Annotated in this window: 38 protein-coding genes (2 of these 38 cut by a window edge); 10 read left to right on the top strand and 28 right to left on the bottom strand. The window is 67.0% G+C overall.

Translation table 11 applies throughout. From position 1 onward, the window contains the following. Window positions 1-331, top strand: the end of a protein-coding gene (locus tag AC04MD_RS04615; RefSeq protein WP_475496129.1) for a LacI family DNA-binding transcriptional regulator. 731 nt of this gene lie to the left of the window's left edge; the window shows 331 of its 1,062 coding nt (coding positions 732-1,062); the start codon falls outside the window, past its left edge; its stop codon occupies window positions 329-331. 103 nt (window positions 332-434) lie between these two features. On the opposite strand, the gene AC04MD_RS04610 is transcribed toward AC04MD_RS04615, so the two are convergent. The 9 genes from AC04MD_RS04610 to AC04MD_RS04570 all read right to left on the bottom strand — a co-directional run bounded on the left by AC04MD_RS04610 (window position 435) and on the right by AC04MD_RS04570 (window position 14,923). Then, window positions 435-3,002: a glycoside hydrolase family 3 protein gene (locus AC04MD_RS04610; RefSeq protein WP_475496128.1), complete on the bottom strand. Its 2,568-nt coding sequence runs from the start codon at window positions 3,000-3,002 to the stop codon at window positions 435-437. Beyond that, a complete protein-coding gene (locus tag AC04MD_RS04605) occupies window positions 2,999-4,429 on the bottom strand; it encodes a sugar porter family MFS transporter (protein ID WP_475496127.1) in 1,431 nt (476 codons plus the stop codon). Before AC04MD_RS04605 ends, AC04MD_RS04610 begins: the two co-directional genes overlap by 4 nt. A gap of 83 nt (window positions 4,430-4,512) precedes the next feature. Then, the gene (gene xylA, locus AC04MD_RS04600; RefSeq protein WP_475496126.1) at window positions 4,513-5,847 is read right to left on the bottom strand and encodes a xylose isomerase; all 1,335 of its coding nucleotides are present in this window, start codon (window positions 5,845-5,847) and stop codon (window positions 4,513-4,515) included. Window positions 5,848-5,891: 44 nt separating this feature from the next. Beyond that, entirely contained in the window at window positions 5,892-7,385 is a 1,494-nt protein-coding gene (xylB, locus tag AC04MD_RS04595) for a xylulokinase (protein WP_475496125.1), read from the bottom strand. A gap of 216 nt (window positions 7,386-7,601) precedes the next feature. Then, the gene (locus AC04MD_RS04590) at window positions 7,602-8,300 is read right to left on the bottom strand and encodes a DUF6445 family protein (RefSeq protein ID WP_162339227.1); all 699 of its coding nucleotides are present in this window, start codon (window positions 8,298-8,300) and stop codon (window positions 7,602-7,604) included. A gap of 17 nt (window positions 8,301-8,317) precedes the next feature. Then, the gene (locus AC04MD_RS04585; protein WP_475496124.1) at window positions 8,318-9,844 is read right to left on the bottom strand and encodes a tryptophan halogenase family protein; all 1,527 of its coding nucleotides are present in this window, start codon (window positions 9,842-9,844) and stop codon (window positions 8,318-8,320) included. Between the two features lie 14 nt (window positions 9,845-9,858). Beyond that, the gene (locus AC04MD_RS04580) at window positions 9,859-10,911 is read right to left on the bottom strand and encodes a cupin-like domain-containing protein (protein ID WP_475496123.1); all 1,053 of its coding nucleotides are present in this window, start codon (window positions 10,909-10,911) and stop codon (window positions 9,859-9,861) included. After that, window positions 10,883-11,641, bottom strand: a complete 759-nt coding sequence (locus AC04MD_RS04575; RefSeq protein WP_475496122.1) for a SapC family protein — start codon at window positions 11,639-11,641, stop codon at window positions 10,883-10,885. Before AC04MD_RS04575 ends, AC04MD_RS04580 begins: the two co-directional genes overlap by 29 nt. A 144-nt stretch (window positions 11,642-11,785) precedes the next feature. After that, complete coding sequence (locus AC04MD_RS04570) at window positions 11,786-14,923, bottom strand: TonB-dependent receptor (RefSeq protein WP_475496121.1); 3,138 nt, start codon at window positions 14,921-14,923, stop codon at window positions 11,786-11,788. A gap of 430 nt (window positions 14,924-15,353) precedes the next feature. Between AC04MD_RS04570 and AC04MD_RS04565 the strand changes: the two genes are divergently transcribed. From AC04MD_RS04565 to pdeM, 5 genes are all read left to right on the top strand, one after another. Beyond that, on the top strand, window positions 15,354-16,403 hold the full coding sequence (locus AC04MD_RS04565; RefSeq protein WP_475496120.1) for a LacI family DNA-binding transcriptional regulator: 1,050 nt from the start codon (window positions 15,354-15,356) through the stop codon (window positions 16,401-16,403). Between the two features lie 1,249 nt (window positions 16,404-17,652). Continuing rightward, complete coding sequence (locus AC04MD_RS04560; RefSeq protein ID WP_475496119.1) at window positions 17,653-18,654, top strand: ligase-associated DNA damage response exonuclease; 1,002 nt, start codon at window positions 17,653-17,655, stop codon at window positions 18,652-18,654. Further along, the gene (locus AC04MD_RS04555) at window positions 18,651-20,243 is read left to right on the top strand and encodes an ATP-dependent DNA ligase (protein WP_475496118.1); all 1,593 of its coding nucleotides are present in this window, start codon (window positions 18,651-18,653) and stop codon (window positions 20,241-20,243) included. Before AC04MD_RS04560 ends, AC04MD_RS04555 begins: the two co-directional genes overlap by 4 nt. Continuing rightward, complete coding sequence (locus AC04MD_RS04550; RefSeq protein WP_475496117.1) at window positions 20,240-22,690, top strand: ligase-associated DNA damage response DEXH box helicase; 2,451 nt, start codon at window positions 20,240-20,242, stop codon at window positions 22,688-22,690. Before AC04MD_RS04555 ends, AC04MD_RS04550 begins: the two co-directional genes overlap by 4 nt. Continuing rightward, window positions 22,680-23,360, top strand: a complete 681-nt coding sequence (pdeM, locus tag AC04MD_RS04545; RefSeq protein WP_475496116.1) for a ligase-associated DNA damage response endonuclease PdeM — start codon at window positions 22,680-22,682, stop codon at window positions 23,358-23,360. Before AC04MD_RS04550 ends, pdeM begins: the two co-directional genes overlap by 11 nt. A gap of 8 nt (window positions 23,361-23,368) precedes the next feature. Here the strand turns inward: pdeM and AC04MD_RS04540 are convergent, their stop codons facing one another. The 8 genes from AC04MD_RS04540 to AC04MD_RS04505 form a co-directional block, all read right to left on the bottom strand. Next, a complete protein-coding gene (locus AC04MD_RS04540) occupies window positions 23,369-24,892 on the bottom strand; it encodes a tryptophan halogenase family protein (protein WP_475496115.1) in 1,524 nt (507 codons plus the stop codon). Window positions 24,893-24,936: 44 nt separating this feature from the next. After that, a complete protein-coding gene (locus tag AC04MD_RS04535; RefSeq protein WP_475496114.1) occupies window positions 24,937-25,917 on the bottom strand; it encodes a carbohydrate kinase family protein in 981 nt (326 codons plus the stop codon). 149 nt (window positions 25,918-26,066) lie between these two features. Further along, window positions 26,067-27,224, bottom strand: coding sequence for a LacI family DNA-binding transcriptional regulator (locus AC04MD_RS04530; RefSeq protein ID WP_475496113.1), 1,158 nt, complete (start codon window positions 27,222-27,224; stop codon window positions 26,067-26,069). Window positions 27,225-27,299: 75 nt separating this feature from the next. Next, on the bottom strand, window positions 27,300-29,744 hold the full coding sequence (locus AC04MD_RS04525) for a GH92 family glycosyl hydrolase (protein WP_475496112.1): 2,445 nt from the start codon (window positions 29,742-29,744) through the stop codon (window positions 27,300-27,302). A gap of 154 nt (window positions 29,745-29,898) precedes the next feature. After that, a complete protein-coding gene (locus AC04MD_RS04520) occupies window positions 29,899-32,991 on the bottom strand; it encodes a TonB-dependent receptor (protein ID WP_475496111.1) in 3,093 nt (1,030 codons plus the stop codon). Between the two features lie 306 nt (window positions 32,992-33,297). Further along, on the bottom strand, window positions 33,298-36,654 hold the full coding sequence (locus AC04MD_RS04515; RefSeq protein WP_475496172.1) for a GH92 family glycosyl hydrolase: 3,357 nt from the start codon (window positions 36,652-36,654) through the stop codon (window positions 33,298-33,300). Further along, window positions 36,647-37,927: an AGE family epimerase/isomerase gene (locus AC04MD_RS04510; RefSeq protein WP_475496110.1), complete on the bottom strand. Its 1,281-nt coding sequence runs from the start codon at window positions 37,925-37,927 to the stop codon at window positions 36,647-36,649. Before AC04MD_RS04510 ends, AC04MD_RS04515 begins: the two co-directional genes overlap by 8 nt. Continuing rightward, window positions 37,924-40,539: a beta-mannosidase gene (locus AC04MD_RS04505; protein ID WP_475496171.1), complete on the bottom strand. Its 2,616-nt coding sequence runs from the start codon at window positions 40,537-40,539 to the stop codon at window positions 37,924-37,926. Before AC04MD_RS04505 ends, AC04MD_RS04510 begins: the two co-directional genes overlap by 4 nt. Window positions 40,540-40,920: 381 nt before the next feature. On the opposite strand from AC04MD_RS04505, the gene AC04MD_RS04500 reads away from it, so the two are divergent. Then, the gene (locus AC04MD_RS04500; protein WP_475496170.1) at window positions 40,921-43,245 is read left to right on the top strand and encodes a GH92 family glycosyl hydrolase; all 2,325 of its coding nucleotides are present in this window, start codon (window positions 40,921-40,923) and stop codon (window positions 43,243-43,245) included. Window positions 43,246-43,260: 15 nt separating this feature from the next. On the opposite strand, the gene AC04MD_RS04495 is transcribed toward AC04MD_RS04500, so the two are convergent. Genes AC04MD_RS04495 through AC04MD_RS04475 form a run of 5 tightly spaced genes read right to left on the bottom strand, consistent with a single transcriptional unit; the run spans window position 43,261 to window position 49,138 of the window. Continuing rightward, entirely contained in the window at window positions 43,261-44,013 is a 753-nt protein-coding gene (locus AC04MD_RS04495) for a copper homeostasis protein CutC (protein ID WP_475496109.1), read from the bottom strand. Further along, window positions 44,010-45,023 (bottom strand): glycosylasparaginase, encoded by a 1,014-nt coding sequence (locus tag AC04MD_RS04490; RefSeq protein ID WP_475496108.1) that lies wholly within the window; start codon window positions 45,021-45,023, stop codon window positions 44,010-44,012. Before AC04MD_RS04490 ends, AC04MD_RS04495 begins: the two co-directional genes overlap by 4 nt. Next, a complete protein-coding gene (locus AC04MD_RS04485; RefSeq protein WP_475496107.1) occupies window positions 45,020-46,033 on the bottom strand; it encodes a glucokinase in 1,014 nt (337 codons plus the stop codon). Before AC04MD_RS04485 ends, AC04MD_RS04490 begins: the two co-directional genes overlap by 4 nt. A 5-nt stretch (window positions 46,034-46,038) precedes the next feature. Further along, window positions 46,039-46,842 (bottom strand): formate dehydrogenase accessory sulfurtransferase FdhD, encoded by an 804-nt coding sequence (gene fdhD, locus AC04MD_RS04480; protein WP_475496106.1) that lies wholly within the window; start codon window positions 46,840-46,842, stop codon window positions 46,039-46,041. Then, a complete protein-coding gene (locus tag AC04MD_RS04475) occupies window positions 46,832-49,138 on the bottom strand; it encodes an FdhF/YdeP family oxidoreductase (protein WP_475496105.1) in 2,307 nt (768 codons plus the stop codon). The genes fdhD and AC04MD_RS04475 overlap by 11 nt, the downstream gene beginning before the upstream one ends. 174 nt (window positions 49,139-49,312) lie before the next feature. Here AC04MD_RS04475 and AC04MD_RS04470 point away from each other — a divergent pair, with 174 nt between their 5' ends. Then, a complete protein-coding gene (locus AC04MD_RS04470; RefSeq protein ID WP_475496169.1) occupies window positions 49,313-50,548 on the top strand; it encodes an MFS transporter in 1,236 nt (411 codons plus the stop codon). A 45-nt stretch (window positions 50,549-50,593) separates the two neighbouring features. Further along, the gene (gene hemN / locus AC04MD_RS04465) at window positions 50,594-52,000 is read left to right on the top strand and encodes an oxygen-independent coproporphyrinogen III oxidase (protein WP_475496104.1); all 1,407 of its coding nucleotides are present in this window, start codon (window positions 50,594-50,596) and stop codon (window positions 51,998-52,000) included. Window positions 52,001-52,007: 7 nt separating this feature from the next. Here the strand turns inward: hemN and AC04MD_RS04460 are convergent, their stop codons facing one another. Next, complete coding sequence (locus AC04MD_RS04460; RefSeq protein ID WP_475496103.1) at window positions 52,008-52,490, bottom strand: hypothetical protein; 483 nt, start codon at window positions 52,488-52,490, stop codon at window positions 52,008-52,010. A gap of 126 nt (window positions 52,491-52,616) precedes the next feature. On the opposite strand from AC04MD_RS04460, the gene AC04MD_RS04455 reads away from it, so the two are divergent. Continuing rightward, window positions 52,617-52,991 carry a DUF4345 domain-containing protein gene (locus tag AC04MD_RS04455; RefSeq protein ID WP_475496102.1) on the top strand — a complete coding sequence of 125 codons (375 nt, stop codon included), beginning with the start codon at window positions 52,617-52,619 and terminating at the stop codon, window positions 52,989-52,991. A 7-nt stretch (window positions 52,992-52,998) separates the two neighbouring features. On the opposite strand, the gene AC04MD_RS04450 is transcribed toward AC04MD_RS04455, so the two are convergent. From AC04MD_RS04450 to AC04MD_RS04430, 5 genes are all read right to left on the bottom strand, one after another. After that, a complete protein-coding gene (locus tag AC04MD_RS04450; protein ID WP_475496101.1) occupies window positions 52,999-54,534 on the bottom strand; it encodes a transporter in 1,536 nt (511 codons plus the stop codon). Window positions 54,535-54,575: 41 nt separating this feature from the next. Continuing rightward, window positions 54,576-55,079 carry a hypothetical protein gene (locus AC04MD_RS04445; protein WP_475496100.1) on the bottom strand — a complete coding sequence of 168 codons (504 nt, stop codon included), beginning with the start codon at window positions 55,077-55,079 and terminating at the stop codon, window positions 54,576-54,578. Between the two features lies 1 nt (window position 55,080). Beyond that, window positions 55,081-55,785 (bottom strand): C39 family peptidase, encoded by a 705-nt coding sequence (locus AC04MD_RS04440; RefSeq protein ID WP_475496099.1) that lies wholly within the window; start codon window positions 55,783-55,785, stop codon window positions 55,081-55,083. Then, window positions 55,782-56,198, bottom strand: a complete 417-nt coding sequence (locus AC04MD_RS04435; protein WP_475496098.1) for a hypothetical protein — start codon at window positions 56,196-56,198, stop codon at window positions 55,782-55,784. The genes AC04MD_RS04440 and AC04MD_RS04435 overlap by 4 nt, the downstream gene beginning before the upstream one ends. Before the next feature lie 117 nt (window positions 56,199-56,315). Then, window positions 56,316-57,671, bottom strand: partial view of a hypothetical protein gene (locus tag AC04MD_RS04430; protein WP_475496097.1) — the 3' portion only. 171 nt of this gene lie beyond the right edge of the window; 1,356 of the gene's 1,527 nt are visible here — the last part of the coding sequence; its start codon lies beyond the right edge, outside the window; it ends in the stop codon at window positions 56,316-56,318.

Here is a 57,671-nt window from a genome sequence, read left to right as displayed (position 1 = left end):
ACTGCTCGCGCACCGCAAGCCGCCGACCGCGATCTTCGCCAGCAACGACGACATGGGGGCGGCGGCGATTTCCGTCGCGCATCGGCGTGGCCTGGACGTGCCGCGCGACCTGTCGGTGGTCGGTTTCGACGACACCTCGGCCGCGACCACGGTCTGGCCGGAACTCACCACCATCCACCAGCCGATCGCGTCGATGGCGAATACGGCCATCGATATCCTGCTGCGCAGCATCCGGCGCAAGTCCGACAGTACCCGCGTGTTGATGGATCACGTGGTGCCGCACCGGCTGGTCACCCGCGACTCGGTGGCGGCACCGCCGAAGCGCCGATAGCGCACCACGGCCCATCACCGCGAGCCCTCCCTGCGAACATGAGGGGCGGACGGCGAGGCGATGCCGCGGTCAGACCGCGACATCGCCAACGGAGCCGCAGTGGTCACGCGTCCGGGCATGCGACGGTGGCCTCGGCTTCGTTCAATGCCCCCAGCGCCACGCGCGAGACCGAGATCGTCATCGGCCCCGCCGTACCGACGGACCACGGACGGTCGAGCTTGGCGACATCGGCACCGGCCTTGGCCAGGCACTTCAGCGGCACGCCCACGCGCGTCCACTGGCCGGCCGGCAGCTTGGCCAGCGTCGGCGCCAGCGCCACGCGCGCGGTGCAGCCGGTGCCGCAGCCGACCGACAGCCAGGCCTCGGCGGTCGGGGCGGCGTCCACGCGCAGCGTCGTCAGCAGCATCACATCGCCATTGCTCTCGCGCTGCAGGTCCAGTGCCGTGTGCGACTGCAGCGCCGCGACCGCTTCGCCCTTGCCCGACCAGGCAAGACGACGTCCGTCTTCCTGCGCCTGGTGGTCCACGCCGGTGACCTTCAGCAGATCGCCGTCCAGCGCGTCCGGCACCTTGGTGACCGTCACGCCCTGGCCATCGGCGGTTTCCAGCCGCAGCGCCATGCCGGAACCGGCATCGCCGCGTGCGAAGAACACGCCGCTCGCGCCCTCGTCGCCGGTCACGCCGGACTCCTCCGGCAGCGCCGCCAGGTCGCCCTTGTCGGCATAGGTCAGGCCGAAGCCGAAGGCGAACAGCGGGTCGTAGTCCTCCTGCCCCACATTGTTGGCGTACTGCACCGCCGTGCGCGGCCAGCTGAAGCTGAGCTTGCCCTTGAAGTCATGCTGCACGCTGCCATCGGCCTTGCGCAGCAGCACGTCGGCGATGCCCGCGCCTTCCGAGCCCGGCAGCCAGGCGGCCACGAACGCATCGGACGCATTGATCTCGCGGTTCATCCACAGCGGGCGGCCGCTCAGGAACATGGCCACCACCGGGATGCCCTCGGCCTTCAGGCGCTTGAGCAGCGCCAGGTCGGCCTCGTCGCCCGGCTTGTACGCCAGCGTCTGCAGGTCGCCCTGGAACTCGGCATACGGGTTCTCGCCGAACACGACCACCGCCACGTCCGGCTTCTGCGTGTATTTGCCGTCGACGGACAGGATCGCCTCGCCGCCGGCCGCCTTGGCCTGCTGCGCGATGCCCTCGTAGATCGTGTCGGCGTTGGGGAAGTCCTTGCGCGTGGTGCCGGTGCCCTGCCAGTTGAGCGTCCAGCCGCCGGCCTGCTTGCCGACATCGTTCGCGCCATCGCCGGCCACCAGGATGCGCTGCTTGGGCGAGATCGGCAGCACGCCGCCCTGGTTCTTCAGCAGCACCAGCGATTCGCGCACGGCCTGGCGCGCGATGGCGCGATGCTCGGGCGCACCGAGCAAGGCGAACTGCCCACCCACCGCACGCGAGGACGGCTTGCCCGCTTCGAACAGCCCCAGGCGGAACTTCACCCGCAGGATGCGGCGCACCGCATCGTCCAGCCGTGCCTGGCTGATCGTGCCGGCCTTCACCGCCGCCAGCGTGGTCTCGTAGAAGCCCTTCCAGCTGTCCGAGGCCATCGCCATGTCCAGGCCGGCATTGATCGTGGCCGGGCAGTCGGTGTTCGTGCAGCCCTTGACCTGGCCATGACCGTTCCAGTCGCCGACCACGAAGCCGCCGAAGGCCATGCGGCCCTTCAGCGCGTCGGTCAGGTACGGCTTGTGGCCGTGCATCTTCTCGCCGTTGACGCTGTTGAACGAGGCCATCGCCGTCTGCGCGCCGGCCGCGATGGCCGGCGGATAGCCGGCGGCGTGGATGCGCACCAGCTCGGCCTCGCTGATCTTCGTATCGCCCTGGTCCTTGCCGTGGGTGGTACCGCCGTCGCCGAGGAAGTGCTTGACCGAGGCGATCACGTGGCGGCCATCGAGGAAGTCCGGCGAGCCGACCTTGCCCTGCAGGCCTTCGACCACGGCCGCGGAGTAGCTGGCGACGACGTCGGGCGACTCGGAATAGCCCTCGTAGGTGCGCCCCCAGCGGTCGTCCTGCGGCACCGCCACGGTCGGCGCGAACGTCCACTCCATGCCGGTGGCGCGCGTCTCCAGCGCGGTGATCTCGCCGATCCGGCGCAGCAGCTCGGGATTGCGCGCCGCGCCCAGGCCGATGTTGTGCGGGAACAGCGTGGCGCCGACGATGTTGCTCTGCCCGTGCACGGCGTCGATGCCGAAGATGATCGGGATGGCCTTGCCGCCCTGCGAGGTGTCCATCGACGCCTCGTAGAACGCGTCGGCCAGCGCCAGCCATTCGGCCGGCGAGGCATCGTAGCGGCCGCCGGGATCCGAGTTGCCGCCGGCCAGGATCGAGCCGAGCCGGTACTTGCGCACGTCGTCCGGCGTGATGCTGGCGATGTCGCCCTGCACCAGCTGGCCGACCTTCTCTTCCACCGTCATGGTGGCCATCAGCTCGGTGATGCGCTGCTCCAGTGCGGCATCCTCGGCCAGCGGCCAGGCGACCTGCGGCCATGGGTTGGCGTCGGCCGCCGCCGAGGGTGCAGCCGCCTGGTCCTCGCCCTTGCACGCGCCGAGCGCGATCACCAGCGCTGCGATCAGCACGCCGCTGCGCACGCGCAGGGAACTCCGGTTCGTCATCGTCTTCATCCTTCCATCTGCTCCAGTTCGCGGCCCTTGGTCTCGTGCACGTACTTCATGACGAAGACGACCGAGATCGCAGCGGCCAGCGTGTACAGGCCATAGGCGCCGGCCAGACCGATGCCGGTCAGCAGCATCGGGAAGGTCCAGGTGATCAGGAAGTTCGCACCCCACTGCGCCAGGCCGGCTACCGCCAGGCCCGACCCGCGGATCTGGTTGGGGAACATCTCGCCGAGCATGACCCACATCACCGGGCCCCAGGACAGGTTGAAGAACACCACGTAGAGGTTGGCCGCCACCAGCGCGAGCACGCCCATGTCGTCGGACAGCTGCAGTTTGCCGGCCGCATCCAGGGTGCCGGTGGAGAAGGCGAAGGCCACTAGGCCCAGCGTCACCGCCATGCCCGCCGACCCGACCCAAAGCAGCGGCTTGCGTCCCACCTTGTCCACCAGCAGCATCGAGACGATGCAGGCGCCGATGCTCAGTGCACCGGAGATGACATTGATGAGCAGCGCATCGCTCTCGGAGAAGCCGACCGCCTGCCACAGCACCGCGCCGTAGTAGAAGACGACGTTGATGCCGACCAGTTGCTGGAACGTCGCCAGGCCAATGCCGATCCAGACAATCGGGCGCACCTTGCCGGTGGCCTTGTTGAGCAGATCCGACAGCCGCGGTGCATGATGGTCCGCCGCGAGCGAGGCTTCGATCTCGGCCTGCTTGCGCGGCCCATCGACGCCACCGTAAAGCCGTGTCAGTACGGCCAGCGCCTGCGCCTGCCGGCCCTTGGCCACGAGATAGCGCGGACTCTCTGGAATGAACAGCAGGGCCACCAGGAACAGTCCGGCCGGCAGGATCTCCACCCAGAACATCCAGCGCCACGCTTCATGGCCCAGCCACAGCGGAGCCAGCGAGGAACTGGCGAACCTGGCCAGGAAGTAATTGCTGAGGAACGCCGCGAACAGACCCGAGATGATCGCAATCTGCTGCACCGTGGCCAGCCGGCCACGGTAACGCGCGGGCGAAACCTCACTGATGTACGCGGGCGACATCACGCTGGCACCACCGACGGCGAAGCCACCGATGACCCGGTACACGACGAACTCGATCGATGACGTTGCGATGCCCGATCCCCACGCCGACACGAGGAAGAACACCGCAGACCACAACAGCATCGTCCGCCGTCCGTAACGATCGGCGAGCGTACCCGCGAACCAGGCGCCGATCGCACAGCCAAGCAACATGGACGCCACGTTGAAACCGGTCACCGCCGCATCGGATCCGAACGCCGCCTTGAGTCCGTCGACCGTGCCGTTGATGACCCCGCTGTCGAAGCCGAACAGGAACCCCCCGATCGTCGCCACCAGGCTGATCAGGATGATGAAGCGGGTGTTCTCGCCACCGGCGACGTGGCCGCCTTCAAGCGTGGTGCTGTTCATTCGTTGCGCCCCTCCAGGCTTCGAATCCACCTGCTGCCAATGCCTCCGCCCGAATCAGGCGGGCGGAAGCCGTCATCACGCGCTCAGCGCAGCAGGTACTGGTTGAGCAGGTTCTCGTAGCGCTCCTGCTTGCCGCTGACCTGCGTCGGCTCGCCCAGCTGGGTGGCCAGCGTAGCCAGACCGGCCAGATCCAGCGCGCCGGTCTCGAAATCCTTGCCCTTGCCGGTATCGAAGCTGGCGTACCGCTCCTTGCGCCACTGTTCCCACGGCGACTCGGTCAGCAGTGCATGCGCCACTTCCAGCCCGCGCGCGAACGCGTCCATGCCGCCGATGTGGGCGATGAACAGGTCCTCCAGGTCGGTGGACTCGCGGCGTACCTTGGCGTCGAAGTTCAGGCCGCCCTCCAGCCCGCCCTGACGCAGCACGACCAGCATCGCGCCGACGGTGTCGTACAGGTCGGTGGGGAACTGGTCGGTGTCCCAGCCGTTCTGCGCATTGCCGCGGTTGGCATCGATGCTGCCCAGCAGGCCATGGTCGGAGGCGACCTGCAGGTCGTGCTCGAAGGTGTGCCCCGACAGCGTGGCGTGGTTGGCCTCGATGTTGAGCTTGAAATCCTTCTCCAGCCCGTGCTCTTTCAGGAAGCCGGCCACGGTGGCGCTGTCGAAGTCGTACTGGTGCTTCATCGGCTCCATCGGCTTGGGTTCGATCAGGAAGTTGCCCTTCAGTCCGATGCTGCGGCCGTAGTCGCGCGCCATCGTCAGGAAGCGGGCGAAGTGCGCGATTTCGCGCTTCATGTCGGTATTGACCAGCGAGGCATAGCCTTCGCGACCGCCCCAGAACACGTAGTGCTCGCCGCCCAGTTCGACCGTGGCCTCCAGCGCGGCCTTCACCTGCACCGCGGCACGCGCCACGACGGCGAAGTCGGGGTTGGTCGAGGCGCCGTTCATGTAGCGCGGGTGCGAGAACAGGTTGGCCGTGCCCCACAGCAGCTTGATGCCGGTCGCGTCCTGGCGTGCTTTCGCCAGGCCCACCATGTGCTTGAGGTTCTTCTCGTACTGGCCGATGTCCTCGGCATCCGGGGCCAGGTCGATGTCGTGGAAGCACCAGTACGGCACGCCCAGCTTGGTGAAGAACTCGAACGCGGCATCGACCTTGGCTTCGGCCGTGGCCATCGGCGAGCCGGCCTCCCACGGGAAGTGGCGCGTGCCCGGACCGAACGGATCGTGGCCGGCATTGCAGAACGTATGCCAGTAGCAGACCGCGAAGCGCAGGTGCTCCTGCATGGTCTTGCCGCCGATCTTCTTCTGCGCGTCGTAGACCTTGAACGCCAGTGGGTTGTCCGAGCCGCGCCCTTCGAAGGGGATGCGGCCGATGCCGGGGAAGTATTCTTGGGCGCCGATGAAGGGCTGCGTGCTCATGGTGCGGTGTTCCTGTGGTTGTGCGAGGTGTCGCGTGGGGGACGTCAGCCGCGTTGCAGCGGGCTGACGGCATCGAGGTACTGGAGGAAGCGGCAGTAGGCCGCCGCGTAGGCCGGTGCGCTGGACGCATCGGGCATGACGGACAACGCGGGATCGACGGCGACGTGCGTACGCGCGACCTTGGCGATGGACGCGTCGCCGCCGCGCGCCTTGTCCCACGCCCACAGCGCCTGCAGCGCCGCACCGAAAGCCGCGCCTTCGGACTGCGCCGGTACATCGACCGGCAGGCCGAACACATCGGCGACCAGCTGGCGCCACGCCGCGCTGTTGCTGCCGCCACCGGTCAGCACGATGCGTTCGAAGGACATGCCGGCCCGCACGAAGGCATCGAAGCCGTACTTCAGGCTGTAGGTCGCCCCTTCCATGGCGGCGCGGTAGAGATGCGCCGTCGAGAAGGTCGTCGGATCCAGCCCGGCCAGCACGCCCTTGCCCAGCGGCAGGTCGGGCGTGCGCTCGCCGTTGAGGAAGGGCAGCATCACCAGCCCGTCGGCACCGGGCGGGGTGGCGTGCAGGTGCGCATCGCCTTCGCGCGTACTGAAGCCGAAGGCCTTGGCGACCTGCTCGGTGGCCACGGTGCAGTTCATCGTGCAGATCAACGGCAGCCAGCCACCGGTGGAGGAACAGAACGCGGCCCAGGCACCGGCCGGATCGACGACGGGTGTGTCGGAGTAGGCGAACAGCGTGCCCGAGGTGCCCAGGCTCATCGCCAGCCGGCCTTCTTCCACGCACCCCGTGCCGATGGCGGCCATCATGTTGTCGCCGCCGCCGACGGCGACTTTTACCGTGGCCGGCAGGCCGAGCTGCGTCGCCATGGCCTGATCGATGTCGAACAGCGCGTCCGGGGCGGCGATCGGCGGCAGGCAGTCGGCCAGGTCGCGGTCGGCATCGGTCGCGCGCAGCAGGTCCTGGGACCACGTGCGCGTGCGCACGTCGAGCCAGCCGGTGCCGGAGGCATCGCCCCACTCGCAGAAGCGTTGGCCGGTCAGCACGAAGTTCAGGTAATCGTGCGGCAGCAGGATGGTCGACAGCCGGGCGTAGGCCTCGGGGCGGTGTGTCTTCGTCCACGGCAGCTTGGAGGCGGTGTAGCCGGCCAGGATCGGGTTGCCGGCCAGGGCGATGGTGCGTTCGGCACCGCCCAGGCGGTCCATGATCTGCCCGCACTCGGCCGTCGTACTGGTGTCGCACCACAGCTTGGCCGGGGCCAGCACCTGGCCGTGCGCATCCACCGGCACGAAGCCGTGCTGCTGGCCGGACACGGCGAGCGCCACGATGCGCGCACGCAACGCAGGATCGAGGCGGGAGAAGCACGCCTGCATCGCCGCCACCCAGTCGGCCGGTTGCTGCTCGCGGCGGCCGTCCTCGCCGCTGGTCAGCTCCAGCGGCATGCTGGCCGTCGCCACGAGCGCGCGCGTGGCCGGGTCGTAGACCACCACCTTCAGGCTCTGCGTGCCTGCGTCGATACCGGCGACCAACTCCATCGAACCTGCCTCCGACCCACAAAAAGTTAGCGCTACCATTTTGGCCGTTTAAAAAAGGGAACCGACCTGCCGCTCCCTTTTTCTCCCGCACGGCGGGGTGACCGCGCCGTGTTGCCGCACTGTAACCACGAGCGGCGGAAAAAGCCTGCTGCGCCGCAAAAACCGCCTGCCGGCGCCGCGCCACCGGCCGTGGCCCACAGCCATCCGCCGCGTGTGTCAGTGCACGACGTCGATGAAACTGTTAATCGACAGCCGTCCCTGCAGCGGATCTGCCGGAAGCGCCCGGTCGTTGCCGATCCTTCCCGAGTGCAGCGAATTGCGCCGGTAGACCACCAGCCGGTTGAACACCCCTTCGACGTCGGCGACGCGCTCGAACAGCGGGCTATCGCCGTCGATGTAGCCACCACGCTGCGCGGCGTCCTCGCGGCTCTCCTGCGACAGGCACGCGAAATAGGCCGTGTGCCGGCTCTCGTCGATGTACTCGAAGCCGCTGCGCCGGTGCCGGTAGAAATCCGTACCACCCCACGGCGTCCGGAACAGGTAATGCACGGTGGCCAACCCCTCTCCGCTCACCGAATCGATGTGCGGCACGCGCTGCAGGAAATGCAGGCTCTCGGGCGCCTGCGTCACCAGCGAGAAATGGCACATGGGGAACACGAAGCGGCCCGGCGACATGCCGAACGCCTCGCGCAGCAGGGGGTTCAATGCGGTCTCGAGAAACCGCTGGTACGACGGCGGCGCCGGCGCACGCAGCCCGGGGAACATGGTCGGCATCTTCTCGAACGACCGGCTGGCGGCCTTGCGCAGCAGGCGGTCGGGATCGGCCACCAGATGGTCGACGACCAGCAGCGGCGCACGCTCGCGCCCGATGACGCGATGCTGGACCCGCAGCTCCGGGTGCGGCGTCAGGATCATGCGCCTGTCGTCGGTCGCTACGCCGGCACCGGGCGCGAAGGCCACACGCTCGGTGCGGCCTTGCAGTACTGCTCGATGAACGCCTGCTGCGATGGCATCTGCGCGACCGCGCGCTCGATGGGCTGGCGGATCGAAGCCAGCAACGTGCGCAGGTCATCATCGGACAGCCCGCGTGCGAGCGGATGCGGCGGACCGGGCTGGATGCCCTGCCCCAGCAGCACGTGGGTCCACGAGTCCACGCGGAACAGTTCGTCCGGGTCCTGCCACGCGTGCGCCCGTTCGCGCCAGGCGCGCAGGCGGATCTCCAGCGAATCCGGCAGCGCCATCTCGCGACAGGCCTTCCACATCGGCTCGTCGCGCTGGGTTGCGTGGTAATGCAGGATGATGAAATCGCGCACGTGCTCCATCTCTGCGCGGCTGACCTCGTTGAACAGGTCCGCCAGCGACGAGGCGATACCGTCGAACGGGAACAGTTGCACCAGCCTCACGACGGCGCTGATCGTCAGGTGGATGCTGGTCGACTCCAACGGCTCGATGAAACCGCTGGCCAGGCCCAGCGCGACCACGTTGCGGTTCCATGCCTTCAACCGTCGCCCGGTACGGAACGGCACCAGCCACGGCTCGCGCAACGCGGGCGCGCCGACATCGCGCAGCAGCTTGGCGCGCGCCTCGTCGTCGGACATGTGGCGGCTGGAGAACACCAGCCCGCAGCCAACGCGGTGCTGCAGCGGGATATGCCAGCGCCAGCCGGCCTCGTGCGCGATGGCGCGGGTGTACGGCACCGGCGGTCCCACCGATTCTGTCTGCACGGCAACGGCGCGGTCGCTCGGGAGCCACTCGTTCCAGTCTTCATAGCCGGTATGCAGGGTCTGTTCGATCAGCAACCCGCGGAACCCGGTGCAATCGATGAACAGGTCGCCTTCGATGACCTGGCCGTCCTCCAATTCAAGCGCCTGCACGTTGCCGTCCGCATGCTGCCTGACCTCGCGGATCTTGCCTTCCACACGCCGCAGGCCATGGCCCTCGGCGATGCGGCGCAGGAACTTCGCATACAACCCGGCATCGAAGTGGTACGCGTAATTGACCTGCGGCTGGGTCTGCAGCGAGAACTGGTCGTCGCGCGAGGCCAGCGTTTCCAGACAGAAGTCGCCCAACTCCGACGGCAGGCCGCGGCGCAGGCTGTCCAGCCAGAAATGGTGGAATGCGGCCGCCCACGTGCCCTGCCCGGTGATGCCGAACGGATGGATGTAGCGCTCACCGGGACGGCGCCAGTTTTCGAACGAGATCGACAGTTTGAAGGTGCCCGCGACGGCGCGCAGGAACTCCTGCTCGTCGATCTTCAGGAAACGGTGGAACGTACGGATCGGCGGCACGGTGGATTCGCCCACGCCGACGGTGCCGATCTGCTCGGACTCGACCAGGGTGATCTCGAGCCGGTCGCGGAACTGGTGCGACAGCGCACACCCGGCCAACCAACCGGCGGTACCGCCGCCGGCGATCACGACCCTGCGGATGCGTCCTTCCGATGTGATTGGAGAGTCCAATGCGGTTGCCCCCGTCAGCGGTTGAGTCGGTTCAGCAGCATGGCGCGGATGCGTCGCGCCTGGGTTTCGTCGATCGGCGCGAGCAGGTCGCGCGCCTGTTCCGGCAGATGCGCCCCGGCCTGCCCGGCGTCGCCGAACACGTAGTACTCGAACAGCTTCGCCCACGCCTGCTTCTCGCGCGCAGGCAGGTCTCGCAGCGTCCACATCGCATGGTGCAGCGCCGGCAACGGCGAGGAGAGAAACGCGGGCGAGCTGCGCCACCAGTAGTTCAGCAGCACATTGAACGGCGCCAGGCTGCGCACATGGTGCCACCACATGCTGGGAATGAAGATCGCATCGCCCGGCTCCAGAAGCGCGGTGCGCGCGGTCGCAAGCGCATCGCGGAAGCGCGGGTGGCGATCAAAGTCGGGCGCGTCGAAATCGACCACGCTGACCACCTGCCCGCCAGGCGTGGGATCGAACGGGCCGGGGTAGAGATTGTTGATCTGCTCCGGCGGAAAGAGTGTGAAGCGGCGCCTGCCCACCAGGCAGCAGGCGAGATTGTCGGGCGCGTCGAAGTGGCAGGACGCGACCACCCGGTTGCCGATCCAGATACTGGCCGGCGCATCGATCCCGTACGCAGCCAGGGGCAGGCCGTTGGCCTGTGCGAAGCCCGGCAGCGCACGCTCGACCAGCAGCGAGGCCACGTAGTAAGTCGGCGGCCGGGGATCTTCGAGATGGTCCGCGATCCCGTCCAGCACCTCGGCAAGCGGCGCGCGCCGCACCTCGAAATTGAGGCGGGCGAAATCTTCGCTGTAGAACGGACGGCTCCCGATCTCGGCACCGCCGAAGGAGTACTGCACCGGCATGCCGGCGTCGAAACCGCGGAGATAGGTCATCGCGTCGTGCACGGAGTGCGCGCCCGCCTGCACGAGACCCGCCTCGCGCGCGATTCCCTTCAACACCACCGGCTCGCCTTCCGCCAGCAGCACGTCCAGCGGCAGCGCATCCGCGTGGATACCTTCCAGGGTGCGTATCGGCGTGCCTTCCGCCACGGGGTCAGTCCTTGCCGGGCGTGGCGACGGCATCCTGCAGGCGCAGACGACGCTGCTTCTCGGCCATCAGGCGGCGCACGTTGTGCAGCGATGCCAGCATCAGGTACACGCCCTCCAGATACCCGGCGCGATGCAGCGCCGACAGCGTCGCATCATCCAGCGCAGCCAGGCGTTCGCGGTCGATGCCGTGCAGGCCGTTGACCGCGACGCGGTGCCGCTCGTCCACCTGCACATCCAGTTGCACGGTTTGTATCAATCCGGCCGCGTCGAGCGCCGCGAACATCGCCGCACCGTAGGCGATGCCGTCATGGACGCCGCGCAGGACGCCCGCGATATGGTCGAGATAGGGCGTCGTGCCGCCCTGGGGCAGGAAGACCGGCTCCCCGCTCCCATTGGCCGCACGCGGGTGCTCGAGGTCGACGTGCATCACTGGTTCCTGCCGGAGCTCGCCGTCGATGCGCTGCTCCTGGAATCCGATCAGGAACGGACCCTTCGCCACCGCGCCAGGCAGATAGGTGGCACTCCAGCCGCCGTCCTGCAAAAAAAGATTCTCGCGCTGTTCGAACCCCAGCAGCGCCACGGACTGCCACTCGCCGGTGGCGGTGTCCTTGCGCAGGAAGATCGGATATTCGCGCTGCAGTTCGGCGAACTCGCTGGGAAACGCCGGCACCATGCCCACGTCGTCGCCGAATTCGGGGCCGAAGCCGGTCGCCACGCGCAGGTCGCGGTGGGCGACGTTGTTGAGGAGCTCGTACCGGGCCATCGTCGTCTGCATTCCCATCCCAAGGTGCGCCGTCATGTTACCGCCCGCGCCGCTGCACGGAACCCTCTTGTGACCGGAAAAAAGGACCGCTGCTCGCGCAGCGGTCCCCTCGGCGGCGTACGGAGAGGTAGTCCGCCGCCAAACTCAGAACTTGTAGCGGACGCCCAGCATGTAGCGCGGGCTCTGGTCGGCCAGCTTGACGATCATCTGATCGGTACGTGCATGCCACCGCACGTCCTCGCCCGTCAGGTTGATCGCCTCCAGGCCGAACGACCAGTGGTCGTTGAGCGTGTAGTTCACGCTCAGATCCCACTGCTCGTACTCCTCCACGTAGTACGGATTGCGGCTGGCGCCCTGGTTGGCGAGGATCAGGTATTCGTCGCGCCAGTTCCACGCCAACCGGACCGACCAGCCATACTTCTCGTACATCAGCATGGCATTGGCGGTATCGCTCAGGCCGGTCAGTGCGAACTGGTCGATGCCCGGATCGCCACCATTGTTGTAGCCGACATCGCCACGCACGACGGTGTAGTTGGCCAGGACACCGAAGCCGCTGTCGCCGAAGAAGTACTGCCCGCCGATCTCCCAGCCGTGCAGCTTGGACTGGTTCTGGTTGATCGGACGGTTGACGTTGAACAGGTACAGCGGATCGTCGGCCTCGCCATACAGGTCGTAGGCGGCCTCCGTCGCCAGAACCTGCGCATCGGTGCCGTTGTATGCCGCCAGTCCGGCCGGGTTGTTGCGCAGCAGCGCCAGCGCCGTGAACAGCGAGGTGTCGTTGGCCGAGCACGCTGCCGCATTGGCCGCGCCGACCTGGGTGACGCAGGCGGCACTGGTGAGGAATGCCAGCGCGGTCTGCGCATCCGGACCGGACGTGGGGTCCCTCAGCCCGTACAGGCTCTCCTGTCCGACCGTGTTGCCGATGAAGTTGTCGACCGACTTGTTCCAGTAGGTCAACGACACGTAGCTCGCGTCGGCGAAGTACCACTCGAGCGCCAGGTCGAGATTGTCGGACTCAAGCGGCTTCAGGCTGGGATTCTGCGCATTGCCGCTCGCGCGTACCGATGGGTCGATCAGGACCGAACCGAACGGCTGCTGCGCACCAGGGCCTGCATACAGGTTGCCGTACGGCGCCCGAGCGATGCTCTTGCCGAACGAAGCGCGGCCCTTCAGTTCATCAGTGATGTCGATATTGAAGTCAAGGTTGGGCAGGATATAGCTGTAGCTGGCCCGTTCGCTGAAAGGTTGCTGCTCGTCGGACAGCACCACCCGGAAATCGTTGTTGGCCTGCCATTCGATGGCCTCCGGAATGGCGATTACCGAGGTCGACACGACGTCGGTCGTCTCGTAACGGACGCCGAGGCGGGTGTTCGTGCGCATGCCGCCCAGTTCGCCGTCCAGCTCGATCTGGAAGTAGGCCGACTGCGTCTTCTCTTCAACGCGGTTGTCGGCGGCGCGCTGCGGACTCACGCCAATGCCTGCGCCATAGTTGTCGGCGGCCCACTGCGCCAGCTCGGCGGCATTGCCCCGCCATGCGCCATTGCTGCTCGCGACGCTGTAGTCGTTGAACAGCCCCGCGATATCGTACGGCCTGATCAGGTCCATAAGCCCGTCGGCGACATCGCCGTTGACGTTGCCCACGCCCCAGTCGCCCAAGGTCGAGTAGTTTTCCGCGGCCTGCAGGCGGTGCGTCGAGGACTTGGAACTGTCGACACCGAACTGGAAGCGGCCGCTATCGAAGCTCCATTCGCCATCGATGCGTGCCTGCTTGATCTCGCTGACCTGGGTCTGCGCATTGATGCGCAGCACCTGCGAGCCGATCTCGCCTTCGACGAATCCGGGATTGACCACGCCGTTGGTGCCGGCGATCGCATCCGCCGTGCTCGGGTACCACGTCTGCGTACCGACCGGCAGACCGTTGTTGAACCGCAGCTCCTGCACCCACGAACCGCCGCAGTGCGGACCGGTGGTGCAGTTGTTGGTGCCTGCGATGCTCATGAAGATCGAGCCGCCGCCCGTCAGCGGATCGTTCGGCCGGCTTTCGTTCTTCGAGTTGTGCGCATCGAAGCTCAGGCGGAAGCGGTCGTTGACGTCCCACACCGCATTCAGGCCCAGCGAACCCAGCTTGTACTTCTGCATGCTGCGCTGCTGTTCGAGGCCGAAATCCTTGGTGCCGGCGATCTCGCGGATGTAGATCGGCGTTGCGACGGCGCCGCTGGTGTCGAACTCGACGTTGGTGTAGTTGCTGTTCTGCAGCCACATCGCCTGTTCGCCACGGTTCTCCGTGATCTCGTTGGTCGAATAGGTGTAGTCCAGCGTCAGGGTCAGGCTGTCGGTCGGCGCGAACTGCACCACCGCCTGGCCGTTGACGCGGTCGCGCTCGAACTCGGAGAACGCGTAGCGCAGGTCGTTGGGACGCGCGTACAGGTCGCCGACGCCTGGCGCGTTCACCACGGCCGGATTGCCGGGCATGGTGCCGGTCCAAGGCTGGACGTTCCAGTAGTTTTCCGTGGCCTGCACCGAGCCACCCTTGCGTTTCTGCTGGCTGGCGCTGAGGCTGACGCCGAACGTCTTGTCGGGATTGGTGTAGCTGAAGATGCCGGAGAGTTCCGGCGTGAGGTCGTTCTCGAACGGCTGGCTGCGGTCGGAAACCACCTTGGCGCCCGCGTTCGCGACGAAACCGTCGTAGTTGAATGGGCGAGCGGTCAGGATGTTGATGGTCGCACCGATACCGCCACTGGGCACCTGCGCCTGGCCGGTCTTGTAGACCTCGATGCCGTTGATCGCCTCGGCGGCGAGCTGGGCGAAATTGAAGGCGCGGGTGCCGCCATCGATGCCGCCGATCGCGACCTGGCCGGAGGCGCCGAACGCATCCGCGCCCGGCATCTGCCGTCCGTTGAGCGTGACCATGTTGAACTGCGGACCGAAGCCGCGCGCGGTGACCTGCGCGCCCTCGCCGTCGCGCCGCTCGATCGAGATGCCGGTGATGCGCTGCAGGGATTCGGCGAGGTTGGTATCGGGGAACTTGCCGATGTCCTCGGCGCTGATCGCATCGACGACACCCGCCGAATCGCGCTTGATGTCCATCGCCTGGCTGAGGCTGTTGCGGATACCCGTCACCACGACCGTGTCCAGATCGGTCGCCTGCGAGGAGGCCTGCTCCTGCTGCGTCGCAGGTGCCGACGCCGGTGCGTCCTGGCCGAAGGCGGGATTGATGACCAGCACGCCCCCGACGAAGGTGAACATGGCCCGGGATCTGAATTTCGCCAACTTCCTGCTCATTGACGTGTCCTCGGGTGTGGGATGGTACGGAAACTGCACACGGTCATGGATTTCCCCTTCGCTGCATTCGTTAGTGATGTACCGCCCCTCCCGGGGGCGCCCACGGGCAGTGCCCGTCTTCCAGGCCGGATCGGTAAGTCGCCCCCGAAGGCTCTCGTTACCCATTCCGGATTCAAGCGTGGCAAGACGACGATCGCGCGATGGAAAACGGCTGCCACCCCTGACTGGCCGACATCGAGTGGTAGCGCTACCATTGCGTTGGGGCGCAGACTAAACATGCGTGTTCTCGCTTGTCACCATGCAGCGCAACAAAGCGCCCTTGAATCGCCACGGCGGCGCTGTAAACAGGTGCAGGCGGGGACTGAACCCGTTCCACGCTGCTTCAATGCGCAAGTAATCGCGATTTCGCCCGCCATTCGGAAGCATCGGCATGAAGAACGACAAGGCAATACGCAGGAAGGGAGGGGCCGTCACCATCGATGGAGTAGCGCACCACGCCGGCGTCTCGCCGATGACCGTATCCCGCGTCGTCAATGGCCATGCCGGCGTGCGCGAGGCCAACCGCGATCGCGTCATGCGCAGCGTGCGCGAACTCGGCTACCGGCCCAACATGGCCGCCAGCGCGTTGGCGGCGGCGCAACACACCTGCATCGCGCTCATCTACACCAACCCAAGCTCCAGCTACCTGCGCGAGCTGCTTGTGGGCGCGCTACGCGGATCGGCCCGCGCGGCGGCGCAGCTGGTGATCGCGACCTGGGATGGCCTGGATGCCGCCGAATGCCTGGCCGCTGCCAGGCAGCTGTCGAACAGCGTGGCGGGCGTGGTTCTCCCTCCTCCGCTGTGCGAGTCCAAGGCCATCGTGTCCGCGTTCTCCCAGGCCGGCGTGCCTGTCGTGTCGATCGCCTCAGGCCACTTCAGCGACACCATCTCCTGCGTGCGTATCGACGACTATTGCGCCAGTCGGGAGGTGGTCTCGCACCTGATCGAACACGGCCACACGCGGATCGGCTACATCAAGGGCGATCCCAACCAGACGGCGAGCGCGCACCGTTGGCAGGGCTATCGGGATGCACTGGCCGATGCCGGCATCGCGTACGACGACAAGCTGGTCCAGCCCGGGCACTTCACTTACCGTTCCGGCCTGGATGCGGCGGAACGCCTTCTCGCGTTGCGTCGTCCTCCCAGCGCCATCTTCGCCAGTAACGACGACATGGCATCCGCCGTGGTGTCGGTGGCCCATCGCCGAGGCCTGGACGTACCCCGCGACCTCTCCGTCGTCGGCTTCGACGATACCTCCGCAGCGACGATGGTGTGGCCTGAGCTGACCACCATCCACCAGCCCGTCGCCACCATGGCGGACACGGCAATCGATATCCTTCTCCGCGAGATCAGGCGCGGCTCAGCCATCCGTACCGTCGTCAATCACGTATTGCCCCACCAATTGGTACGGCGCTCCTCTGTCGCGAGTGGCCCGGGGTGAGACCCCGGATCGACGCTGGCACCGGCGAACAGAGTTGCTACGTCGGGCTCACTTGGAGTGCTGCTGCCCTGTGAACATGCGTCCAGGCAATGCAAGGTCAAGGCGAACTGTATTGTTGCCTCCAGGCTTGCACGTTCCATCAGGTAGGCGATCACCAGCAACTCGCTCGTCGTGGAATTTCTGACGATGTTCAGCGCAAATGCGACCAGTGACTACTTTCCCGGCCTTCTCGCGATGACGTCTGCCCCATGTCGCTCGCTGACCTTTACCAAAGGGCGCTTGGCGGGAATGACCGACGGTTGTTCTTTGGGAGGCAACCCGCCCGATGGGGACGCGCACTGCATCTCGTCCACGGTGCGGCGGGCTCAATCCTCAGCATCTCGCTTGGTTCGGAAGGTCTCGACCGCGATGGGCCAGCCCACCTTATGGATGACAGCCTTCCAGGTGCCAGAAGGCGTCTTTGCAAGGGAAGGTATCTTGTTCGTCGTCGGGACAGTATCGAAAACGTACCTCTCTGGCTTTCGCAAACCTTGCTACTCTCGCCAAAGTGATTGAAGCAATTGGTGGTCCACCAGCAACCGGATATAGCCCCTATGCGATTGATTGTTTAGGAATTATCGCACTGAAGATCGAATTTCGATTCACTTCCTGACTCACTTCCCCACCGGCTCGTTTTGGATATTTTGGGACATTCTCTTATGGCGAGCCTTACCCGTCCGCTCCCGACCAGAAGCGGACGTCACTCTTGCCACTACTGGCCGTACCAAGTTGTAGGATTTGGCCAGAGGTGGTCAGGAGTTTCAGCGCTTCGTCCATTCCTGTAGAGGAAATCTAGCATCGTGCAGCATTGCGCTAGATCATCTGCGACTGGCCACGTTGAAGAGCGGTCGAACAAGTGCACTACGCCCAAATAGAAACAATTACTTACTGAAACTCGACATTTCCACGGTGGACACCAAAGAAGGCAGCAGAATCACACTGTCAGGTGGATGAGACTTCACCTCAGGACGCGAGCAATTCAACGGCGTGGTGTCTTGGGCTGCCGGGTTGTGTGCGACGCGAGGCTGATACTGCACCCGAGGTTTCCCGGCTCCGCGAGCTGTATAACGGCGGCAGTCATGGCGACAAGAAGCATCCATTTCATCGCGCGCTCCTATGCTTACGGAGTCGAGGATAGCCCCAAACCCGTCATCGTTTGCAGTCGTCCCGCTTCACCCGCCCTGTACGCAACTGCCCGCAGTCTGCCGCCATGACGGCGACCCCAGGCGACCTCATCGTGCTGCGCCCCGAGGGTATGTACTGCCCGGCGGGAGACTTTTATATCGATCCCTGGCGTCCGGTCGATACGGCGGTGATCACGCACGGACATGGCGATCACGCGCGTACCGGCACGGCGCGTTACCACACCGCCAGTGCGTGCATGCCCGTGTTGCGCTGGCGCTTGGGCGAACAGGAGTTCCACTCGCACGCCTACGGTGAATCCTTCCAACTGGGCAGGGCGCGGGTATCGCTGCATTCCGCAGGGCACGTGCTGGGCTCCGCACAGGTACGGATCGAAGTGGATGGCGAGGTATGGGTGGCGTCCGGCGACTACAAGCGCCAGGCCGATCCCACCTGCCCGCCTTTCGAGGTCGTGCCCTGCGATGTCTTCATCACCGAAGCCACCTTCGCCCTGCCCGTCTATCGCTGGCCCGACACCCATGACGAGGTCGGTCGCATCGTCGAATGGCGACGCGCCTGCGCGGCACGCGGACGCGCCGCCGTGTTGTATGCGTACGCATTGGGAAAAGCGCAGCGGATACTCGCCGAGCTGGCGCGCTTCGATGAACCGCCAGTCTTCCTGCATGGCGCGGTCGACGCCGGCGTGCAGGTGTATCGCCAGGCCGGCATCGAGTTGATCGCGACCGAGCCGGTGGGTGAGCAACCCAAGGGCAAGGACTACGCGGGCCGGCTGGTGATCGCGCCGCCATCGGCGGCCGGGTCTACATGGACGCGTCGCTTCCGTGATGCCGAGCATGGCTTCGCGTCCGGCTGGATGCGCCTGCGCGGCAACCGCCGGCGGCGCAACTACGATCGCGGCTTCGTGGTGTCCGACCACGCCGACTGGCCCGCGTTGCTGGACACCATCGAGCAGACAGGCGCGAAGCGCATCATCGCCACCCACGGCAGCACGGATGCGCTGATCCGCTTCCTGCGCGAGCGCGGATGCGACGCGCAGGCGTTCTCCACCGACTTTGGTGCCGAGGAATGAAGGCTTTCGCCGCCCTCTATCAGGCGTTGGAGCACAGCAGCGGCACGCTCGACAAGCGCGCCGCCATCGCCGATTACGTCCGCCAGGCGCCTCGCGCCGACGCGGCATGGGGACTATGGCTGCTGGCGGGCAACAAGCTGCGCCGGATCGCGGGCAGCGGCGAACTGCGCGCCTGGTGCGGCGAGGTCACCGGATTGCCTGACTGGCTGGTCGATGACAGCTACTCGCACGTCGGCGATCTCGCGGAAACGCTGGCACTGTTGCTTCCGCCTGCCACATCGCTTCAAGCCGACGTGCCGTTGTCCGCATGGATCGAGCAGCGTCTGCTGCCAGTCACCGGTGCGGATGCGGAGACACGGCGTCGTACCGTGATCGATGCCTGGATGCAGTTGCCCGATGGCGAGCGCCTGGTCTTCAACAAGCTGCTGACCGGCGCGCTGCGCGTCGGGGTGTCGTCGCGACTGGTGCAGCAGGCGCTCGCCGATCTTTCCGAGGTCCCCATCGCCCTGCTCGCCCAACGCATGCTCGGCGACTGGCCACCGACGCCGGCGTTCCTGGCGTCGCTGCTGTCCACCGACGTGCAGGACAGCGACCGCGAACAGCCCTATCCCTTCTTTCTCGCTTCGCCACTGGACGGCGAGCCGGCGCAGTTGGGCGACATCGAGGAGTGGCAGCTGGAATGGAAGTGGGATGGCATACGTCTGCAGATCCTCCGCCGTCGTGGCGAGGTCGCATTGTGGTCGCGCGGCGAGGAGCGGCTGGACGGCCGGTTTCCTGAAATCGAAGCCGCTGCCGCGGCGCTGCCGCAGGATGCGGTGATCGATGGGGAACTGATGGCGTGGGGCGACGGCGAAGCGCCGCTCCCCTTCTCGGCACTGCAGACCCGGATCCAGCGCAGGCGCCCCGGTAGCAAGCACCTGGCCGCCGCCCCGGCGCGCGTGCTGGCCTACGACCTGCTGGAGCTGAACGGTGAGGACCTGCGCGAATCGACGCTTGAGGTGCGTCGGCAACGCCTTGGTGACCTGCTCGATGCGACCGGCGATCCCCGCCTGGTGCTGTCGCCCGGCGTGCATGCCGCCAGCTGGGACGAAGCGGCCGCGTTGCGCACCACGGCGCGCGAGCGCGGCGTGGAAGGCCTGATGCTGAAACGCCGTTCATCGCCCTACCGCAGCGGCCGGCGACGCGGCGACTGGTGGAAGTGGAAGATCGATCCGCTCACCATCGATGCGGTGCTGCTGTATGCGCAGGCCGGCCACGGCCGGCGCAGCACGCTGTACACCGACTACACGTTCGGCGTATGGAACGATGCCGGCGAACTCGTGCCCGTCGCGAAGGCCTATTCCGGCCTCGACGACAAGGAGATTCTCGCACTCGACCAATGGATCCGCACGCACACGCGCGAGCGTTTCGGCCCGGTGCGTTCCGTGGTCGCCGAACAGGTGTTCGAACTGGGCTTCGAAGGCGTCAACCTCAGCAGCCGGCACAAGTCCGGCATCGCGGTCCGCTTCCCGCGCATCCTGCGCTGGCGCCACGACAAGCCGGCCAGGGATGCCGACCGCCTGTCCACCCTGCAGGCGCTGGCGCGATGACGCCGCTATCCCGGCTGCAGCAGTGGTTTTCGGCCCGGGGATGGAAGCCCCTGCCCTTCCAGCGCCAGGCGTGGCGGCACTACCTCGCAGGCGGATCGGGATTGATCCATACGCCGACCGGCAGTGGCAAGACGCTGGCGGCCTTCGGCGGACCGCTGCTGGAGGCGCTGGCGGAATCGCCGGCTGCGGCGCGGGCGAAGCCGCGCGCTTCACGGCCTCTGCGTGTGCTGTGGATCACGCCGCTGCGCGCCCTCGCGGCCGACACGACGCGCGCCCTGGCCGAGACGGCGCAGGCACTGGGACTATCGTGGACGGTCGCGCAGCGGACGGGCGATGCGAGCGCACGCGACAAGCGCCTCGCGCGCGGCGGCAAGCTCGACGTGCTGGTCACCACGCCCGAGTCGTTGTCGCTGCTGTTGAGTTATCCGGAGACGGCGCCGATGTTCGCCGACCTGCGCTGCGTGGTGGTCGACGAGTGGCACGAACTGATGTGCAGCAAGCGCGGCGTGCAGACGCAGCTGGCCCTCGCACGTCTGCGCCGATGGTCGCCATCGCTGCGCACTTGGGGGCTGTCGGCGACGCTGGGCAACCTGCAGGACGCGTGCCGTGCGTTGCTGCCACCGGGCCTTGAGCCGCATGTGCTGTCGGCGGCACAGCCGCGCCCGATGACGCTGGAAACCCTGCTTCCTGCGGACATGGTGCGATTCCCGTGGAGTGGTCATCTCGGCCTGAGCCAACTGGCCGGCGTGCTGGCGCGTCTGTTGGCGGTCCGCACCAGCCTGCTGTTCACCAACACGCGGGCGCAGGCGGAACTGTGGCACCAGGCCCTGGCCGCGGTGTGGCCGGAGGATCCATCCACGCTTGCGCTGCACCATGGTTCGCTCGATCCCGCCTTGCGGCAGCACGCGGAAGCAGGCCTGCGCGACGCGAGCCTGCGCTGCGTCGTCGCCACCTCCAGCCTCGACCTGGGCGTCGACTTTCCCTCGGTCGACCAGGTGATCCAGATCGGCAGTCCGAAAGGTGTCGCGCGCCTGCTGCAGCGCGCCGGGCGGGCGCGGCACCGTCCCGGCGAGACCGGTCACGTGCTCTGCGTTCCGACGCACGCGCTCGAACTGTCCGAGTACGCGGCGACGCGTACGGCCATCGCGGAGGGCGTCGTGGAAAGCCGCCAGGCGCCGCGCCTGCCGCTGGACGTACTCGCGCAGCACTGCGTCACCCTCGCACTGGCAGGCGGCTTCATGGCGGACGAGCTGCTGGCCGAGGTCCGCAGCACCGATGCGTTCGCCACGCTCGATGCGCCGACCTGGCAGCGCGTGCTCGATTTCATCGTGCGCGGTGGCGATGCGCTGGAGCACTATCCCGAGTACCGTCGCGTCGTGCGCGATGCCGACGGCGCGTATCGCGTGCACGACCGCACTGTGGCCCTGCGCCAGCGGTTGTCCATCGGGACCATCGCCAGCGACGGCAACATCGCGGTGAAGTTCCTCCGTGGCGGCGGCCTCGGTGCGGTGGAAGAAGCCTTCCTCAGCCGCTTGCGGCCGGGCGACCGCTTCCGGTTCGCCGGGCGCCTGCTGGAACTGGTGCGCCTGCAGGACATGACCGCCTACGTCCGCCTGGTCAAACACGGGGAAGGCGTCGTGCCGCGCTGGATGGGAGGACGCATGCCGCTGTCGTCGCGCCTGGCCGCACAGGTGCAGGCCACGCTCGCGCAGGATCGCACTTCCCCCGAGATGCGGGCATTGAAGCCGCTGCTCGCGGTGCAGGAGCGCCTCAGTCGCATGCCCTCGCCCGACGTGCTGCTGATGGAACTGGTGCGGCGGCGCGATGGCCAGCATCTGTTCGTCTTCCCGTTCGCTGGCCGCCGTGCGCACGAGGGACTCGCCGCGCTGCTGGCGTGGCGCCTGGCTCGGCACACGCCCAACACCTTCTCGCTGTCGGCCAACGACATGGGCTTCATGCTGTCCCCGCAGCGCCCGTTGACCGTGGACGCCGCGCTGATGCACGGGCTACTGGCGCCCGATGGTGTTGCCGAAGATCTCGCCCATGGTGCGAACCTCGCGGAACTGGCGCGCCGGCAGTTCCGCGGCATCGCACGCGTGGCCGGCCTGCTGCCGCCCTCCTTACCGGGCCGCGCGCCCCGCAGCCTGCGCCAGTTGCAGGCATCGAGCGGCCTGCTGTTCGACGTACTGTCGCAGCACGATCCCGATCATCTCCTGTTGTCGCTGGCCCGTCGGGAAGCGCTGGAAGAGGACCTGCGGCTGGCCGACATGGAGGCGTTGCTGCGCCGGCTGCAGGCACACGAGATGGTGCTCGAACGGCCGGAGAGCCTCACGCCCCTCGCCTTCCCGCTGTGGGCCGACGGCATGCGCTCGCAGCTGAGCACGGAGGACTGGCAGGTGCGTGTGCGCCGTGCCGCCGAGCAACTGGAGCGCCGGCATGGCCGATAGTCTGATGGTCGACCTGGCGGGGGAGCCGATGCGGCTCATGGCCGATCGCGCGATGTTCTGGCCGTCGGAAGCGGTGCTTTTCATCGCGGACCTGCATCTAGGCAAGGGCGAGGCGCTGCGGCGTGGCGGCATCGCCGTTCCGAGTGGCGGCACGGAGCACGACCTGCAGCGCCTGCAGGCGCTGCTGGACGACAGCGGTGCGCGCGAGCTCTGCGTCCTTGGCGATTTCCTGCATGGCGCGGTCGAAGGCGGCGCCTGGCAGCAGGCGTGGATGGCCTGGCGCACGCACAACGAAGGCCTGCCCATCTCGGTGATCGCCGGCAATCATGACCGGCAACTTCGTCGCCGCGCAGCCGACTGGCGCCTCGACCTGCGGCAGGAAGGCCACGCGCGGGGACCTTTCCATCTGAGCCACCTGCCGCATCCGGCCAGTACGCACGTGATCGCCGGACACCTCCATCCCCGCGTGCGGTTTCCCGGCCTGCTGGGGCGCTGGCCGGCGTTCCTGCTGCGTCCCGGCGTGACCGTGCTGCCGGCGTTCTCGCTGTTCACCGGTGGAACCGACGCCACGCCCGAAACCGATCAACGCTGCATCGCCTGCCTGGCCGGGTTGCTCGCCGAATTGCCTGCACGCCGCCCCGGCAACGCGCCGTCACGGCGGCGCGGCTGATCCCGCTCTTACGGCGGCAGTGCCTTGCAGTACCGGTCGATGAAGTCCTGGTGCGGTGGCATCGCCTCGACACTGTTCACGATGGCACGGTGCACGCGCGCCACATGGTCGGCCAGGGCCTGCTCCGGCATGTCGTCCACGATCGGATGGTAGCCGGTGGGCACGATGCCCTGGCCGATCATGACCTGCACCCAGCTCGGCAGCGCGAAGAACTCGTCGCCGGTGCGGAAATACCGGCCACCCGCGCGGAACATGTCGATCTTGCGTTGCAGCGTCTCGGGAATCGGCATCGTGCGGCAGTAGTCCCAGAACGCGCTGTCGCTGCGTCGCGTGGCGCAGTAGTGCAGGATCAGGAAATCGCGTGTGCTTTCGTATTCGAAGGTGGACTCGTCATTGAACTGCCGCGCAAGCAACGGGTCGAAGCCGCGATCCGGGAACAGGCTCAACAGGCGCTGGATGCCTGATTGCACGAGGTAGATGCTGGTCGATTCCAGCGGCTCCATGAATCCGCTGGCCAGGCCGAGTGCGACGACGTTCTTGTTCCACAGCTTCCTGCGCATGCCGGTGGTGAAGCGTAGCGGACGCGGATCGGCGAGCGCTTCGCCATCGAGATTCGCCAGCAAGGTCGCCGCAGCCTCGTCGTCGCTGATGTAGGTGCTGGAATAGACGTAGCCGTTGCCGACACGGCTCTGCAAGGGAATGCGCCACTGCCAGCCGGCCGCGAGCGCGGTGGACCGGGTATACGGGGTCGGCGGCCCCACGGTGGCGCATGGCACGGCCATGGCCCGATTGCAGGGCAACCAGTGCGTCCAGTCGATGTAGCCGGTCTGCAAGGTCTGCTCGATCAACAGGCCACGAAAGCCGGAGCAATCGATGAACAGGTCGCCGGTCACCCGCTCTCCGCTGTCGAGCACAACGGCGTTGACGAAACCGTCCTCGCCTCGCTGCTCCACGCGGGTGATCTTGCCCTCGATGCGCTGTACGCCCCTGCGCTCCGACAGGTCGCGCAGGAAGCCTGCGTAGAGCGCCGCATCGAAGTGGTAGGCGTAGGCGATATCGGCCAGCGGCGACTCCGGCGGTGCGTTGACCGGGCTGGGCATGAACTTGCCCAGCGGTGCCGCGAAGGTCGGCAGCGAGTATTCGCCGATCGGTCGCGCGCGACCGGACAGGAACAGCTTGAGCCAGAACTGGTGGAACGGCAGCGGCCCGATGCCCTGGCCGATCTTGCCGAAGCCGTGGACGTAACTCTCGCCGATGGCGCCCCAGTCGTTGAACTGGATGCCGAGCTTGAAGGTCCCCTGCGTACGGGCGACGAATTCGAATTCGTCGATGCCCAGCACGCTGCTGTTGAACTGCTTCATGTACGGCACGCTGGCTTCGCCGACCCCGACGATGCCGATCTCCTCGGATTCGACCAGGCGGATCGACGCCTGCTTGCCGAGGTAGGTCGCCAGTGCCGCGGCCGCCATCCAGCCGGCGCTGCCACCGCCGACCACGACGACAGACTCGATCCGGTGATGGTGGGTCGTCATGGCGGATTCCGTACTCGTTATCGGACGTCGCGTGGGCTGGCGAACTAGGACAGCAGCGCGTTCACTTCGTCGACGCTCGGCATCGCCGCGAAGGCGCCCTTACGCGTGACCGCCAGCGCGCCCACGGCAGCGGCGAAGCGGAGCGAGGCGGCGACCTGCTGCGGACTGGCCGTGAAACGGGCGAAGCCGTCCCGGTCCGTGTCGTGCCGGGCGAGATGGAACAGCAGCCCGCCCACGAACGCGTCGCCCGCCGCAGTCGTGTCCAGCGGCGTGACCTGGAAGGTATCGACCGTGCCGGTCGCGGAGCGCGTATGCCAGGCGATCGGCCTGGCGCCGTCGGTCACGACCAGGATCTGGGCCCGTCGTTGCCAGAGGCGCTGCATGACCGCCGCTTCCCCGCCCAGTGGCCCGGCCAGGTACTCCAGCTCCTCGCGCGAGAGTTTCACCAGGTCGGCCTCGTCCAGCGCCTGCCACAGGCGCGGCGACGGATCTTCGCCCTGCGGCCACAGGGCCGGACGCAGGTTCAGGTCGATGCTGACGATGGCGCCCGCGGCGCGAGCGCGGCGCATGCCTTCGTAAGTGGCTTCGGCGATGTCCGCCTCGGTCAGGCTGTTGGAACAGACATGGAAAACGCCGGTTCCCTCGAAACATGCGGGCGCGAAATCGGCCGCGCGGAACAGCAGGTCGGCGGCCGGCGGCCGGTAGAAACTGAAACTGCGCTCGCCATGTTCGTCCAGCGCCACGAAGGCCAGCGCCGTCTTCGCTTCGGCCGTGCGCGCGATGCAGTCCGTGGCCACGCCGGCGTTCGCCAGGCTGTCGAACAGGAAGTCGCCGAACATGTCGTGGCCGAGCATGCCCGCGAAGTGGACATCGGCGCCGAGGCGGGCGGCCGCCACGGCGACATTCGCCGGCGCACCACCGGCAAACTGCAGGAAGTTCCGTGGCTCGTCCGGCGATGCGGGCGGCTGCGCCAGCATGTCGATCAGCGCCTCGCCGAAGCAGACGATCTTGTTCCTGGTGCTCATGCGCATGCACCGGGCAGCGCAGCGACGCTGCTGTGGAGGGGACCTGCGGCAAGGGAGAAGCGGGAAAACACTGTATTCATCGGGACATCAGGACTGGAAAGAGAAACGGAAATTGGAGTCCGCAGCACGCGGCGGCGCGGTATCGCTGCTCATTGCGGCCGTGCCCCACTGCTCTCGCGTACCGTCAGGCTGACGGGTGCGATGGTCTTGCCCGGTGCCGTGTCGGGCGCCTCCACCTGTCGCAGGACGAGTTGCGCGGCCTGCCGCCCGCGCTCGCGCGGGTTGGCGGCCAGGGTCGTGAGCGGCGGCGTGGTGACGGCGGCCTCGGGGATATCGTCGAAGCCGGTGACGGCGAAGCCCTTGCCCGGCTGGATGCCACGCGCCATCAGGCCCAGCATCAGGCCCAGCGCAACGGTATCGTTGTAGCAGACGGCGGCGGTCGGTGCCGCGTGCTCGCCGAACAGTTCGCCGGTGCGCGCGGCCGCCTCCAGGCGGTTGGGGGCCGATTCGATCAGCCACGCCGCATCGACCGGCAGGCCGGCCTTCTTCATCGCCAGCGCATGGCCCGCACGCCGTTGGCGGCAGGAACTGGAGTCGGCGTGGCCGCCGTAGAAGGCGATACGCCGATGGCCCAGGGAGATCAGGTGTTCGGTCGCCAGCTGCGCGCCATTCTGGTTGTCCAGGCCCAGGAAGCCCCAGTCGTCGGCACCGGACAGTTCGCGATTGAAGAGCAGCACGTTGGTGCGCGCATCCAGCACCTTGTGCAGTTGTGCCGCATCGCTGCCTTCGGCCGGCGACAGGATCACGCCGGCGGGCGTGTGCTCCATCAGCGAGGTCAGCACCGCCTGCTGCCGCTCCGGCGACTCACCCGTGCTGCCGAGCAGGGTCACGTATCCCTTCTCGCCCAGGGCTTCGTCCACGCCGGCGGCGAACTCGGCGAAGAACGGATTGGCCAGGTCGTTGATGACCAGCGCCACGCTGGACGATGTGCGCCGGCGCAGGTTGGCCGCGCCGCGGTTGTAGACGTAGCGCTGCCGCTTGAGTTCCGCCTCCACCCGCGCCCGTGTATCCGCATGCACGAGTGGACTGCCGCGCAACACCAGGGACACGGTGGCGCGCGACACGCCGATGGCGTTGGCGATGTCGGTCACGGTGACCACGCGCTGGGGATCGCGCTTGCGCTCGGTCGCCTCCGCCTTGCCGGCCTTGCTTCGGGAGGACGCAGGCGCCGCCGCCTGGGCTGCCTTGGCGGTAGCCGGCTTGGAGGTGCGCGAAGATCCCGGGCGAGGCGGCCGTGTCGGGCTCATATGGATCGATCCATTCCCATGATCCTCCCAGCGTAAACCATCACGCCGACATCCACGCCATCGTGTCGTGCGGACTCATTGCGGGATCCCGGGCATCGCGACGGCGTCCGACGCGCAGGGCGACGCCGGCAGGTTTTCCGGGCGCGTGCCCCAGCCCTGTGTTTGCGGCGCATCGGCGAGATCGAAGCGCAGACGTCCACCCTGTCGCAAGCGCTCCCAATCCAGCCAGACCGCCGCGTGGGCATCGCCGTCCAGCGACACGCCTTCGACGTAGCGCGGTTTGCCGTCCCCGGCCCTGGGTGCCTCGATGCGCAACGTGCGCCCTGGTCCCACGTCGATATCGATCCGGGAGAAGCGCGGCGCGTGCAGCAGGAATTCGCCGGTTCCCGGCACTGCCGGATACAGGCCCATCGCACTGAACAGGTACCACGCCGACATCGTGCCCAGGTCGTCATTGCCGGTCACGCCATTTGGCGCGTTGGTGAACAACTGCTGCGCGGCGTGGAGCACCGTGGACGTCTTCCACGGCTGGCCGATCAGCGTGTACATCCACGGGACATGCAGGTCCGGCTCGTTGTTCGGGTTGTAGCGGAACTGGTTGTAGTAGCTGTACGGCCCGACCACCCACTCCTTGCGTGCCGCCCCGGCGGGATCGGCGAGCAACGCCTTGTAGGCGAAGAAGTCGTCCAGCCGGCGCGCGGCTTCCTCTTGCCCATGCATCGCCTGCACCAGGCCCGGTACGTCCTGTTGCGCCAGCCACTGGTATTGCCACGCCGTGCCTTCGTGGAAGCCGTGGTGCGAGCGCGGGCTGTAGCGGCCGTCGGACGGCGTATACCACTGCCCATCCTCGGTTCGCGGACGCGGGAAGCCGCTGAAGCCGGCGTCTTCGTCGCGCACCGTGGCGTCCCACAGCGTGCGCCAGTTGCGTCCACGGCGCTTCAGCACGGCGGCATCGTCGGCATGCCCCAGGGCGTCGGCCATCACCGACAGCGAACAGTCGGCCAGGGCGTACTCCAGCGTCGCCGAGCCGCCATGGTGCGGATCCACGTCCATGCCCTTGGACGGGAAGGCACGGTCGTACTGCACGAAGCCCTGCGCCAGGTAGGTGGGATTGCCGGAGCGTCCGGCGTGGCGCGAGTTCAGCGGCGGCACCTCGAACGCATTCTTGCGCAGCGCGGTATAGGCGTCCGCCTCGCGCCCCTTCAGCGCCCCGAACCGCCACAGGTCCACCAGGAACGGCGTGACCGGATCACCGGTCATGATGTTGGTCTCGAAGCTGGCATATCCCCAGCGCGGCAACCAGCCGCCCTGCTGGCCGATGGCCAGCAGCGAGCGTGCGATGTCGGTGGCGCGCTGCGGACGCAGGAGCGCGATCAACTGGTTCTGCGAACGGTAGGTGTCCCACAGCGAAAAGTACTCGTAGTAGGTCCAGCCGTCGGCGCGATGGATGAGGTCGTCGTAGCCGCGATAACGACCGTCGGCATCGCTGCCCGTCAGTGGCTGCAGCAACGCGTGGTACAGCGCGGTGTAGAACACCACCCGGTCATCGCGGCTGCCGCCCTGCACGCGCACGCTGGACAGTTCCTTGTCCCAGGTGGACTGCGCTTTCGCCCGCATCGCATCGAAACCGAGCAGCCGGCCGCCGGCCATGCCCTCGCTGCGCAGGTTGTTGCGTGCGCCTTCGGCATCCACATGCGAGATCGCCGAGATGGCCGTGACGGACCGGTCCTTGCCCAGGTCGAAGGTCAACCACGCCCCGCTGGGCTTGCCCTCGCCTTCCATGCCATGGCGCGAACCCGGCAGGCCGCCCCCCTCCCCCCACGTGCCGAAGGCCTTGAACGGACGGTCGAACTCGAGCCGGAACCATGTCGTGTACTGGTGGCCGCCGCAGAAGCTCTTGGTCACCAACTTGCCTTCCACCGCACGGTCGCCCACCACGGTCAGGGTGCTGCCCGTCACCGCGTGGCGTTCATTGGCCTGTCCGATGTTGACCAGTACATGGCCGTCGCCCGTGGCGGCGAAGGTATAGCGTTCGGCGGCCGCGCGGGTGAGCGCGGTGGCCTCGGCATCGATGCCGCCGTAGTCGGTCAGGCGCACCTTGTAGTAGCCCGCTTGCCCGTTCTCGCCATCGTGCCGGTAGCGGGATCCGTAACGCTTGTGGTCGAACGCTTTCGGGTCGGCCGTATCGAACTCGCCGCCGGGACCGATAAGTCCCGTTACCGGCAGCACCGACACCTGCCCGCCCTGCTCCCAGCAGCCGGCGCCCGAGAGGAAGGAATGCCCGAAGCCGCGGATCTGCGGATCGTCGTAGCGCCAGCCCGAGTAATGCGAACCGATCGGACTGACCTGGATCATGCCGAAGGGCGCGGACGCACCGGGGAAGGTATTCCCGTCGTCCTTGCTGCCGATGAAGGTGTTGACCTCGGTACTCGGTCTCTGCGTGGCTGCCGTCGCCGACGCCGCCAGCAGGAACAGCAGCGGCAAGGTGCGGAACAGGGAAGAGGTCGAGGTTCGTTTCATGCGGTCCTGGCCTGGCTTGGATGCGCGCGTGCGAATACCGGATGGATCGTCGCATGCGAAGGAAGAAGTGGCCCGGCCGTAGCCGGGCCGTCGGCCCCACGCCGCCCGTTGCCGGGCGGGAGAGAAGTCGTGGGGCCAAACACGGGGGACAGCGTCAGAACTTGTACGTCAGGCCGAGGTAAGCGACGCGGCCCGCATAGCTGTTGGTATAGAAGCGGTCCTTGGTGTCGTCGCCCAGGTGCGAGCGTGTCTCCTCCTCGGTCAGGTTCAGTACCGATGCGCTGATGCTGAGTGCCGGGGTGATGTTGTACGCCGCATTGAGGTCGATCTGGTAGTACGGCTCATCGTAGACGTTCAGGCCGTTGACCAGGCCCTGCACCACTTCGCCGCGACGGTTGTACGAGGCACGCAACAGCAGATTCTGCGTTTCGTAGAACACGGTGAAGTTGGTCTGGTTCTCCGCGCTGCCCGGCATCGAGGTCTCGCCGATCTCGGTGCCGTCCTCCAGGGACACGGCCGCCTTGCTGGCGTCGTTGTAGGTGTAGTTGAACTGGAAGCCGAGGCCGAAATCCAGCGTGTGCTGCGCATAAAGTTCGATGCCCTGCGACACCGCATCCTGGCCGCCGGCCTGCGTGCTGTAGTTCTGCACGGTGACGGTTTCGCCACCGACGACCATGCTGACGTCGTTGATCACGCCTACGGCGAAGTTCTCGACGTTCTTGCGGAACAGCCCCAGACCCACGACGGAGCCCGGCTGGAAGTACCACTCCAGGCCCAGGTCGAACTGGGTGGCCTTGTAGGGCTCCAGCTGCTTGTTGCTGCCCGACCCGTACCAGCCTTGCTCGCCCGCGCCACCGGTCAGGCGACGATCTGCCACGTATTCCGGGCTGAAGTACTCCAGGCTGCCGGGCGCGGCGATGTCGCCGTAGCTCGGACGCGACACGACCTTGGACGCGGCCGCGCGCAGCAGCAGGTTGTCGGTCAGGTCGTACGCAAGGTTGAAGCTCGGCAGTACGTCGGTGTAGTTGCGATCGAGCGCGCTGACGACGAACGATTCCGCCCGCTGTTGGCTGTCCGACAGCCGCCAGTATCCTTCTGTGCCGCAGTAGGTGTCTGCAGGTGCGCCGGTGGGCGCGGCGGCGCCCTGCTGGCATGCAAGCGGATTGCCATCGGTGCCATCGAAGAAGTAATCGTTGTAGGACGTGACCTTGTCGGTGGAATCGGCATGCTGCTTAGTGCGCGCGATGCGGACGCCGACGTTGCCGCGCAGCCGGTCGGTACGGAAGTTGGCCTGCAGATAGGTCGAGTAGATCTTCTCGTCGACGTTGTAGACGAAGTTGTCCTCTTCGCGGGTCTGCATGGGACCGTACGTGCTGTTCAGATAGGCGATGTAGGCCGGATAGTTGATCGCCGGATAGGCACTGGCATTGATGCCGCCGGCCAGGTTGCCCAGGGAGCGCAGGAAGTTCGGCGAGAACTGGGTGGCGATATCGTTGCAGCGACCGTTCCAGTAACGGTTGTTGTAGTCGCTGGGATCGGTGCCCGGGCACACCCAGTAGCTGTTGCCGGTGCTGCGGTGGATGCCGCCATCACGGCCCTTGATGCCGAACTGCAGCGAGTCGAAGAAGTCGCCGTCGAAGTGCCAGGTGCCATCTGCCTGCGCGTACTTCTGCTCGGTGTCGTTGCGGGTCCACGAAGAGCCGGTGGAACCCAGGTCCACCTGCAGGATGCCGTTCTGCAGATTCTGCATGAGCTCAGGCGAGAACGTCATCGTCGGCGTCCCGCTCAGGTCCCACGAACTGGCGAAGTTGCCGTTCGTCCAGCTGCCATCCGCGTTCTGGCGGCGAGGCTTGAGCGGCACGGCGAACTGCAGCTCCGGACCGCCTTCCGCCCAGGTACGGCCGGCCTTGAAAGCGAGGTCCAGCTTCTCGCCGCGCCACTCGGCGCCGAGATCGACCGTCTGCGACAGCGACTTCTCGATATTGTAGCTGCCCGTGATCTGCGGCGTCGGCACGGTGCAGTCGTCCGAACCCCAGCCTCCCGGTGCCATGCCGGCAGCGGCCGCCTCGGCCTCGCTGCAGTAGTACGCCTTGTTCGGGTGCAGGCTGTAGTCGGCGCCGGTGACGATGGTGCCGCTGGGGTCGAAGGTCAGCCCGTCGAGCAGGCGGCCGCCGCGCCAGTTGCCGTCGCCGTAGTAGCGGGCGATGTTCCACTCCGGCACCTTGAGCGTGTTGGTCTGCGAGTCCTGCGACAGGTCGAACCGGAAGTAGTTCGCCGTCAGCGTCAGATTGTCGGTCGGCTTGAACTGGAACGTCAGCTGGCCGCCCTTGCGCTCGCGTTCTTCTTCCTTCACCGCCAGGTTGACCGAGGTCGGCATCATGAAGCCGGTGTAGTAATTGCCGTTCTGGTCCCAGAAGCCGGTGCCACCCCACCAGTTCGAATTGAAGTCGGACGGCCTGCCGTTGACGTCGACCGCGTTGCCGCCTTCGTCGCGGCCGTACCACTGCCAGCTCTCGGTGCTGGCACCCATCGTGCGCGTGGTGCGCTTCTGCTGCGTATAGCCGACGAAGACGCCGAAGCGGTCGTCCTTGTCATGCCAGGAGTAGGACCCCGAGAACTGTCCGTCGGTCTTCTTGGTGGTGTCGGCCCACGTACCTTCGATGGATGCGAAACCGGAATTGGCCTCGAGTTCCAGCGGACGGCGCGTATGCAGGATCACCGTGCCGCCGATGCCGCCTTCGTCGATGCGTGCTTCCGGCGTCTTGAACAGTTCGGCGCTGCCGAGCATGTTCGACGGCAGCAGCGTGTAGTTGAAGGAACGGGTCGGATCGCCGTTGGATTCTGCGCTGGCGATGTAGTTGCCGTTCAACTGGGTCAGGACCAGTTCCGAGGACAGGCCACGGACGCTGACGTTCTTGCCCTCGCCGCCGTCGCGGCTGATGAGGACGCCCGGCACGCGCTGCAGCGCATCGGCAACGTTCTTGTCGGGGAACTTGCCGACGTCTTCGGCGGTGATGACCTCCACGACCGCGTTGGCGTTGCGCTTCTGGTCCAGGCTCTGCTCGATGGAGTAGCGGTAGCCCTTCACCGTCACCGTATCGAGGTCCGTCGCCTGCGACGAGCCCGCGGACGGCGTGGCGTCAGCCTGCTGGGCGAACGTGTCGCCGGAAGCGACGGCGGTGGACAACGCGATGGCGATGCCCACGTACAACGAACTGCGATGACGTGCGTGTGGCGTGCATTTCATTTCAATCACCCTCTCCCAAGATTGATCGGCTGCTGACGCGAAGAATTTGTATCGATCTAAATTTGCAGGAAATAAAAAGAACCGCTGCTGCGTGACCATCCGGGCTCCTGGAACGGCACCCCGCGCCAGTCGCCTCCTTCCTGTCCGTGGATCGAATTAGATCGGTCTAATTCGATGGTGCGCATAATTAGCACAGCAGTTTCCCGGATGCATGCTGCCTCGCAACATCCATGAGCGACTCCGCCCGATGGAACGCCGAGGCGCCCGACGGACGGGCCGTAACCCGCCAGTCGGGTCGCCTCGACTTCATGGCACAGGCGGCCGCTCGACGGCCTGGAGCAGTTCGAGTTCGGACAACGCGAACTGCCCTCCGCCCTCGATTCGCAACCGGTACTCGACGTAGTCCCCCGCCCGTTCGATCCGGAAAGGGCGCAGCTGCCGCGCCCACTCGAAGGACTGGTCGCGACGCTCGTCCAGCAAGATCCACCGGCCATCGTTGCCGCGACCCTCCAGTACCCACGAGAGGCGCTCGATGGCCTGGTCCGCACTCGAGAGCGTGTAGTAGCTGGCGCGGACGGGTGATTGGAAGCGAAGGTCGATGCTGGCATGCGCCGGCAGCAACGACGATGTTCCCGCGTCGTCATCGACCAGTGAAGCGGATCGTTGCGAAGCGAGGCCCTGCACGGTTACCCGGGCGTTCGGTGCCATGTCGACCATGCGGCGGGGCTTCTGTCCCGACGGCGTCAGTGCGGGCGGCAATGCGCCAGCGCCGCTACCCCACGAAGACGGCGTATCGCCCATGACGAACTCGAGAGTCGCTCCGCCCGCAATATCGTCGTGGCGGATCCATGCCTGCCTCCATGGACGGCCGTTGACCTTCAGCGACTGTACGTACACGTTCTGCGCACTGTTGTTGCGCGCGATCACCGTCAGTGTGTGGCCACCTCCAAGCTGCACGCGCGCGAGATCGAACGCGGGCGAGCCGATAACGTACTCCGGTGCGCCCATCCTCAGCGGATACAACCCGAGCATCCCGAACAGGTACCACGCCGACATCTCGCCGTTGTCCTCGTCCCCGGGGTATCCCTGGCCGATCTCGCTGCCGAGGTAAAGCCGGCGCATGACATCGCGGGTGATCTGCTGTGTCTTCCAGGGCTGGCCGGCCGCCACGTACATCCAGGGAATGTGGTGCGAAGGTTGATTGCTGTGCGCGTACATGCCCATCCGTACGTCCCGCGCCTCGGTCATCTCATGGATGATGTTCCCGTAGGACCCCGAGAACTGCTTCTCCGCCGTTTCCGGCGTGGCAAAGAATGTATCCAGCCGCTGCGCCAGCGCCTCTTCGCCACCGAACAACGAGGCCAGCCCTGCCCCGTCGTGCGGCACGGTGAAGGCGAACGTCCAGGCGTTGGCTTCGGTGTAGTCGCCGCCCCAGACGCGCGGGTCGAATTCCGAGGCCGGCGGATGCCAGCTGCCGTTGGGTGACCGGCCGCGGAAGAACCGCGTTGCAGGATCGAACAGGTGCACGTAGTCGGTCGCGCGCGCCTGGAAGTACTCGGCCTCTTCCCGGTAACGCGTCGCGCGCGCCGCATCCTTCTCTTCCGTCGCCAGGGCGAGACCGAGTTGCGCCACGCCGAAATCGTTCAAGGCCCCTTCCAGCGTCCAGGACAGACCCTCATGCACGCTGTTGTCGGCATAGCCCCGGTACATCGAACGCGCGAGGCCCTTGCGGCCCACGTTCGATACCGGCGGCACCACCGTCGCATTGCGTAGCGCTGCCTCGTAGGCTTCGTGCGCATCGAAGCCGCGCACGCCTTTCAGCCAGGCATCGGCGAACGCGACGTCCGAACTCGTACCCACCATCAGGTCGGCGTAGCCCGGCGACGACCAGCGCGCAATCCAGCCGCCATCGCGATACTGCTGCAGGAATCCGTCGATCATCTCGCCCGCGCGCTCCGGCGCGAACAGCGAGTACGCTGGCCACGTGGTGCGGAACGTGTCCCAGAAGCCGTTGTTGACGTAGATCTTTCCCTCTCGCACGGGTGCCGAAGTGCGCTGCGCATCGCCCGCCGCATTGTCCTTGGACCAGCTGTTCTGGTCCGCATGACGCCAGTTGGGATGCTCGTTGCTGCCGACGTTCTCGTGTGCGACGTTCGGATACAGGAACAGCCGGTACAGGTTGGAATAGACCGTCACGCGCTGGTCTTCGCTGGCCCCTTCAACCTCGACCCGGCCCAGCAACTCGTCCCAGGCCGCCTGCGCGCGGTCGCGCACCGTCTCGAACCCGGCATTGCCGATTTCCAGATCGAGGTTGCGGCGGGCCTGCTCCACCGAGATCAATGAAGTAGCGATGCGCATGGTCACCTCGCGCTCCCTCCCCGGCGTGAACTTCACGTAGCCGGTGGGACGGCCGGTCTCGATCGATCCGCTCTGCCGCCACGGCTGGTCGAACCGCGCATAGACGAACATCCGCGTCGCACCGTTGGACAGGCCGCTGCGCGTATCGGTGAAACCGCTCAGCGTCTGCGTGTCCGCATCCAGCGTCAGCCCACCGCGTGCGTCCACATTGTCGAACAACAGATTGGCGTCGCCTTCCTCCGGAAAACGGAAGCGGAAGACCGCGGCACGCTCGCTCGGCGCGATTTCAGTCCGGATGCCATTGTCGAAGTCCACACGATAGGTATGCGGGCGGGCCTCCTCCCGATCATGGGAGAACGACAGCGCGCGCTTCTGCCGATCAGCCTCGGGAATGCCGACTGACGCCGAGGGCATCACCTGGAAGGTCTGTCGATCGCCCATCCACGGGCTGGGCTGGTGGCTGATCGAAAGCGCCTGCAGGCGCGGCCGGTTGTCGGGTCCGTTGTGTTCGTTCCAGCGATACAGCCAGCTCAGGGAGCCGCCATCGGTGACCGGCACCCAGAAATTGAAACCGTGCGGCATCGCCGTGGCGGCGATGTTGTTGCCCCGTGAGAACGTGCTGTTGGACTGGGTTCCACGCGTGGTCAGCACGTAATCGCTGGGGCGACGCCGGTCGACGGGCGCATGGCGCTCGATGGCGACGTCGTCGATCCAGCCGGAGGAATCGCCACGCGATCCGGGTTCGAGCTGGAGTTCGATGGCACGGATAAGCCTTCCACGAAGGGCCGCCACCTCGCCGACGCGCACCTGCTTGCGCGCCCACTGCTGCGGGTAGAGCGTCATGGACGTCGCCTGTCCGCGCGCCGTCACCGGTGCGCCATGCTGATCGGTCACGGCGAGATCGGACAGGCGACGACCGTCATCGAACACCAGATCCACCGATACGCCCGTCGAAGCGGCGGTATCGCCGGCGACGATTTCCGGCAGCACCATCCACGACAGCACGGTGTCCTTCTCCACCTCGATGTCGACTGCGAACAGTGCCACGCGGGCAGCGGCGGAACTCCGGTAGTTCAGTGCACGATCGCCCGTATAGCCCTTCCCAACCATGGCGGCGTACGGCTGCCTGGGGCCGTTGCCGACGCTGACAAGGCCATCCGCCTGCGCGGTTCGAGGGAGCGGCTCGCCCGTCTCGAATGAGGTCGAGAAGCCCGCATCGCGTGCGGATGCCAGGTTCGATGCCAGCAGCAGCATCAGGGAAGCGGAAAGCGGCAGCGGGCCACGGACGGGAAGTCGATCACGCATGCGCGCGCAGCACGGAAAGAACGTCATGGCAGGCTCCCATGGTGTGGTAGTCGGTCTTGCCCGCAGGGCTCTTGTCGTCGTCGTACTTGTGGTTGTGCCGGTCGAGGATTCGGAACCAAGCACCGTGGACGTGGTCGACCATGTGCGTCCAGGCGTAGTCCCACAACCTGTCGTACCACTGCCAGTAGGCTTCATCGCCGGTAACGACCGCCAGCCTGGCCGCACACGCCAGCGACTCGGCCTGCACCCAGAAATACTTGTCGTCGTCGCAGATGAAATGGTGTCCGTCGGGCAACGAAGGCCCTTCGATGTCCTTGCGCAACGACTCGGGCGCGAAGCCGTAGACCAGGCCGCCTTGCTCCGCATCCCAGGACGCAATCATCGACCTGTCGAACAGATCGCGAGCCTTCGCGATCAGCCAGTCCGCGGGGGCGCCTGCACGTCGCAGATGCCCCTCGAGGATCAGCAGCAGCTTGGCCCACTCGGTCTGGTGCCCGGGCTGGAATCCCCACGGACGGAACAGATGCTTGGGATCATCGCGGTGATAGTCGGTATCGACACGCCATTGCGGGTCGTAGTGCTCCCAGACCAGGCCTTTGGTCTGGTCGGCTTGCCGGCGCGTCATGTGGTCCGCGAGTTGCAGGGCACGATCCAGGTAGCGTGCATCCCCACTCGCTTCGTACGCCGCGAGCATCGCCTCGCACATGTGCATGTTGGCGTTCTGTCCGCGGTAGTCGCTGAACTGCCACTCCCTCGACGCTTCATCGCGGTACAGGCCAAATCCGGGCTCCCAGTAGCGCGACTCAAGCAGGTCCCAATGCGCCTCCATCCATCCACGGCATTCCTCTATGCCTGCCTTCAGTGCGATGGAGTACGCGAGCAACACGAACGCCGCGCCGTAGCAATGCTGGGTCGTGTCTTCCGGCATGCCGTCCCGCAGCGTCCAGAAGTAGCCGCCGCTCACCGGATCCAGATGCCTTTCACGCAGGAAGGCGAGACCGTGGCGCACCGCGCCCATATACTCATCGCGAAGCGCGGCATCCTCGTCGCCGAACTCCAGCGCCGCCGTCGCGTAGTTGAAGACGAAACGCGTGCTGCTGACCAGGTGACGGTGCGATGCGTCGTAGACGCGCCCATCGTCCTTGAAATAGTGAAAGAAGCCGCCCGTCGGATCGATGCAGCGTGGATGGTAGAACGCCATGGTCCGGCGTATGTGGTCGCGCAGGAAGGCCTCGCTGCGGAAATCATCGTGAGCGGGAACGGGGTGTGTCATGGCGAAGCGGTGCTCCGTGAAGAAATGGGGTTGGAAAGTTCGCCAGCGAGCGTGCGGATGCGAAGTGCATCGCGCAGGGCGTCGATACCGGCATTCGAGTCGATGCGCAGCGTGATGGATTCGCCCGGCAACAGGGTCAGCGCATTGTCCGAGATCTCCGCGTCCAGGTCGCCGAAGTCGATCCAGGTCGCGCGTGCCAGCGTGTCCGAGCTGAGGTCGAGTACCGTGTTACTACCATCGTGGCGCAGTTCCGTCTTCAGGTCCGGCAGCTTCCAGCCGAATTCCCGGGCCGTGGTGAAGTACACGATTTCGCGCGCGGGGGGCTCGCCTTCGACGACGAGATCGAACACGGCCACCGCCTTGGCGGGGTCCGCGTCGCCCAGGAGATCCCGGTCGGCGTACGAAGCGACCTGGACCGCCGACAGCGGCGACAACTCGACCGCCGTGCGTTGATCGCGCATCACACGGCCATCGGCCGTCATGACCCGTACGCGCCATTCTCCCCGCCGCGCCGTCGTCCGGTCCGACACAAGGCTGACCGCGGTGCGGCCCTCCTTGCGCAGCGCGGTCAATGCCACGGGCGCGAAGAACCGGCGCGCGTGGAACTGCATGGCCTTCCATCGCCCGAACCAGTCGATGCCCGACCACGACGCGCCCGGCCACACATCGTTGAGCTGCCAGTAAAGCGAGCCCATGGTGTGCGGCCGACTGGCGCGATGGTGGCGCGCGGCCAGCCCGATCCCTTCGGCTTGCATCACCTGGCTGAGGTAGGCGAAATCGTCGAAATCCTTCGGCTCGCCGAATTCCATCCGGATGTAGTGCAGCAGGCGATCGTTGCCCTTGCCTGCCAGGAATTTCTGGTGCGCTTCGACGATGGGTGAATCGATGCGCTGGTCGCTCCGTGGGATTGCGTGATCGATGGTCCGACGCACCGGCCAGGCCTGCAGGCCATACTCGGACATGAAGCGCGGTGTGACGTCGAGGTAGGCCGAAGGCGGATGCGCAGGGTTGCCCCACACTTCCCAGTAGTGCATGTCGCCGCTGGCTGGTGTATTCGCCACGTCCGCCATATCGTCGCTGGGCGAACTGGGCCAGTAGGTGATTCCACCCGCCTGCTCTTCCACGACGCGGCGCAGATCGCGGTCGAACAGTTGCACGTAGCCATCCCACACCTTGGCGGCAAACGCGGGATCGGCTTCCTTCAACGCCTTGCCGTGGCCCCAGTACTTCCAGGCGATTTCTTCCTCGTTGTTGCCGCACCACAACACGACGCTGGCATGGTTGCGCCGGCGTTTCACCTGGTCGTGCGCCTCGGCGATGACGTTCGCGCGGAATGCCGGATCGTACGCCGGCTGCATGCCGCCGCCGAACATGAAGTCCTGCCACACCATCAGACCCAGCTCGTCCGCGATCTCGTAGAACGCGTCGCTTTCGTAGTAGCCGCCGCCCCAGCTGCGCACCATGTTCATGTTGGCGTCGACCGCGGATTTCAGCACGCGACGCAGCTGGGCAGGCGTGACCCGCGAAGGGAACATGTCGAAGGGGATCGAGTTCGCGCCTTTGGCGAACACCGGGATATCGTTGACGACGAAGGCGAAGCTGCGTCCGGCGGCGTCGCGTTCGCGCCGCAGCTCGACGCTGCGCAGGCCGGTACGCACCATGCGTGTGTCCGCGACGTCCGCTCCTCGCAGGATCTCCACGCCGAAGGTGTAAAGCGGCTGCGCGCCATAACCGGCTGGATACCAGCGCTGCGGTCGTTCGACACGGAAGGAATGCGCGATACGGTTGACGCCCCGGGTCAGTACCATCTGCTGCGTGGCCACGACCGTCCTGTCGCCATGGGGATCGGTCTTCCATACACGGACCAGATAGTCGCCCGGTTGCGCAGCGTCCACGGTGGCGATCGCGGTGATCTCCGCCGCCGCCTCCGTCACACGGTCCTGGCGCACCTGCAGGTCTTCCAGCCTGGCGGCATTCCAGCTCGTCAGCTGCACGGACCGCCAGATGCCGGCGGTGACGTAGCGTGGACCCCAGTCCCAGCCATAGTGGTAGCCGGGTTTGCGTACGAAGTTCGCCGTCATGGCGTCTTTCGGCTCATCACCGTAAGGCGATGGATAGTTGCCGGCGATGCGATGCGGCATCGCCTGCACCCGCGGCAACAGCTTCCCGATCGGCGAGTGCAGCACCACGCGCAGTTCGTTGGGCCCCTCGCGCAGCAGGCCCTGCACCGGGATGCGCCAGGTGCGGAAGGCGTTGTCGGCCTCCAATACCTTCTTTCCATTGAGGAAGATGTCCGCAAACGTATCCAGGCCGTCGAACGCCAGCTCGCTTCGAGAGGCCGCGTGCTCACGCGCACTTGCCTGGAACGTGGTGCGGTACTCCCAGTCCACCAGCCCGATCCACTGCAACCCGGCCTCGGGCGCGCCGACGTAAGGGTCGGGAATCAGTCCGTGGGCCAGCAGGTCGGTATGGACCGTGCCCGGCATCGACGCGGATCGCCACGACGAAGCGACTCCTGTTCTCCCGTCTGCGGCGGGAAGCTGCCTGAACTCCCAGCCCTCGTGCAGCAAGCGCTGCTCTTTCGCCTGGGCGCCGATGCTGACGAGCAGCATCGCGCACACGCATAGCGCACGGATCGCGGTGTAGGCGCGTAACCGGCTTGCCGCAGGAGAAGTCGTGGACCCGGTATGCATGCAGGATTCCGTGGCAACGGCGACGCGCCCGATGGTGATGCGGTACCCGTCCGCGCAACGCCATGGACGTGGACGCCGGCGGGCTTTTTTTGGATCGATCCAATTCGACTGCAGATTTACCATGCCGTTCGCGATCTTGCATGCTGCTCCGCAACAGCGTCGACCGGTCCGCCACGAAGGATGATCGCGCGCACGCTACAGCCACGCCCGATGACCGGGCTCCGGCGCCTGTGCTAGCGTTCCGGGAAATTCGACCGATCTAAAGGCCTGGAAATGAAGCAGCTCGGTGCGGCGGCGGTGATGCTGGCGGGAATCGCGGGAAGCTCCGCTCTGATGTCGGCAGGCGCGCTGGCGGCCCCCGCCAGCGTAGGCGAAGCGGCCTACCAGGCGGTCGACCCTTTCATCGGTACCGGCGGCGAAGGCCACACCTTCCCGGGCGCCACCGTGCCGTTCGGCATGGTGCAACTGTCGCCGGACACCCGTATCCAGCCGCGCAAGGACGGCTATGGATGGGCAGCCGGCTATCGCTACAGCGACACCACCATCGTCGGCTTCTCGCACACCCATTTCTCGGGCACAGGCCATTCGGACCTGGGCGATCTGCTGCTGATGCCGACGACCGGCGAGCTGAAGCTGGAGCGTGGCGATCCGGACAAGCCGCGCAGCGGATATACCTCGCGCTTCCGCCACGCGACGGAGATCGCGCACCCCGGCTACTACGCCGTCACGCTGGACGACCACGACGTGCGCGCCGAGCTGACCGCGAGCCTTCGCGTCGGCATGCATCGCTATGCGTTCCCCGCAGGCAAGCCCGCGCATGTCGTGCTGGACCTGCGCACCAGCATGTACGACTACCCCGGCAAGATCTCGTGGTCGCGGATACGCGTGCGTCCCGACGGCACCGTGACCGGCTTCCGCGAAACGCGCGGCTGGGCCCCGGGCCGTCAGCTCTACTTCGCCGTGCGCTTCTCCCGGCCGCTTGCCGACCACCAGTTGCACAACACCGAACAGGACATTCCCTACAAGGGCTTCCCGCCGCCGGGCGAGAAGGATCCCCGCCAGCGGGCGCAGATCGAAGGCCGCCAACTGGTGGCCGCCTTTGATCTTGAACCCGAAGGCGACCAGCCCGTGCTGGTGAAGGTGGCCATCTCGCCGGTGAGTGAGGAAGGCGCCATCGCCAATCTCGACGCAGAGGCGCCGGAGTGGGATTTCGATGGCATGCGCGCATCCGCGAAACGGCAGTGGAGCGACGCGTTGGGGGCGGTCGAAGCGCAGGGCGATGCGGCGCAGCGCACCAGCTTCTACACCGCGCTGTACCACACGCTGCTGGGCCCTACCCTGTTCATGGACAGCGACGGCCGTTACCGCGGCCCCGACAACGCCGTGCATCAGGCCGACGGCTGGACCAACTATTCCACCTTCTCGCTGTGGGACACCTACCGCGCTCTGCATCCACTGGCCACGCTGGTGCAGCCGGAGCAGCGCACCAACGACTTCGTCAACTCGCTGCTGGCATCGCGTCGAGAAAGCCCGTACGGCGTACTGCCCGTATGGTCGTTCCATGGCCTGGAGACGTGGTGCATGATCGGCTACCACGCCGTGCCGGTGATCGCTGACGCGTATATGAAGGGTATCCGCGGCTACGACGCCGACGAAGCGCTGCAAGCCATGGTCGCCAGTGCCAATTACGGCCCCTACGACGGCATCGCCGCCTATCGCGAACTTGGCTACGTGCCGATCGATGAGGAAGGCGAAGCCGCCAGCAAGACGCTGGAGTACGCCTACGACGACTGGACCATCGCGCAGATGGCGCAGGCGATGGGCAAGCGGGACGTGGCGGAGGAGTTCTCCCGCCGTGCGGCGAACTGGAAGCATGCGTTCGATCCGTCCACCGGCTTCATGCGTGCACGCAAGCGCGACGGCGCGTTCCGCGAGCCGTTCGATCCCGCGGCCAGCGGCTACGGGACGGACTACACCGAAGGCAATGCCTGGCAGTACTCCTGGTATGTCCCGCAGGACGTGGCCGGCCTGGCGGCGGCGCACGGTGGCAACGACGCGCTGCTTGCACGCCTCGATGCGGTGTTCGACGCCAAGGTCGACCCGTCCGTGTTCGAGCACATGGAAGACATCACCGGCCTGATCGGCTGGTATGCGCACGGCAACGAGCCGAGCCACCACGTCGCCTACCTGTACGCCGCCGCAGGCCAGCCCTGGCGTACGCAGGCGCGGCTGAAGCAGATCATGGATACCCAGTACGCGCCGCGGCCCGATGGTCTGGCCGGCAACGACGACCTCGGCCAGATGTCGGCGTGGTACGTATTCACCGCTCTCGGCTTCTATCCTGTCGCGCCAGCAAGCAACCAGTACGTGCTGGGGCGCCCGTTCCTGCCGCGCGCCACGCTGCATCTTCCCAACGGCAAGCGCTTCACCGTCGTCGCCGACGGCCTGGACGCTGCGCACACCTACGTGGGACGGATCACGCTCAACGGCAAGCTGCTCGACCGCACGTACCTGGAGCACACGGACATCATGGCTGGTGGCGAGCTGCGCTTCACGATGCAGGCCTCGCCGGAGAAGGACCGAACGGAAGGCATGTTGAAGCTTCCCTATTCGATGACCCGATAAGGCGATCGGGTACGCTCACGCGCCGGACGCGATCGCGTCCAGGGCCTCGCGCAGCGCACGGACGCGCACCGGATCGGTTTCCATCCAGTCGGCCGGCAGGCCGTCCAGCGCAGGCGCGCGGAAGCGCATTGCGGACATCCGTGCGCCCTTGGCGGATGCATGGAACTCGCGGGCGCCGGTGCTCGTGGCGAGCGCCGCAACGTTGTCGGCGGTAACGCCAGCCCCTGGCATCACGACGATGCGTACACTGGCCTGGCGCATGCAGGCAGCGATGTTTCCGGCGCCGTCGACAGCGGTGGCACGTCCGCCCGACGTCAGCAGGCGCGAGAACCCCGACGCAATGACCTGCTCCAGCGCGGACCCCGGATCGCTGACGACATCGAACGCGCGGTGGAACGTGACCGGCAACGATCCCGCCGCGGAGACGAACTGCCGGCATAGCGGCTGATCAATGCATCCATCGGCATCCAGGGCGCCGACCACGATGCCATCGCAACCCAGTCGGACACAGCACTCGATGTCGCGCAGCATCACGTCGACTTCCTGCGTGTCATACAAGAAGTCGCCGGCACGCGGACGCACCAGCACGAACAGGGGAATGCGCAGGCGTTCGCGCGCCATCGCCAGCATGCCGTAGGACGGGGTGGTGCCTCCGGACTCCAGCCCTTCGCAGAGTTCCACACGATCGGCACCGGCCTGCTGTGCCGCCAGCGCGGACGCGAGCGAGCCTGCCGCGATTTCCAGCACGTGTGACGCCCTTGCGTTCATGCATCCTCGCCATAGATGGCGTCGGACGCGAGCAACGCGTCCTGCCTTCCCGCATCGCAGACGGCATAGACGAAGCCGCCATGCAGCGCGAACGCACCCACGTCGCCGTGCTTGTCGATGGCAAGGAAGCAGACCTGCAGCGACTTGCTGGCTTCCGGCCGCTTGCGCACGACCCGTTCGATAGCCTCGCGGCACGCGTCCATCGGCGTACGCCCCTGCCGCATCAGTTCCACCACCAGGAAGCTCGCTGCGTTGCGGATCATCTCCTCGCCGACACCGGAGGCCGTCGCGGCGCCCACCTCGTTGTCCACGTATAGGCCCGCGCCGATGATGGGACTGTCGCCGACACGCCCGCGCATCTTCCAGGCCATGCCACTGGTCGTGCACGCGCCCGCCAGGCGCCCGTTCCGGTCGATCGCCAGCATCCCGAGCGTGTCGTGGTTCTCCTTGTTGCCTGGCTTGAGGTTGCGCTCGACGTTGATTTGCGGCTCGTACATCGCGCGTTCGCGCCACGCCTGCCAGGCCTTCTCGGCCTCTGGCGTCAGCAAGGCCTTTCGTTGGAACCCTTGCGCCACCGCGAACTGCTGCGCGCCCTCGCCCACCAGCATCACATGCGGTGTGTCTTCCATTACCCGGCGCGCAACGCTGATCGGATGATCGATCTCTTCCAATGCCGCAACGGCGCCGCAGCGCCCGTCGCCATCCATGATGCTGGCGTCCAGCGTCAGGATGCCGCCCCTGTCGGGATTGCCGCAGCGTCCGACGGTGGGATTGCACAGATCGGTCTCGGCCCAGCGTGCACCCTGCTCGACGGCATCCAGCGCACTCCCGCCCGCGGACAGGCGCTTCCAGGCCGCCTGGTTGGCGCCGACGCCGAAGTCCCAGGTGGACACCACGCGGCCGCCGTCCGCAAGGCGGAGACCGGAAGGCGCGGCCATCGTCCCGCGGGACACCGCCATCGCGCCTGCCGACAGGGCCATCTGGCCCAGGAACCTTCTCCTGCCTTTCATGCGCGCTCCTCGATGAGGTGTCCGTGGCACGACGTGGCCTGCGTCCGCCAGTACAGGGCGGCACCTGCCAGGCCGAGCTGCCCGTGTTCGATGCGCCACACGGGTGGCGGCACCCGTGTCGCGAACTTCACGGCATACCGTTGCTGGAAAGGTCCTGCATGCAGGAACGCCGCGATGTGCGAGGTCACCCCGCCCGCCAGGTAGACCTCGCGTGCACCGAGGGTCAGCACCAGATCAGCCACCAGGCTGCCGAGCCATCCGCAGAAGATATCGAGTGTCTCGCACGCGATGCTTTCTCCGGCCGACGCGGCCGTCACGACCTGCTCCGCCGACTGATGGTGCAGCGGTACACCACGCATGCGTGCCAAGCTTCCATACAGATGCATCATGCCGGTGCCCGACAGTACGCGCTCGTTGTCCACGTGTGGCCACTGCCGGACAAGATCCTGCATCACCTCCAGTTCCAACGCCGTACTCGCAGCGAGCGCAGCGTGACCGGACTCCGTCAGCAGCACGTGGGCCCCGAGCGGATCGAGGCACATCGCCGCCCCCAGTCCCGTACCCGGCCCCAGCACGAGGGCCGGCGTCTGCAGGTCGCCGTCGCACGGGCCCTGCACGAGAGGAACCAGTGTCTGCCGCGCGATACCGGGGATGGCGTGGGCGACGGCACCGAAGTCATTGATCAGGGCAAGCGACGCCAGGCGCGCGTCGGCCGCCGTGCGCGCGACCGAGACTTCCCACGGCAGATTCGCGTTGACCAGACGGTCGTCCTGCAGATAGCCGGCGATGGCCACGACGGCATCGCTCACCTGCCATCCGGCATGTCCACGCGCCATCCGCACGCGATAGGTGTCCAGGATGTGCGCCAGCGACGTGTAGTCCGCACACCGGTAAACCTCCACATCGGCCACGTCGTGCCCGTCGAGGGTCCATCCCAACCGCGCATGCGTGCCGCCCACGTCGGCGACGACGCAGGCGTTGGCGTATGGCCGTTCTTGCATGAAGTGCATGTCGCTCAGTCCAGTCCGCCTGGATGGCTGTAGACCACATGCCGGCCGCGGCGAAGAAATCCGACCAGCGTCAGCCCGCAGCCTTCCGCCAGATCCACGGCCAGCGCGGTCGGCGCCGAGATCGCCGCCAGCAACGGAATGCCGGCCGTCGCCGCCTTCGCTACCATCTCGTAACTCGCACGACTGGTGATCAGGGCGAAGCCTGTTCCGGCATCGATGCCTTCCCGTCGCATTGCGCCGATCAGCTTGTCAAGTGCGTTGTGGCGACCGACATCTTCGCGGACCAGCATCAGCGTGCCATCCGCCCTCGCCCATGCCGCCGCGTGGATGGCGCCGGTGGCGGCATTCATAGGCTGTCTCTGCTCCAGCCCGATCCGCGCAACGTCCAGCGCCGTCGACGCGACGACACTACCGCGCTCCATCACCCTCGGTTGCCTGACCAAATCCTCCAGGCGCCGGTTACCGCAGATGCCGCACCCGCTGCGGCCGGGCAGCCAGCGTTGCGCGTCTGCCATGCGAGCAGGCAACGGGTGGCGCGTGCGAAGGTCGAGCTGGATGCCTTCGAGCAAGAGTTGTACGTCCACGGACACGAGATCCTCGGCGACCAGGCCCAGCTCGGTCAGCGCGAACCCGTGGGCGAAATCCTCCAGGTCGCAGGGCGACACCATCATCACCGCCAACGGCTCGCCGTTGACGTGGATCGCCAGCGGGACTTCCTCCGCCAACCAGTCCTGCCGCACCGTAGACACGCCTGCAGTGACGTCGACGACCTCGCGTTGCGCCACGCCGTCGATACGATCAGCCTGCATCGGCATCCACGGCCTGCTTGCGTACCGTCACCGGAATCGATTTGTAGGCCGGCGTCCCCGACTGCGGATCGTGGCTGTCCAGCGGCACCAGGCGGTTGCCTTCGGGGTAATACATCGCCGCCGAACCGCGCGGCAGGTCGTACTCGACCGCGATGAAGCCGGATACCGTCCGCGCGGCAGCTGGCGTGCCCTGCATACACGACGACACATCGATCCGGTCGCCCGATTCCAATCCGCGCGCCTGCATGTCGTGACGGTTCATGAAGACCACGTCGCGCCGGCCGCTGACGCCGCGGTAGCGGTCATCGAAGCCGTAGATCGTCGTGTTGTACTGGTCGTGCGACCGGATCGTGGTCAGCGTCAACAGATCACGACGGTCGCTGCCGGGATCTTCGTCGAGGCCGGGCGCGACCAGGAAGCGCGCCTTCCTGCCCGGACCCCAGTTGCGCTCGGATGCGCCGATGTACAGGCGGAAACCGCCAGGCTCGCGCACCCGCCGGTTGAAATCCTTGAACATCGGGAACACGGCTTCGATGTCGTCGCGGATACGATCGTAGTCGCCGACCAGCCCGTCCCAGTCCACCTTCGTCTGCGGCAGCGTCGCCTTGGCGATGCCGGCGACGATGGCAGGTTCCGACAGCAGGTGCTCCGACGCCGGCGGCAGACCGCCCTGCGAGGCATGCACCATCGACATCGAATCCTCCACCGTCACCGACTGCAGTCCGCTGGCCTGCACGTCGCGCTCCGTACGGCCCAGGCAGGGCAAGAGGAATGCCTGCTTAGCCGGGATCAGGTGCGAGCGGTTCAACTTGGTGGCGATATGCACGACCAGGTCGAGCGTGCGCATCGCCGGGATCGTGGTGTCCGGATCCGGCATCGCCACGGCGAGGTTGCCGCCCATGCAGACCAGCGCACGCGAACGGCCATCGCGTATCGCGCGCACGGCCTCCACCGCATCATGGCCATGCGTCAGCGGGAACTCGAAGCCGTAGGTCCGCCTGATCGCGTCGACCAGGGCCTGCGTGGGCTTCTCGGTGATGCCGACGGTACGGTCGCCCTGCACGTTGGAGTGTCCGCGGATCGGTGCGATGCCGGCGCCCTGCTTGCCGACGTTACCGCGCAGCAGCATCAGGTTCGCCATCTGCTGCACGTTCTGGGTGCCCCGCCGGTGCTGGGTCATGCCCATGCCGTAGCAGAGGATCACGCGCTCCGCGCCGGCGTAGAGCCGCGCGACGGCGGCGATGTCCTCGCGCGACAGGCCGGAATGTTCGACGACCTCGTCCCAGCTCGTACGCGCGAGATCCTCGCGCAAGCTTTCGAGCCCTTCGGTGTGCTCGGCGATGAAGACATGGTCCAGCACGCCGGCGCCGCCTGCAGCGAGATCCTCGGCATCCGCTTCCAGCAACCACTTCATCATGCCCTTCAGCAGCGCCAGATCGCCACCGATCTTCACCTGGTAGTACGTCTGCGCGATCGGCGTGGCGCTGTTGGTCAGCATCTCGGCTGGATGCTGCGGCGAGGTGAAGCGCTCCAACCCGCGCTCGCGCAGCGGGTTCACTGCCACGATGGGCACGCCGCGCTTCGACACTTCGCGCAGGGTGGACAGCATGCGCGGATGGTTGGTGCCGGGATTGTGGCCGAAGCTGAAGAGCGCATCGCAATGCGCGAAGTCGTCCAGCGTCACCGTGCCCTTGCCCACGCCGATGGATTCCGGCAGGCCGACGCTGGTCGCCTCGTGGCACATGTTGGAGCAATCTGGGAAGTTGTTGGTGCCGTACTCGCGCACCATCAACTGGTAGAGGAAGGCGGCTTCGTTCGAGGTGCGGCCGGAGGTATAGAACTCGGCCATGTCAGGATGCGGGAGCGCGCGCAGCGCCTCACCGATGCGTTTGAATGCCTCGTCCCAGCCGATCGGCACGTAGCGGTCCGCATCGGCGTCGTACACCATCGGATGGGTCAGCCGGCCTTCGTCCTCCAGCGCGTGGTCGCTCCACTCCCAGAGTCCGGCCAGCGTGTGACCGGCGAAGAACTCCGGTGTCGCGCGCTTGCCGGTGGCTTCCCACGACACCGCCTTGGCGCCGTTCTCGCAGAACTCGAACGACGAGGTGTGCTTCGGATCCGGCCATGCGCAACCGGGGCAATCGAACCCGGCAGGCTGGTTGACGCGACGCAGCGCCGAGGTTTCGCGCCCGACCGCCATCTGGCTCTTCACCGCGCGCGCGACCGCGGCGAGCGCGCCCCAACCGCCCGCGGCGCCTTCGTACTCGTCGATGCCTGGAACCTTGCGCTCCGCCATCGGAATATCCTTCCCATGCATGCCATCGCCGTTGTCGCGGCAGGATACCCGATGGCATCGCGCAGCACGCAGGTTCGGGCAGTGCTGCCGCATGTGAACCGGTCGCTCAGCATCGGGTTGCTAGCATGCGGAGCGTTCCCACACCGGTGTCGTCCCCAGCCTGTGCTCCGCATCCTGCTTCCGATCACCGCGCTGCTTGCCAGCGTCGCCCTGCTGCTGGCCGGCAATGGACTGCTGGGGACGCTGCTGGCGATGCGCAGCCAAGTGGAGGGATGGGGCGAGCGCACGACTGGCCTGGTGATGTCGGGCTACTTTGTCGGTTTCTTCCTCGGTACGTTCACCGCGCCGCCGCTGATACGCCGCGTCGGCCACATCCGCGCCTTCGCCTTCCACGCTGCGCTGGCGGCGGCGGCGGTCCTCGTCTATCCGCTGTTCCTGGAGCCGGCCGGCTGGATGCTGTTGCGCGTGGTCACCGGCATGGCGCTGGTGGGCCTGTGCACGGTGATCGAGAGCTGGCTGAACGCGCAAGCAGCGCCGGAACACCGCAGCCGCGTATTCGGCGTGTACATGGTGGTGTCGCTGCTCGCGCTGGCGGCCGGGCAGTTGCTGCTCGACCTGCATCCGCCGCGCAGCCCGGTCTTGTTCAGTGTCGTGGCGATCCTGTTCGCGCTGGCCATCCTGCCGGTCAGTGCCACCCGCCTGGTACCGCCGGTGATGACGGTGGCACCGAAGATCCACCTGATCGAGATCTGCCGCGTGGCGCCCAGCGCCGCCGCCGGCGCCGTGCTGGCAGGGCTCGCACTGGGCGCGTTCTGGGGCATGGGCGCGGTGTACGCCGCCTCGCTCGGGCTGGACCGTGCCGGCATCGGCACCTTCATGGCGGTGACCATCATCGGCGGCGCTGCCCTGCAGTTGCCGATCGGTCGCCTGTCTGACCGCGGAGATCGTCGCAGCACGCTGGCGCTGGTGGCCGCAGGGGGCGCCTCCACGGCGCTGCTCGCGCTGCACTTCGATGCGCAGGTACATGCGCTGTTCTTCCTCTTCGGGGGGCTGGCGTTCGCGCTGTACCCGCTGGCGGTGGCGCATCTGCTGGACCGCCTGCCGGCCGAGCAACTGCTGGCCGGTTGCAGTGCGTTGCTGCTGCTCAACGGCATCGGTGCGGCCATCGGCCCTGCGGCGGCAGGCGCCCTGATGCAGGCATTCGGCCCCACGGCGCTGCCGCTGTTCTTCGCCACCACCTTGGGCCTGCTGGCGCTGGTGGCGGGTGGCCGTCGCGTGTTCAAGGTACGCGAGCTGCTGCATCCGGGCAGGTTCCATCCGATGCTGCGCACCACGCCTGCCGCGCTGGAGATGCTGCCCGAGATTCCCGATGCCCCTGAAGCCGGGGGGCATGATTCGCGCGTGAATTGATTCCGATCAATGCGGCGGCAGCGGCTGCGTCCTAGCCTGTGCGCCATGGGTATCAGTTCCCCCTCACCGCTGTTCGATGCGGACCTGCTGCGGCGCTACGACACGCCGGGCCCGCGTTACACGTCCTATCCGACCGCGCCGCAGTTCAGCACGGGCTTCGGCGTGCAGGAGCTCCGTGAACATGCCGCCGCGACCAACCGACTGGACGCCGCACGTCCCTTGTCGCTGTACGTGCATGTCCCGTTCTGCACCAGCCCCTGCTTCTACTGCGGCTGCAACCGGGTAATCACGCGCGACAGGGCGCGCGGCGAGCTGTACCTGGACTATCTGTACCGCGAGATCGCGCGCATGGCGCCGCTGTTCGACAGCGGTCGGCCGGTCGTGCAACTGCATTTCGGTGGCGGCACGCCCAATTTCCTGACACCTGTTCAGATCGCGGACTGCGTGGCCGAATTGCGCAGCCAGTTCAGCTTCGCGACCTCCGGCACGATGGACTTCTCGATCGAACTGGATCCCCGCTTCGTCACCCCTGCGGACATTGGCGAACTCGCACGTATCGGCTTCAACCGCGCCAGCCTGGGCGTGCAGGACTTCGATCCCCGCGTGCAGAAGGCCGTGAACCGCGTGCAGGGCGTCGAAGAGACGCTGGCCATCGTCGCCGCGTGCCGCGAGCACGGCATGCGCTCCGTGAACATCGACCTCATCTACGGCCTGCCGAAGCAGACGCGTGAAGGCTTCGAGCGGACACTGGACATCGTGGTCGACGCGCGTCCCGATCGCATTGCCGTGTACAGCTACGCGCATCTGCCGCAGCTGTTCAAGCCGCAGCAGCGCATCGCGCAGGAAGACCTGCCCGATCCGGAGACGAAACTCGTGCTGCTGCAGTGCGCGATCGAGCGCCTGGTCGCGGCCGGCTATGTCTATATCGGCATGGACCATTTCGCCCTGCCCGACGACGATCTGGCGCGTGCGCAGGCGCGTGGCGACCTGCATCGCAACTTCATGGGCTACACGACCCATGCCGACAGCGACCTGATCGGCTTCGGCGTGAGCGCGATCAGCCACATCGGCGACAGCTTCAGCCAGAACCCGCGCGACATCCCGAGCTGGGAGCGCGCCATCGACGATGGCCGGCTGCCGGTCTGGCGCGGCATGCCCTTGGACCACGACGACGTGCTGCGCGCGGAGGTGATCCAGGAACTGATGTGCCACGGCAGACTGGACTATGCGCGCATCGGCAAGCGCTTCAATATCGTGTTCACCGACTACTTCACCGATGCCCTGCCCCGGCTGCAGGCGCTGGCCGACGACGGCCTGCTGAGCTTCACGCGGGTCGGCTTCCAGGCCACCCCCAAGGGCCGGCTGCTGCTGCGTGTCATCGCGATGTGCTTCGACCGCTACCTGCCCACCGCACCGGCCGCGGACGCGCCACGGTTCTCGCGCACGGTCTGAGCCGCTGTCAGCGACAGGCTTCGTTGACGCGATCGTCGAGCTTGCGACTCGTCGCGAAGTCGCGTTTCAGACCGAGCCTTGCATACGCCTGATCGCGCGCCTTCTTCGCTCGTTCACAGGCGGTCGCGTCGCGATGCATCGAGATCACAGCGGCCTGTGCCGATCCCGGCCTGCGCCTGGTGGAGGTACGGGCGGGCTGGCGCGTACGGCGGTCACCCTCCAACGCGCGCGGCGCAGGTGCCGACGGTGCCGACAAGACAGGCGATGGAGCCTGCACCGGATAATCGCGCACCCACTCGGTGCGCTGCGAGGCAGAGCACGCCGTGGACTGGTAATGAGAGTGGCCATCCGCACCACGGCACTTGTGAATGGCGTCGCCCGCCCAGGCCGGCACGCAGAGCACCGTAAGGAAGGCCGCCAGCGCGGGACAGCTCACGCGTGAAGACGTCGGGGACATGTCGTGCTCCTGCAGGGGGTTCACCTGCAGCATCACGCTGTGCCGTCACGCCCGGCATCGGGGAATGTCGCCTTCCACCGTCGGGCTTCGACCCCCTTTCACCGCCCCATCACTACGCGCCCGGCATGAAAGACGTCCTCTTTCCGGTTGGAGCGCGTCATGGTCTCGGCCTACCTCTACCTCAATGCCGCGATCTACCTGGTCTTCGCCGCGTGGTGTGCCATCGCACCGGCGCGTACCGCAGCCGCGGTGGGTTACGCCTCGCTGACCCGCTCGGGGCAGACGGAGTACCTGACGATCTACGGCGGCCTGCAGCTGGGCCTGGCGTTCCTGTTCGCCTGGTTCGCGTGGAGCCAGCAGATGCGCACCGGCCTGGTGTTGGCGCTCGCGCTGTACGTGCCGATCGTGCTCTTCCGCAGCGTCGGACTGATGCGCTGGTGGCCGGTCGATACCACCACCCTCCTGCTCGCCGCCACCGAATGGCTGATGCTGGGGGTCGGGCTGTGGCTGTGGTGGCAGGGCCGGCCGGGCTGACGCGTCGTCAGAAGTTGATCGGCACGCGCGCGGTGAACGTCATGTCCGGCGTATCGCGGGTGATGCCGACGCCGAGTGCGACGTTGAGCGACATGCGGTCGCTGAAGCGGTAGGTGCCGCCCAGCAGCAGCGTGCCGAGCGTCGTGCGCACCGCACCGGCGACCTCTTCGCCGTTCTGCTTGGTCTTGCCCACAATGCTGGTGTCGTAGCCGATGCTGATGGCCGCCTTCTCGTTGAGCGCCAGGCCCATGCCGAGGTTGAAGCCCAGGATGTCGCCCGCCTTGATGTCGCCGAGGAACTCGGTCTCGCCGCCCAGCACGCGCCGCGACACGTCGCTGCGCTTGAAATTGTGCAGGTAGCTGAGGCTGCCGAAGAACACGACCGGATCGGACGGATACAGCCAGGTGATGCCGGGCTGCACGGCATTGAAACCGCTGCCCGTGGGCAGGTCCAGCGGCAGGCCGGTGCCGGTGGTATTGGCCACACAACGCGTTACGCAATCGGTGGTGACGTCGAACAGGTCGCGGCCGGTGCGGCTCTTGTAGCGCAACCAGGCGATGTAGAAGGGCTTGTCGGCGCCGCCGCGGTTGATCTGGTAGCGGCCGGTCAGCTCCACGTCGCCCATGCCGCTGCCGCGCGCATTGAACACGCGGTCCTGCGCGGAGCCGGTGAAGATCTCGCGGCTGACGGTGTCGCTGTGGATGTAGACGTAAGGCAGTTTCGCTTCCAGTTCCATGCGCTTGCTGACGCCATAGCGGCCCGTCAGCGTGGCGACGGCGGTGGTCGTCTTCACCTGCCGTACGTCGATCAGGCCGATCAGGATCGCCGGGATGATGGTGTAGCCCACCAGCGCCACCCGGTCGTTCGCCGAATAGCCGTACTGGATCGCGGGCTCCACCACCAGCTTGCCCTTCGGGGTGAGCACGCCGGGCTGGTCGAAGATCTGCGCCACCTCCGGCGGCCGTGAATCGCTCTCCGGTGCCTGGCCCACGCGCTGCGGCGCCTGCGCATCGCCAGCGGCCGGCGGTGCCGCCTGTGCTCCCGCTGCCTGCGCACTGCGGGCCGGCGCGGTGGCCTGTGCCACCTGCGGGCCGGCATCCTGTGTGGGCACGATGTCGCTTATCGCTGGCGGAGGCACCGATGCCGGCGACGGACCGACGACGATGTAGGTGGGCGAGCCCGCCGGCGCATCGCGGAACGTCGGCGCCTGGTTCAGCGACGGCACGATGACGGGGGCGGGGGCGCCACGCGCACGCGCGTTGGCGAGGATTTCCTCGTTCAACGCGTTCTGCAGGCCGAAGATCTGCTGCTCCTGCGCCTGCATCAGTTCGCGCATCTGCTGCAGCCGCTGGGTCTGTTCGTTGAGCTGCCGCTGCAGAGCATCCAGCCGCGCGTCGGCGGTGATCTCGTAGGGCTGCGTCGGAATCGGTGGCGATGGCGTGGCGGGAAGCGGAAGGTCCTGGGCCCTCGCCTGCCCGGCCTGCACACCCAGCCCGACGGCCAACGCCAGCGGTGCCACTTCGATCAGAGACGTCCCTTTCATGATGTTCCCCTTGTCGTGTGCGGTGGTCGCGGCCGCGTGCGTCACGGGCCGCCGGGCGCGCGGATCAGTGCGTCGGTCAACGCGCCGCTGGCATTGAGGTTCTGGTAGGCGCCCAGCGTGTCGACGCCGACGTCGATGCGGGTGACGGTGCGGATGTCCTGGTCGTCGAGCGTGTTCTGGATGATCAGCCCACCGGCGACCTGCGCGGGATCGAAGCGGTTGCCGTCGCCGATCTGCACGACCAGCCCGCGATTGAAGTCGGCCAACGCCTGCGCCTGCTCTGGCGTGATGCGGGCGACGTCGGGCACCTGCACCGCGATGCGGGCCGTCAGCTCGCCGTTGAGGAAGACGACACGCTCGATGCCGAACGACAGCATCATGCCGGACGGCATCTGGAAGCCACCGCGCATCTGCGCCAGCCGTCCCGGATCCACCGGCTGCCATTCGCTGCCCAGCTCACCGCTCTGTCCGCGCGCGCCCGCGGGCATCAGCAGGGCCGCCAGCAACACCGCCGTCCACCGCAGTGTGTGTCGTTTCCCGTCCATGTCAGATGTCTCCCGGACCGCGCCGCGGCACGGTGATGTTGCGCAGGCCATCGCGCTGGATTCCCATGTCGAGCGGCGCCGGAGGTGCGGTCTTCCAGTCGCTGGCCTGGTTGAAGCGGGCGCGGTCGCGCCGGTTGTGCACGACGAACATCACCCGGTTGTCCCACAACGCCTCGAAGCGCGAACGCGGCATCGCCCGGGTACCGCGCGCCGGATCGCCCAGCAGCACGCGGCCGTCGCGCAATCCCTTCACGACCACGAAATGGCGATAGCCACGGTCGTTGAGCAGCACGATCGCGGGGACGTTCTCGTCCTGCAGCTTGTCGAGCGGCAGCTCGAAGCCATCCGCCTCGTAGCCTTTCGAGCGCAGGTAGCGCCGCATGTCGAGCAAGGAGAAGCCTTCCTTGCGGATGCGCGCCTGGTCGCCGTTGTTGTACATCTGCACGAACACGTCCACTTCGCTGACCGGATGGCCGTACTGGTGCGTCAGCAGCGTCGCCGTGGCGGCGGAGCCGCAGCTGAAGTCGTACTGCTGCGGCAGCGTGGTCTTGAAACGCGCTTCCTTCAGGCTGGTCAGGCGCACGTTGTAGGCCCCGCCCGGCACGCGCACGTCGCTGGTCGCCGCCGACGCACCGCCCAGGCAAACGAACGCGCAAGCCAGCGCGGCATGCGCCAGCCAGTGCGCACGCCGCAGGCGACGTTTCATTGCGGCACGGCCCCGAAATCGACGGTCACGATCATCGCGTTCTGGATCAGCACGTTGCTGCCGGTGTTCTGGATGACCGTGTTGATCCCGCTGGCGTTGCTGAAGGCGCCGTCGGCGATGCTGTTGGAGCCGCTGGTGATGTGGTGCGCGGTATTGCCGTCGACCGAGCCGTCGACATCGATCAGGTTTTCGGTCTGGCTGGCGTCGCCGCCGCGCATGACCGACAACCGGTCGGTGGCGATCGCCCGCCCGAGATCACTGACCGCGACCACTGGGACGTCGGGCACCTGCAGCTCGACGCCGGTCGTTGCCGCCTGCGCGGGTGGTGGTATCTCTTCGGCCGTCGCGCCGTAGGCGACGACGAACAATCCCCAGGCTGCGAGTCGCAGCCCGGCCTGATGGTGCGCGAGCATGGTCCTTCTCCCTTGCCATGCGTCCACCACGCGGCCATCGGCGCCCCGCCGGTGAGCGGGGCGCCTGCGTCCGCGTGCGATATCCGGATCGATCGGGACCCGAATACCCCGGAACGCTTATGGGCCTACGGTCAGGTTGGCCTGGACGGTGATGCCCTGCTGGATCAGCGAGGCCATGCCGCTGTTCTGCGCGGCCACCATGATGCCGGCGGCGGACTGGCCGACGCTCGTCATGTTGTTGGACATGTCGAACGCACCCGCATCGACCGCCACCGACCCGCCTGCACCACCGGCACCGCCGGTCGCGCCGTTGCCGACGCCGCCGTTGCCGTCGCCGCCCATGCCATCGCCGCCGTTGCCGACGCCACCGGCGCCACCGGTCGCACCGACCGCACCACTGGCGCCGTTGCCGGCCGTGGCATCGCCGTTGCTCGCGCTGGACGAGGCACTGCCGTTGGTGGCGTCGCCATTGCTGGCATCGCCGCCGGCACCGCCGTTGCCTGCGGTAGCCGTCACGCTGCCGCCGGCGCCGCCCCAGCCATTGCCGCCACCGCCGGTGGCGGTCGCGTCGCCGCCCGTACCGGTGCCTGAGCCGCTGGTCCCGCTGCCGTCGCCACCCGTACCGGTGCCGTCACCGGACGTACCCGCACCAGCGGTCGCCGTGCTGGCGCCGCCGGTGGCGGTCGCATCGCCGGACGTGCCGGCGCCACCGGTCGCGGTGCCGTCGCCACTGGTACCGTCGCCCGCGCCGCGTTCGCGCACGTTGCCGCTGCCGGCGCCGGCGTCACCGCCGGACGCACCGGCCATCGAACCGGTATCGCCGCTGGCGCTGCCGGCATCGCCGCCGGACGCACCACTGGCACCGCCGCCGTCACCGCCCCAGCCGCCGGCATCGCCGCCGCGCCCGCGACCGTTGCCGGCCGTCGCGTCGCCGTCGCCACCCCAACCGGCACCGTCGCCACCGTTGGCGCCACGGGTGTCGTTGGCGTTGCCGCCGCGCCCGCCGTTGCCGGCGGTGGCATCGCCGATCGAGGCGCTGCCGTTGGACGAATCGCCCGCCGTCGCATCGCCGATGCTGGCGCTGCCGCCGCTACCGCCGTTGCCGCCGTTTCCGCCATTGCCGCCGTCGCCGCCGCTGCCGGAACCACCGCCGGCCTCGCCGCCGTAGCCATCGCCGCCGTAGCCTGCGCCACCACGACCACCGCTACCGCCATTGGCATTGCCCCAGTTCTGGGCGACGTTGCCGATGTCGTGCACGGTCACGCCCGACACGGAACCGATCAGCTTGGTTTCGGCGACCGCCTTGCTCTGGTTGAAGGAGTTGGAGAACGTCGACGTCGCGGTGCTGCCGTTGTTCGCTGCGGTCGAGCCATAGCCTTCCGCATTGGCGCGTCCGCGGTTGTTGCGGTTGTCGCCATCGTAGGAGCGGTTGTCGCTGTTGTCCGAGTTGTCCGAGTTGTCGCTGTTGTCGCT

The sequence above is a fragment of the Pseudoxanthomonas sp. LjRoot206 genome (assembly GCF_056175725.1).
Note: the sequence above shows the minus strand (reverse complement) of the source record. Positions and strands in the feature narration are given on the sequence as shown.

Coding starts and splice junctions, on each gene's coding strand:
- AC04MD_RS04570 (WP_475496121.1), bottom strand. CDS start 14,923: ATGAGCAGGAAGTTGGCGAAATTCAGATCCCGGGCCATGTTCACCTTC.
- AC04MD_RS04555 (WP_475496118.1), top strand. CDS start 18,651: ATGAAGGCTTTCGCCGCCCTCTATCAGGCGTTGGAGCACAGCAGCGGC.
- AC04MD_RS04435 (WP_475496098.1), bottom strand. CDS start 56,198: ATGCTCGCGCACCATCAGGCCGGGCTGCGACTCGCAGCCTGGGGATTG.
- AC04MD_RS04475 (WP_475496105.1), bottom strand. CDS start 49,138: ATGGCGGAGCGCAAGGTTCCAGGCATCGACGAGTACGAAGGCGCCGCG.
- AC04MD_RS04500 (WP_475496170.1), top strand. CDS start 40,921: ATGCTGGCGGGAATCGCGGGAAGCTCCGCTCTGATGTCGGCAGGCGCG.
- AC04MD_RS04495 (WP_475496109.1), bottom strand. CDS start 44,013: ATGAACGCAAGGGCGTCACACGTGCTGGAAATCGCGGCAGGCTCGCTC.
- AC04MD_RS04440 (WP_475496099.1), bottom strand. CDS start 55,785: ATGAAACGTCGCCTGCGGCGTGCGCACTGGCTGGCGCATGCCGCGCTG.
- AC04MD_RS04535 (WP_475496114.1), bottom strand. CDS start 25,917: ATGAGCACCAGGAACAAGATCGTCTGCTTCGGCGAGGCGCTGATCGAC.
- AC04MD_RS04550 (WP_475496117.1), top strand. CDS start 20,240: ATGACGCCGCTATCCCGGCTGCAGCAGTGGTTTTCGGCCCGGGGATGG.
- pdeM (WP_475496116.1), top strand. CDS start 22,680: ATGGCCGATAGTCTGATGGTCGACCTGGCGGGGGAGCCGATGCGGCTC.
- fdhD (WP_475496106.1), bottom strand. CDS start 46,842: ATGCAGGCTGATCGTATCGACGGCGTGGCGCAACGCGAGGTCGTCGAC.
- AC04MD_RS04515 (WP_475496172.1), bottom strand. CDS start 36,654: ATGCGTGATCGACTTCCCGTCCGTGGCCCGCTGCCGCTTTCCGCTTCC.
- AC04MD_RS04590 (WP_162339227.1), bottom strand. CDS start 8,300: ATGATCCTGACGCCGCACCCGGAGCTGCGGGTCCAGCATCGCGTCATC.
- AC04MD_RS04485 (WP_475496107.1), bottom strand. CDS start 46,033: ATGCACTTCATGCAAGAACGGCCATACGCCAACGCCTGCGTCGTCGCC.
- AC04MD_RS04575 (WP_475496122.1), bottom strand. CDS start 11,641: ATGGCCCGGTACGAGCTCCTCAACAACGTCGCCCACCGCGACCTGCGC.
- AC04MD_RS04520 (WP_475496111.1), bottom strand. CDS start 32,991: ATGAAATGCACGCCACACGCACGTCATCGCAGTTCGTTGTACGTGGGC.
- AC04MD_RS04450 (WP_475496101.1), bottom strand. CDS start 54,534: ATGAAAGGGACGTCTCTGATCGAAGTGGCACCGCTGGCGTTGGCCGTC.
- AC04MD_RS04580 (WP_475496123.1), bottom strand. CDS start 10,911: ATGCCGTCGCCACGCCCGGCAAGGACTGACCCCGTGGCGGAAGGCACG.
- AC04MD_RS04605 (WP_475496127.1), bottom strand. CDS start 4,429: ATGAACAGCACCACGCTTGAAGGCGGCCACGTCGCCGGTGGCGAGAAC.
- AC04MD_RS04525 (WP_475496112.1), bottom strand. CDS start 29,744: ATGAAACGAACCTCGACCTCTTCCCTGTTCCGCACCTTGCCGCTGCTG.
- AC04MD_RS04445 (WP_475496100.1), bottom strand. CDS start 55,079: ATGGACGGGAAACGACACACACTGCGGTGGACGGCGGTGTTGCTGGCG.
- AC04MD_RS04460 (WP_475496103.1), bottom strand. CDS start 52,490: ATGCTGCAGGTGAACCCCCTGCAGGAGCACGACATGTCCCCGACGTCT.
- xylB (WP_475496125.1), bottom strand. CDS start 7,385: ATGGAGTTGGTCGCCGGTATCGACGCAGGCACGCAGAGCCTGAAGGTG.
- AC04MD_RS04560 (WP_475496119.1), top strand. CDS start 17,653: ATGACGGCGACCCCAGGCGACCTCATCGTGCTGCGCCCCGAGGGTATG.
- AC04MD_RS04530 (WP_475496113.1), bottom strand. CDS start 27,224: ATGAGCCCGACACGGCCGCCTCGCCCGGGATCTTCGCGCACCTCCAAG.
- hemN (WP_475496104.1), top strand. CDS start 50,594: ATGGGTATCAGTTCCCCCTCACCGCTGTTCGATGCGGACCTGCTGCGG.
- AC04MD_RS04565 (WP_475496120.1), top strand. CDS start 15,354: ATGAAGAACGACAAGGCAATACGCAGGAAGGGAGGGGCCGTCACCATC.
- AC04MD_RS04540 (WP_475496115.1), bottom strand. CDS start 24,892: ATGACGACCCACCATCACCGGATCGAGTCTGTCGTCGTGGTCGGCGGT.
- AC04MD_RS04490 (WP_475496108.1), bottom strand. CDS start 45,023: ATGAAAGGCAGGAGAAGGTTCCTGGGCCAGATGGCCCTGTCGGCAGGC.
- AC04MD_RS04510 (WP_475496110.1), bottom strand. CDS start 37,927: ATGACACACCCCGTTCCCGCTCACGATGATTTCCGCAGCGAGGCCTTC.
- AC04MD_RS04610 (WP_475496128.1), bottom strand. CDS start 3,002: ATGAAGACGATGACGAACCGGAGTTCCCTGCGCGTGCGCAGCGGCGTG.
- AC04MD_RS04455 (WP_475496102.1), top strand. CDS start 52,617: ATGGTCTCGGCCTACCTCTACCTCAATGCCGCGATCTACCTGGTCTTC.
- xylA (WP_475496126.1), bottom strand. CDS start 5,847: ATGAGCACGCAGCCCTTCATCGGCGCCCAAGAATACTTCCCCGGCATC.
- AC04MD_RS04505 (WP_475496171.1), bottom strand. CDS start 40,539: ATGCTGCTCGTCAGCATCGGCGCCCAGGCGAAAGAGCAGCGCTTGCTG.